General features: G+C 37.4%; 55 protein-coding genes and 2 tRNA genes. 17 read left to right on the top strand and 40 right to left on the bottom strand.

The features are described from left to right. Positions 1-72 precede the first annotated feature (72 nt). Complete coding sequence (gene rho, locus ACPDHL_RS01330; RefSeq protein WP_430531005.1) at positions 73-1923, bottom strand: transcription termination factor Rho; 1851 nt, start codon at positions 1921-1923, stop codon at positions 73-75. Between the two features lie 192 nt (positions 1924-2115). Here rho and ACPDHL_RS01325 point away from each other — a divergent pair, with 192 nt between their 5' ends. After that, positions 2116-2532, top strand: a complete 417-nt coding sequence (locus ACPDHL_RS01325) for a DUF4293 domain-containing protein (RefSeq protein WP_430531004.1) — start codon at positions 2116-2118, stop codon at positions 2530-2532. A gap of 43 nt (positions 2533-2575) precedes the next feature. On the opposite strand, the gene ACPDHL_RS01320 is transcribed toward ACPDHL_RS01325, so the two are convergent. Beyond that, the gene (locus ACPDHL_RS01320; protein ID WP_430531003.1) at positions 2576-3088 is read right to left on the bottom strand and encodes a metallophosphoesterase family protein; all 513 of its coding nucleotides are present in this window, start codon (positions 3086-3088) and stop codon (positions 2576-2578) included. A gap of 26 nt (positions 3089-3114) precedes the next feature. Further along, on the bottom strand, positions 3115-4398 hold the full coding sequence (locus ACPDHL_RS01315; protein ID WP_430531002.1) for a M64 family metallopeptidase: 1284 nt from the start codon (positions 4396-4398) through the stop codon (positions 3115-3117). A gap of 371 nt (positions 4399-4769) precedes the next feature. Here ACPDHL_RS01315 and truA point away from each other — a divergent pair, with 371 nt between their 5' ends. From truA to ACPDHL_RS01290, 5 genes are all read left to right on the top strand, one after another. Continuing rightward, positions 4770-5507: a tRNA pseudouridine(38-40) synthase TruA gene (gene truA / locus ACPDHL_RS01310; RefSeq protein WP_430531001.1), complete on the top strand. Its 738-nt coding sequence runs from the start codon at positions 4770-4772 to the stop codon at positions 5505-5507. Further along, positions 5504-7258, top strand: a complete 1755-nt coding sequence (locus ACPDHL_RS01305) for an ABC transporter ATP-binding protein (RefSeq protein ID WP_430531000.1) — start codon at positions 5504-5506, stop codon at positions 7256-7258. The genes truA and ACPDHL_RS01305 overlap by 4 nt, the downstream gene beginning before the upstream one ends. A 245-nt stretch (positions 7259-7503) precedes the next feature. Beyond that, positions 7504-8979 carry a DASS family sodium-coupled anion symporter gene (locus tag ACPDHL_RS01300; RefSeq protein WP_430530999.1) on the top strand — a complete coding sequence of 492 codons (1476 nt, stop codon included), beginning with the start codon at positions 7504-7506 and terminating at the stop codon, positions 8977-8979. A gap of 269 nt (positions 8980-9248) precedes the next feature. Continuing rightward, positions 9249-10640 carry a dihydrolipoyl dehydrogenase gene (lpdA, locus tag ACPDHL_RS01295; protein ID WP_430530998.1) on the top strand — a complete coding sequence of 464 codons (1392 nt, stop codon included), beginning with the start codon at positions 9249-9251 and terminating at the stop codon, positions 10638-10640. A gap of 162 nt (positions 10641-10802) precedes the next feature. Beyond that, positions 10803-11003, top strand: coding sequence for a hypothetical protein (locus ACPDHL_RS01290; RefSeq protein WP_430530997.1), 201 nt, complete (start codon positions 10803-10805; stop codon positions 11001-11003). Between the two features lie 192 nt (positions 11004-11195). On the opposite strand, the gene ACPDHL_RS01285 is transcribed toward ACPDHL_RS01290, so the two are convergent. Together ACPDHL_RS01285 and ACPDHL_RS01280 are read right to left on the bottom strand one after the other, a co-directional pair. Next, entirely contained in the window at positions 11196-11888 is a 693-nt protein-coding gene (locus ACPDHL_RS01285; RefSeq protein ID WP_430530996.1) for a LytR/AlgR family response regulator transcription factor, read from the bottom strand. Beyond that, positions 11864-12856 carry a sensor histidine kinase gene (locus tag ACPDHL_RS01280; protein WP_430530995.1) on the bottom strand — a complete coding sequence of 331 codons (993 nt, stop codon included), beginning with the start codon at positions 12854-12856 and terminating at the stop codon, positions 11864-11866. Before ACPDHL_RS01280 ends, ACPDHL_RS01285 begins: the two co-directional genes overlap by 25 nt. Positions 12857-13015: 159 nt before the next feature. Between ACPDHL_RS01280 and ACPDHL_RS01275 the strand changes: the two genes are divergently transcribed. Both ACPDHL_RS01275 and ACPDHL_RS01270 read left to right on the top strand, forming a co-directional pair. Then, entirely contained in the window at positions 13016-15397 is a 2382-nt protein-coding gene (locus ACPDHL_RS01275) for a TonB-dependent receptor (RefSeq protein ID WP_430530994.1), read from the top strand. A 4-nt stretch (positions 15398-15401) separates the two neighbouring features. Next, positions 15402-16256 carry a DUF4249 domain-containing protein gene (locus ACPDHL_RS01270; protein WP_430530993.1) on the top strand — a complete coding sequence of 285 codons (855 nt, stop codon included), beginning with the start codon at positions 15402-15404 and terminating at the stop codon, positions 16254-16256. 121 nt (positions 16257-16377) lie between these two features. Here the strand turns inward: ACPDHL_RS01270 and recN are convergent, their stop codons facing one another. The 11 genes from recN to ACPDHL_RS01215 all read right to left on the bottom strand — a co-directional run bounded on the left by recN (position 16378) and on the right by ACPDHL_RS01215 (position 26460). After that, positions 16378-18033 (bottom strand): DNA repair protein RecN, encoded by a 1656-nt coding sequence (recN, locus tag ACPDHL_RS01265; RefSeq protein WP_430530992.1) that lies wholly within the window; start codon positions 18031-18033, stop codon positions 16378-16380. 36 nt (positions 18034-18069) lie between these two features. Then, positions 18070-18960, bottom strand: a complete 891-nt coding sequence (locus ACPDHL_RS01260) for a DUF4835 family protein (protein ID WP_430530991.1) — start codon at positions 18958-18960, stop codon at positions 18070-18072. Then, a complete protein-coding gene (gene coaBC, locus ACPDHL_RS01255) occupies positions 18953-20158 on the bottom strand; it encodes a bifunctional phosphopantothenoylcysteine decarboxylase/phosphopantothenate--cysteine ligase CoaBC (protein WP_430530990.1) in 1206 nt (401 codons plus the stop codon). Before coaBC ends, ACPDHL_RS01260 begins: the two co-directional genes overlap by 8 nt. A gap of 13 nt (positions 20159-20171) precedes the next feature. Further along, positions 20172-20489, bottom strand: a complete 318-nt coding sequence (locus ACPDHL_RS01250) for a DNA-directed RNA polymerase subunit omega (protein WP_430530989.1) — start codon at positions 20487-20489, stop codon at positions 20172-20174. A gap of 12 nt (positions 20490-20501) precedes the next feature. Then, positions 20502-21308, bottom strand: coding sequence for an outer membrane protein assembly factor BamD (locus ACPDHL_RS01245; protein ID WP_430530988.1), 807 nt, complete (start codon positions 21306-21308; stop codon positions 20502-20504). A gap of 147 nt (positions 21309-21455) precedes the next feature. Further along, positions 21456-21908 carry a hypothetical protein gene (locus ACPDHL_RS01240; RefSeq protein WP_430530987.1) on the bottom strand — a complete coding sequence of 151 codons (453 nt, stop codon included), beginning with the start codon at positions 21906-21908 and terminating at the stop codon, positions 21456-21458. A 74-nt stretch (positions 21909-21982) separates the two neighbouring features. After that, complete coding sequence (locus tag ACPDHL_RS01235; protein WP_430530986.1) at positions 21983-22501, bottom strand: ferritin; 519 nt, start codon at positions 22499-22501, stop codon at positions 21983-21985. A 4-nt stretch (positions 22502-22505) separates the two neighbouring features. Continuing rightward, positions 22506-23390, bottom strand: a complete 885-nt coding sequence (gene dapA, locus ACPDHL_RS01230) for a 4-hydroxy-tetrahydrodipicolinate synthase (RefSeq protein WP_430530985.1) — start codon at positions 23388-23390, stop codon at positions 22506-22508. A gap of 6 nt (positions 23391-23396) precedes the next feature. Beyond that, the gene (locus ACPDHL_RS01225) at positions 23397-23909 is read right to left on the bottom strand and encodes a DUF6913 domain-containing protein (RefSeq protein WP_430530984.1); all 513 of its coding nucleotides are present in this window, start codon (positions 23907-23909) and stop codon (positions 23397-23399) included. Positions 23910-23973: 64 nt separating this feature from the next. Further along, positions 23974-25977: an NAD-dependent DNA ligase LigA gene (gene ligA / locus ACPDHL_RS01220; RefSeq protein WP_430530983.1), complete on the bottom strand. Its 2004-nt coding sequence runs from the start codon at positions 25975-25977 to the stop codon at positions 23974-23976. Positions 25978-25986: 9 nt separating this feature from the next. After that, positions 25987-26460, bottom strand: coding sequence for a DUF6495 family protein (locus ACPDHL_RS01215; RefSeq protein WP_430530982.1), 474 nt, complete (start codon positions 26458-26460; stop codon positions 25987-25989). Between the two features lie 159 nt (positions 26461-26619). Between ACPDHL_RS01215 and ACPDHL_RS01210 the strand changes: the two genes are divergently transcribed. Further along, on the top strand, positions 26620-27090 hold the full coding sequence (locus ACPDHL_RS01210) for a DinB family protein (protein WP_430530981.1): 471 nt from the start codon (positions 26620-26622) through the stop codon (positions 27088-27090). A gap of 33 nt (positions 27091-27123) precedes the next feature. Here ACPDHL_RS01210 and ACPDHL_RS01205 read toward each other — a convergent pair whose 3' ends face one another. From ACPDHL_RS01205 to ACPDHL_RS01150, 12 genes are all read right to left on the bottom strand, one after another. Then, on the bottom strand, positions 27124-28080 hold the full coding sequence (locus ACPDHL_RS01205) for a helix-turn-helix transcriptional regulator (protein WP_430530980.1): 957 nt from the start codon (positions 28078-28080) through the stop codon (positions 27124-27126). A gap of 123 nt (positions 28081-28203) precedes the next feature. Then, positions 28204-28647: a 50S ribosomal protein L9 gene (rplI, locus tag ACPDHL_RS01200; protein ID WP_430530979.1), complete on the bottom strand. Its 444-nt coding sequence runs from the start codon at positions 28645-28647 to the stop codon at positions 28204-28206. A gap of 68 nt (positions 28648-28715) precedes the next feature. Continuing rightward, positions 28716-29012: a 30S ribosomal protein S18 gene (gene rpsR, locus ACPDHL_RS01195; protein ID WP_002987043.1), complete on the bottom strand. Its 297-nt coding sequence runs from the start codon at positions 29010-29012 to the stop codon at positions 28716-28718. A 5-nt stretch (positions 29013-29017) separates the two neighbouring features. Beyond that, entirely contained in the window at positions 29018-29359 is a 342-nt protein-coding gene (gene rpsF / locus ACPDHL_RS01190) for a 30S ribosomal protein S6 (protein ID WP_002987044.1), read from the bottom strand. A gap of 111 nt (positions 29360-29470) precedes the next feature. Continuing rightward, positions 29471-30034, bottom strand: coding sequence for a DMP19 family protein (locus tag ACPDHL_RS01185; RefSeq protein WP_430530978.1), 564 nt, complete (start codon positions 30032-30034; stop codon positions 29471-29473). Between the two features lie 93 nt (positions 30035-30127). Further along, a complete protein-coding gene (gene priA, locus ACPDHL_RS01180; RefSeq protein ID WP_430530977.1) occupies positions 30128-32578 on the bottom strand; it encodes a replication restart helicase PriA in 2451 nt (816 codons plus the stop codon). A 62-nt stretch (positions 32579-32640) separates the two neighbouring features. Further along, a complete protein-coding gene (locus ACPDHL_RS01175; RefSeq protein ID WP_430530976.1) occupies positions 32641-32946 on the bottom strand; it encodes a WG repeat-containing protein in 306 nt (101 codons plus the stop codon). Positions 32947-33373: 427 nt separating this feature from the next. After that, complete coding sequence (locus tag ACPDHL_RS01170; protein ID WP_430530975.1) at positions 33374-33808, bottom strand: DUF2147 domain-containing protein; 435 nt, start codon at positions 33806-33808, stop codon at positions 33374-33376. Positions 33809-34163: 355 nt separating this feature from the next. Next, positions 34164-34589 carry a DUF2147 domain-containing protein gene (locus ACPDHL_RS01165; RefSeq protein WP_430531102.1) on the bottom strand — a complete coding sequence of 142 codons (426 nt, stop codon included), beginning with the start codon at positions 34587-34589 and terminating at the stop codon, positions 34164-34166. 42 nt (positions 34590-34631) lie between these two features. After that, positions 34632-35528: a YihY/virulence factor BrkB family protein gene (locus ACPDHL_RS01160; RefSeq protein WP_430530974.1), complete on the bottom strand. Its 897-nt coding sequence runs from the start codon at positions 35526-35528 to the stop codon at positions 34632-34634. Between the two features lie 19 nt (positions 35529-35547). Continuing rightward, positions 35548-36408: a carboxylating nicotinate-nucleotide diphosphorylase gene (gene nadC, locus ACPDHL_RS01155; RefSeq protein ID WP_430530973.1), complete on the bottom strand. Its 861-nt coding sequence runs from the start codon at positions 36406-36408 to the stop codon at positions 35548-35550. 83 nt (positions 36409-36491) lie between these two features. Next, positions 36492-37067, bottom strand: coding sequence for a DJ-1/PfpI family protein (locus ACPDHL_RS01150; RefSeq protein ID WP_430530972.1), 576 nt, complete (start codon positions 37065-37067; stop codon positions 36492-36494). 229 nt (positions 37068-37296) lie between these two features. On the opposite strand from ACPDHL_RS01150, the gene ACPDHL_RS01145 reads away from it, so the two are divergent. From ACPDHL_RS01145 to ACPDHL_RS01135, 3 genes are all read left to right on the top strand, one after another. Beyond that, positions 37297-37788, top strand: coding sequence for a hypothetical protein (locus ACPDHL_RS01145; RefSeq protein ID WP_430530971.1), 492 nt, complete (start codon positions 37297-37299; stop codon positions 37786-37788). A gap of 1036 nt (positions 37789-38824) precedes the next feature. Next, positions 38825-39526 carry a YceI family protein gene (locus ACPDHL_RS01140; protein WP_430530970.1) on the top strand — a complete coding sequence of 234 codons (702 nt, stop codon included), beginning with the start codon at positions 38825-38827 and terminating at the stop codon, positions 39524-39526. A gap of 184 nt (positions 39527-39710) precedes the next feature. Continuing rightward, the gene (locus ACPDHL_RS01135; RefSeq protein ID WP_430530969.1) at positions 39711-40679 is read left to right on the top strand and encodes a YpdA family putative bacillithiol disulfide reductase; all 969 of its coding nucleotides are present in this window, start codon (positions 39711-39713) and stop codon (positions 40677-40679) included. On the opposite strand, the gene ACPDHL_RS01130 is transcribed toward ACPDHL_RS01135, so the two are convergent. Beyond that, complete coding sequence (locus ACPDHL_RS01130; protein ID WP_430530968.1) at positions 40676-41086, bottom strand: Fur family transcriptional regulator; 411 nt, start codon at positions 41084-41086, stop codon at positions 40676-40678. The two genes, ACPDHL_RS01135 and ACPDHL_RS01130, sit on opposite strands and share 4 nt — an antisense overlap. A 401-nt stretch (positions 41087-41487) precedes the next feature. Here ACPDHL_RS01130 and ACPDHL_RS01125 point away from each other — a divergent pair, with 401 nt between their 5' ends. Then, positions 41488-42678, top strand: coding sequence for an aromatic amino acid transport family protein (locus tag ACPDHL_RS01125; RefSeq protein ID WP_430530967.1), 1191 nt, complete (start codon positions 41488-41490; stop codon positions 42676-42678). Positions 42679-42951: 273 nt separating this feature from the next. Here ACPDHL_RS01125 and ACPDHL_RS01120 read toward each other — a convergent pair whose 3' ends face one another. The 3 genes from ACPDHL_RS01120 to ACPDHL_RS01110 all read right to left on the bottom strand — a co-directional run bounded on the left by ACPDHL_RS01120 (position 42952) and on the right by ACPDHL_RS01110 (position 47055). Then, on the bottom strand, positions 42952-43668 hold the full coding sequence (locus tag ACPDHL_RS01120; protein ID WP_430530966.1) for a tRNA threonylcarbamoyladenosine dehydratase: 717 nt from the start codon (positions 43666-43668) through the stop codon (positions 42952-42954). A gap of 39 nt (positions 43669-43707) precedes the next feature. Then, the gene (locus ACPDHL_RS01115) at positions 43708-44346 is read right to left on the bottom strand and encodes a TatD family hydrolase (RefSeq protein WP_430530965.1); all 639 of its coding nucleotides are present in this window, start codon (positions 44344-44346) and stop codon (positions 43708-43710) included. Between the two features lie 75 nt (positions 44347-44421). After that, positions 44422-47055, bottom strand: coding sequence for a valine--tRNA ligase (locus ACPDHL_RS01110; RefSeq protein WP_430530964.1), 2634 nt, complete (start codon positions 47053-47055; stop codon positions 44422-44424). A 221-nt stretch (positions 47056-47276) separates the two neighbouring features. On the opposite strand from ACPDHL_RS01110, the gene ACPDHL_RS01105 reads away from it, so the two are divergent. After that, positions 47277-47666 carry a DUF1573 domain-containing protein gene (locus tag ACPDHL_RS01105; protein WP_430530963.1) on the top strand — a complete coding sequence of 130 codons (390 nt, stop codon included), beginning with the start codon at positions 47277-47279 and terminating at the stop codon, positions 47664-47666. Positions 47667-47726: 60 nt separating this feature from the next. On the opposite strand, the gene ACPDHL_RS01100 is transcribed toward ACPDHL_RS01105, so the two are convergent. The 3 genes from ACPDHL_RS01100 to ACPDHL_RS01090 are packed head-to-tail and all read right to left on the bottom strand — an operon-like array spanning position 47727 to position 50678. After that, positions 47727-48464 (bottom strand): tyrosine-protein phosphatase, encoded by a 738-nt coding sequence (locus ACPDHL_RS01100; protein ID WP_430530962.1) that lies wholly within the window; start codon positions 48462-48464, stop codon positions 47727-47729. 6 nt (positions 48465-48470) lie between these two features. Continuing rightward, positions 48471-49598 (bottom strand): DUF4105 domain-containing protein, encoded by a 1128-nt coding sequence (locus tag ACPDHL_RS01095; protein ID WP_430530961.1) that lies wholly within the window; start codon positions 49596-49598, stop codon positions 48471-48473. Positions 49599-49601: 3 nt separating this feature from the next. Next, a complete protein-coding gene (locus ACPDHL_RS01090; RefSeq protein ID WP_430530960.1) occupies positions 49602-50678 on the bottom strand; it encodes a PorV/PorQ family protein in 1077 nt (358 codons plus the stop codon). A gap of 150 nt (positions 50679-50828) precedes the next feature. Between ACPDHL_RS01090 and ACPDHL_RS01085 the strand changes: the two genes are divergently transcribed. Continuing rightward, positions 50829-51566 carry a CDP-alcohol phosphatidyltransferase family protein gene (locus ACPDHL_RS01085; protein WP_430530959.1) on the top strand — a complete coding sequence of 246 codons (738 nt, stop codon included), beginning with the start codon at positions 50829-50831 and terminating at the stop codon, positions 51564-51566. Positions 51567-51644: 78 nt separating this feature from the next. Here the strand turns inward: ACPDHL_RS01085 and ACPDHL_RS01080 are convergent, their stop codons facing one another. Together ACPDHL_RS01080 and ACPDHL_RS01075 are read right to left on the bottom strand one after the other, a co-directional pair. After that, the gene (locus tag ACPDHL_RS01080; protein ID WP_430530958.1) at positions 51645-52397 is read right to left on the bottom strand and encodes an NYN domain-containing protein; all 753 of its coding nucleotides are present in this window, start codon (positions 52395-52397) and stop codon (positions 51645-51647) included. An 81-nt stretch (positions 52398-52478) separates the two neighbouring features. Further along, on the bottom strand, positions 52479-53060 hold the full coding sequence (locus tag ACPDHL_RS01075; protein ID WP_430530957.1) for a TIGR00730 family Rossman fold protein: 582 nt from the start codon (positions 53058-53060) through the stop codon (positions 52479-52481). Positions 53061-53218: 158 nt separating this feature from the next. Here ACPDHL_RS01075 and ACPDHL_RS01070 point away from each other — a divergent pair, with 158 nt between their 5' ends. Next, a complete protein-coding gene (locus ACPDHL_RS01070; RefSeq protein WP_430530956.1) occupies positions 53219-55612 on the top strand; it encodes a TonB-dependent receptor domain-containing protein in 2394 nt (797 codons plus the stop codon). A 43-nt stretch (positions 55613-55655) separates the two neighbouring features. Next, positions 55656-55817, top strand: a complete 162-nt coding sequence (locus tag ACPDHL_RS01065; protein WP_430530955.1) for a hypothetical protein — start codon at positions 55656-55658, stop codon at positions 55815-55817. Positions 55818-55893: 76 nt separating this feature from the next. Here the strand turns inward: ACPDHL_RS01065 and cls are convergent, their stop codons facing one another. The 3 genes from cls to ACPDHL_RS01050 form a co-directional block, all read right to left on the bottom strand. Further along, on the bottom strand, positions 55894-57375 hold the full coding sequence (cls, locus tag ACPDHL_RS01060; protein WP_430530954.1) for a cardiolipin synthase: 1482 nt from the start codon (positions 57373-57375) through the stop codon (positions 55894-55896). Between the two features lie 120 nt (positions 57376-57495). Continuing rightward, positions 57496-57569 (bottom strand) — tRNA-Thr (locus tag ACPDHL_RS01055). 29 nt (positions 57570-57598) lie between these two features. Beyond that, positions 57599-57671: transfer RNA gene (locus ACPDHL_RS01050), tRNA-Thr, on the bottom strand.

The following is a 57671-nucleotide window of genomic DNA, read 5'->3' as shown; positions in this document are numbered from 1 at the left end:
ACCCAACAAAAATAAAAAAAGAGGACATTCACTGTGGAATGCCCTCTTTTCAATTATATTCAAAATCACTAATTATCCTTGAATTTCAGCAAAAAACTCTTCGTTGTTTTTTGTATTTTTGATAGAATCAATAATCGATGTCATAGCCTCGATTGAATTCATATCATCCATCACTTTGCGAACCGTCCACGTGCGCTGTAATGCATCGCGATCCAAGAGTTCATCATCGCGACGAGTACTTGAAGAAGTAATGTCAATCGCAGGGTAAATACGCTTGTTTGCCAATTTACGATCCAATTGAAGCTCCATATTTCCTGTTCCTTTGAATTCTTCAAAGATTACTTCATCCATCTTAGATCCCGTATCTACTAAAGCCGTAGCGATAATACTCAACGAACCACCATTTTCAATATTACGCGCCGCTCCAAAGAAGCGTTTTGGTTTTTGTAATGCGTTAGCATCTACCCCTCCACTCAATACTTTTCCTGATGCAGGTTGTACGGTGTTATAAGCACGGGCTAAACGCGTAATGGAATCCAACAAGATCACTACATCATGTCCACATTCAACCAAACGCTTGGCTTTTTCCAATACAATATTGGCTACTTTTACGTGGCGCTCTGCAGGCTCATCAAACGTTGAAGCAATTACTTCTGCACGAACACTGCGTTGCATATCCGTCACCTCTTCTGGGCGTTCATCGATCAATAAAACGATCAAATAAACTTCAGGGTGATTAGCGGCAATGGCATTCGCTACATCTTTCAACAACATCGTTTTACCCGTTTTTGGTTGTGCAACGATCATTCCACGTTGTCCTTTACCAATAGGAGCAAACATATCCATAATACGCGTTGAAGTTGTACTTCTCGCACCGTCTAATTTGAATTTTTCCGTTGGGAAAATGGGCGTTAAATGCTCAAAAGAAACGCGATCTCTTACACTTTGAGGATCATGTCCATTAATTTTTAATACGCGAACGAGTGGGAAGAATTTCTCTCCTTCTTTTGGAGGACGAACCACTCCTTTTACTGTATCTCCTGTTTTTAAACCAAAAAGGCGAATTTGTGACTGTGATAAATAGATATCATCAGGAGATGACAAATAGTTATAATCCGCAGATCGCAAGAAACCGTAACCATCTGGCATCATTTCCAACACCCCTTCACTTTCAATAATACCATCAAACTCATAATCAGGTTCTCTGAAATTATTTTTTTGTTGTGCGTTATTGTTGTTGGATTGGTTTTGGTTGCGTTGTTGGTTTCTATTGCCTTGTTGATTTTGATGCTGTCTTTTATTGTCTTGTTCAACAGCAGGCTGGTCGCTTACAACTGGAGTTTCAGTTTCGCTTTTAGTAGCATCAGAAGCAACGTTTTGACGTTGATCGTCTCCTTGTTGTTTTTTGTTATTTTTAAAATCGCGCTTTTGAAAGTCGCGCTTAGTATTATCGTTTTTCTTCTTTTGTGTAAACTCTTTGTGGTTGTCACGTGAAGTGCTCTTAGCTTCAACTTTTGAATCTACATTCGACTCTGATTTTACAGTATCGCGATCTTCCTTACTCTCTTCTTTTGAAGATTCGAGGGTTCGATGCGCTGTTGATTCAGTCTTCTTTTCTTGTTTCCCATCCATTGGTGTTCTTTCCACCTCTGCTGTTTGCTTGGCAAGTCTTGGACGTCTTGGTTTTTCGACTGGAGTAGCTGCTACTGGAGCTGTTTGCACTGTTTCGGTTTGAACCGCTTTTTCTTTTTGCGCAACAGGCTTCGTCGCTTTAGCCTTACCTTCTGTTGGAGCTTGAACTTCTAAAATTCGTTCAATTAACTCTCCTTTTTTTAAAGTCGACACCTTAGTCAGCTTAGCCTGCTTCGCGATCTCCTGAAGGTCAGAAACCTTCATTTTTTCTAATTGGGAAATGTCAAACATATAAATGTTTATAGATTATAAATAAATGAGTTGTGTCTTAAAAATAAGAATGGAATTTTTGTTAGTAGAAGTGTCGTATTATGAAGTACTTACGACATAACTGTTGCAATAATACGAATTATTTTTAATATTTAATAGGTTTTTATAAAAAAGAAACCTTACTTTTGTGTGAGTTACAGAAAATCAATCATCATGTTACAGCGAATTCAAACCGTATATATGTTACTAGTTCTTATTGCACTAGGCGTATTACCCTTTGTTTTTCCTTTATGGTACAATGCACAGCAAGAGGAAGTTTACTTTATGTTTTTCCCCGCGTTCACCTTTCTTTTCGGCGCATCTGCTGCATTAACCGCTGTGAGTATCATGAATTATAAAAATAGACAACGACAGTTTGTTTGCAACAGACTGACTATGATATTAAACGTTATACTATTAGGATTATTTGTTTATCGAACACTAACTGTATCTGGAGAAGCGTCAGAAATCGTTTCTGAGAAAGGTATTGGGATGTTCCTCCCTATTGTTTCTATCGTGTTGCTTGTATTAGCAAACAAAGCCATCAAGAAGGATGAAGATCTTGTAAAATCTGTGGATCGCTTACGATAAACCTAACATCTTAGTTTATTAGTGCGTAAAAAAAACCGAACAATTATACTTGTTCGGTTTTTTTGTTTTTCGGCCATTCGATTAATTCTAAATCTTTAATATTCCCTTGGTCTAGGACAAACCGCAACATCGTTCGTACTTGATGAAAACCGCTAATACCCGCAGCACCAGGATTTAAATGCAATACTGCATATTCGGCATCATATTGTACTTTCAAAATATGAGAATGACCACAAATGTACAAGCCTGGTTTTTCTTTTCTCAATTGATTTTTTACTTGAGTGCGGTATTTTCCCGGATAACCGCCAATGTGAATCATATACACTTTCATCCCTTCACAAACAAAAAGCTGCTCTTCTGGAAATTCGATACGCGCTTCTGCATCGTCAATATTGCCATATACCGCTCGTAGCGGTTTGTACTTCTTAATCTCATCCGTTACTTCGAGATTGCCAATATCCCCCGCATGCCAAACCTCGTCAGCCTGCTTAACGTATTTTAAAATCGACGCATCAATACAGCTGTGTGTATCGGATAACAATACTATTTTTTTCACTGCTCTAACACTTTATTCAACAACAATTAATCGAGATAAAACTGAATCAGTTTTTCGATTGCCTTTTGACATACACCACAGAATCGATCATATTGGTTGGTACGCATACGACACTCTAACGCTCCTTTGTAGATTCCATTGCCCTCCAAGCCTTCATAAACGCCTATTGGGTATTTTTTAGCTTGATCTACTGGGGTAGGAATAGGGGTTCCTTTTTTCAACTGCCCACTCCACTTTGCATCAAAGTCCTTCAGCGTTGTAATATTTTGCTCCCAAGGTTCAGTTTGATTGGAGATAAAATCGCTCAATACATCTTGTTCGTAAAAATACTCATCCGCTAATCCCGCAAAACTATGCCCAAACTCGTGAACCACCACAGGTTTAAAATCTGCATGTCCTGTTGTTGTCAAGGTATAAGAATTGTAAATTCCGCCACCACCATATACATCGGTATTGGCTAGGATAATAATGTGTTCATAGGGAATTCCCGCTAAGAGATCATGTACTTTTTTCAAGCGATTTGTCGTCAAATAGCGCTGAGAATAAAACGTATCAAAATTCGATTCAACGGCAGTTTGCTTCCATTTGCCTGTGCGTGGTACACTTACTCCAGCATCATGTGATGGGCTTTTTACAGCAATAAAATTAAAGTAATCGCTAAATTGATCAAAAGGCTGATGTTTGAGTATTTCCTCCACAGATACTTGAGCCACAGCCCTAAATTGATCCATCTCTGCTTCAGTATAGCCCTCGGCAACCAATACTACATTAATAGCCTTACTGTTGTCTTTCGCCTGATGAATATACTCATGCGGAGTTACTTCTGCTATGCCTTTATCATGAATCAATATGTCTTGAGGTTCCACTACGTGTGTTAACCTACTTTTTTCTTTTCCGTTTTCATCAAATAGCACGACTTCTACTTTGGTTTTTTGCTTGGGAAAAGGAACTAAAAAAACATTTTCAAAACTCTTCGTTGTTGTTGCTGCCTCTTCTGTGGACAACCACTCTTGAAATAGCGTACTAAAACTCGTGGTATAAATCAATTGATCCGTTGCTTCATCATACAGACGCACTTGTCCATTACCTCTCAATGCATTTTCACTCAAGTGATGGGTTCTTCCCGCCCACATCGGATAACGCACCAATTCATCCAACAGTATAAACTGTTGATCGGCATTTCCTCCAAAAATATAATCCAATCGCAGGGTTTTATACTCGAAATACTGATTAAAATCTTGGGCTTGTGCTACTGTAAATAGCCCTCCACATAGCAGGGCTACAAGAATCTTCTTTATTTTTCTCATCATCGGTATTATTTCAAAAAGTAAAAATAGGACTATTTCACTACTTTTTCTAGCTCGATTACGGCAATTTATACTTGCCTTCTCTTTTAACATAAGTAGGTTTGGTTGGGTGAGGATTTGGTTAGATTGAGTGAGAATAGTAATCAATGAAAATCTTTGTTATGAATAATTGCTTGAACAACAAAAGCCAAACAGCAAAATCCAAACAACAATCCCCCGTTTATATTTTGTTTTAGTGTTCAATGAATCTGATCACTCACCACTCACCACTCACCACTCACCACTCACCACTCACCATTCACGATTCATTCATCTCCCTTTTCTCTTTTTTCCCATTTTTAAAGTATATTTGTAGGCTTAAAACGAGACTTATTTTGAGATATTTTATCGAATTTGCGTATAATGGTGCGAACTATCACGGCTGGCAACTCCAACCGAACGCTCCTACTGTACAGCAAACGTTAACCGAGGCTATTTCGACTCTATTGCGCCAACCAATTGAACTAATTGGAGCAGGCAGAACAGATGCTGGTGTGCATGCCAAGCAGATGTTTGCGCATTTTGACTGGGATCACCCTTTGGATAAACCAACGTTAATTCAAAAAATGAATTCGTTTTTACCTCCTGATATTGTGGTGTACCAGTTTCACGAGGTTGCAGCAGATGCACACGCACGTTTTGATGCAACAGATCGAACATACGAATACCACCTGCATTTATTCAAAGATGCATTTGTACATCCATTGAGCTATTATCACCATCGCGCATTAGATGTGGAGTTGATGAATCAAGCGGCTCAAATTTTATTTGAATACGAAGATTTTGAGTGTTTTTCAAAAACACATACCGATGTTTTTACCTTCAATTGTACCATTTACAAAGCAGAATGGACGTTCATCAACGGCAATCAATTGGTTTTCACTGTCTGTGCAAATCGATTCTTACGCAATATGGTACGCGCCATTGTGGGTACGCTCATCAATGTTGGTTTACACAAAATCACCCTAGATGATTTCAGAGCAATCATCGAAAGCAAAGACCGTGGACAAGCAGGATTCTCAGTTCCCGGAAAAGGCTTATTTTTAACAAAAGTAGGTTACCCTTATTTATGAAAAAATTAAACTCCATATCCTTACGCAAAACACTAGCTTATGCCAAACCCTATCAGAGTAGATTCCGTTGGGTGATCTTTTTTGCTATTGCGTTATCCATTTTTGCTGCGGCTCGTCCGTATATGGTCAAAGAAACCGTTAACCAATATGTACAACCCCAAGATCAAACGGGTCTTTTAATCTATGTGGGATTAATGGCTATTGTTTTGATCCTGGAAGTGACCTTTCAATTTTTATTTACCTATTGGGCCAGTTGGTTAGGACAAGATATCGTCAAGGATATTCGCGAAAAGTTATTTAAAAAAATCATCTCTTTTCGCATGCGCTATTTCGACAATGAACCAGTTGGTAAATTAGTAACGCGTTCTGTATCTGATATTGAATCCATTGCTAGTATTTTTAGCCAAGGTTTATTTATGATTGTCAGCGACTTACTCAAAATGTTTGTGGTCTTGGCGATTATGTTTTACATGAATTGGAAACTCAGCTGTATTGTTTTATTGGCTATGCCTATTTTACTCTATGCCACTCGTGTTTTTCAAATAAAAATGAAAGATGCCTTTCAAGAAGTACGTACGCAAATTGCCAACCTCAATACCTTCGTACAAGAGCGTATTTCTGGTATGAAAATCGTTCAGCTCTTTACCCGTGAAGAGATTGAATATGAAAAATTCAAAGAAATTAACGAAAAGCACAACCAAGCTTGGTTGAAAAATATTCTCTATAACTCCATCTTCTTTCCCATTGCGGATATTGTATCCTCTTTAACTTTGGGGCTTGTCATTTGGTATGGAGGGATGTCGATTGTACAAGGAGACAACCTCACTACATTTGGAGATTTATTCGCCTATACGATGTTGATTAGTATGCTCTTTAATCCTTTGCGTCAAATTGCCGATAAATTTAACGTAATGCAAATGGGAATCATTGCTGCAGAACGCGTGTTTGAAGTATTGGAAATGGATGAGACAATTGAGCAGAACGGAACCATTCAAGCTCCGTCATTCAAAGGTGATATTTCCTTGAATAACGTACACTTCAGCTATATTCCAGGGGTAGAAGTCTTAAAAGGCATCGATTTGGAAATTAAAGCAGGACAAACCGTTGCAATTGTCGGTTCTTCAGGAGCCGGAAAATCAACCATTATCAACTTGCTCAACCGTTTTTACGATATTAATGCAGGACAAATTAAAATAGACGGCATTGATATTCACGATTTTGAACTAGCTTCTCTGCGTCAACAAATTGCTATCGTACTTCAAGATGTTTTCTTGTTTAGCGATAGTATTCTCAACAATATCACCCTACACGACCCTGCTATTTCAAGAGAATTTGTCATTGAATCAGCCAAGAAAATTGGCATTCACGATTTTATTGTCAACCTACCAGGAGGATATGATTATGATGTAAAAGAACGCGGGGTTATGTTGTCTTCGGGTCAACGTCAATTAATTGCCTTTTTACGCGCCTATGTGAGTAAACCAAGTATTTTAATTCTCGATGAAGCAACTTCTTCGATTGACTCCCACTCAGAGGAATTACTTCAAAAGGCAACAGATTACCTCACTCACAATCAAACATCTATTATCATTGCTCACCGTTTAGCAACTATTGTAAACGCTGATGTTATTATCGTGATGGATAAAGGTAAAATTGTGGAAAAAGGAACACATCAAGAATTACTAACCTATGAAAATGGGTACTATAGAAATCTATATGAATCTCAATTTAAGGTAGTTGAATCAGCGTAATCACTATCCTATACAACGATACAAAAGAGGTCTGTTTATACACAGTCCTCTTTTTTTTGCTTCTTAGGGAGCTAAAAGCTTCATTATTCAAAAAAAAATTATTCAAAAATACAGTTTGGTCTATTTATTGGTAGATAGTAAAAAAACAGTACTCAGGTGTATATCAAGGAGATGTACAATTTATAACTCTTCCTAGATAAAGTTAGATAAAGCACATCTCATCCGTAGAATAAAAAACATTGAACATGGCTTATACATTAGAACCGATTAAACCGATCCCCACTGCAATTGCTGTATCCCTAACCTTGCTTATTTGGTTTTGCATTCCAGTTCCCGAAGGTGTAGCCCCTAATGCTTGGCATTTACTAGCGTTATTTGTTGGCACCATTGCTGCGATTATAGGCAAAGCATTGCCCATTGGCGCTGTTTCTATTGGTGCAATTGCCTTGGTTGCCGTAACAGGTGTCACCAATCCAGGGAATTCCAAAGCAGCCTTAGTTGATGCATTAAGTGGTTTTTCTAATGATTTAATTTGGTTGATTGGTATTTCAATCATGATTTCCATTAGTTTGTGTAAAACAGGATTAGGTGCTAGAATTGGGTATTTTCTCATTTCATTATTCGGCAAAAAAACGCTGGGTATCGCCTATGCCCTAGCCTTTGCAGAAACCATCTTAGCACCTGTCACTCCGAGTAATACGGCTCGTGGAGGTGGAATTATCTATCCCATCATGCGTTCTATTTCTGAGAGCTTTGGCTCGCGTCCAACAGAAGAATTGAGAAAACGCATTGGGCGTTATTTATCTTTGGTCAACTACAATACAAATCCCATCACCTCGGCCATGTTTATTACAGCAACTGCACCCAATCCTTTAATTGTCAGTTTAATCTATGAAGGAACAGATGCGAGTTTTCACTTATCTTGGGGGATGTGGGCCGTAGCTGCCTTTGTTCCCGCTCTTTTTTCATTGCTAATTATGCCTTTGGTTATCTACAAAATATGCCCACCTGAAATTAAGAAAACCCCAGATGCTCCCGTATTTGCGAAAGCGCAATTGAAAGAACTAGGACCTTTTTCACTACCTGAAAAAATCACCTTGAGTGTCTTTGTGCTCTTACTTTTACTTTGGGCAGGCGTTCCTGCACTATTTTTAGGGGATGATTTTATTGTACAGCCTACAACCGCTGCTTTTATTGGTTTATCCATCCTCTTAGCAACAGGCGTACTCACTTGGGATGATATCCTCAAAAACAAAGGGGCTTGGGACACCATTGTTTGGTTTGCCGCTCTGGTGATGATGGCAAGTTTTTTAGGCAAACTAGGACTCGTCTCTTGGTTGGCTCAAACCGTTGGTACGGGAATTAATCATCTTGGAGTCAATTGGATTACTGGCACCTTGATCCTGCTACTCGTATACGTGTATTCACACTACTTTTTTGCCAGCACAACTGCTCATATTACAGCGATGTTTGCCGCTTTTTTTGCTGCAGGAATCGCTTTAGGAACTCCACCGATGCTACTTGCCTTACTCCTTGGATTTTCGTCTTCTCTTATGATGTCGTTAACCCATTACGGTACGGGAACCGCCCCCATTATATTTGGTGCGGGTTATACCACCCTTACAGAATGGTGGAAAGTCGGTTTTGTTATTAGTCTTGTAAACTTATTCATTTGGATTACCATCGGAGGGCTATGGTGGAAACTCCTAGGCTACTGGTAGTCTGACATTACCTTACTTGTTTTTATTATTTTACCTCGGCGTGAGATTTCTCCATAATCTCACGCTTTTTGTTTCTATTACCCCCTATTGTATTAGAAGATGAACAACAATTTAAATCATTACTTACAAATTATACGCTAAAACACATAAACAAAGAAGTTCAATTTACAATTCTATAATTTACAGTCCCACAACTTTTCAAACTCGAAAGTTTCAAGTACGAAAATAATTGATTATTTTCGTAGCGTAAAATATAGAAATACATACATATGAAATTCGATATTATTGTTTTAGGAAGTGGCCCTGGAGGGTACGTTACTGCGATCAGAGCCTCTCAATTAGGTTTTAAAGTAGCGGTAGTTGAAAGAGAAAACTTAGGAGGTATTTGCTTAAACTGGGGATGTATTCCGACAAAAGCGCTTCTAAAATCTGCACAAGTGTTTGAATACTTGAAACATGCATCTGATTATGGTCTGACAATTAATGGAGAAGTTGATAAAGATTTCGACGCTGTAGTTGCACGTTCACGTGGAGTTGCTGCTGGAATGAGCAAAGGTGTTCAATTCTTAATGAAAAAGAACAAAATTGAAGTTATCGATGGATTTGGAAAAGTAAAACCAGGTAAGAAAGTTGACGTAACAGATAAAGAGGGTAAAGTAACTGAATATTCTGCTGATCATATTATCATTGCAACTGGAGCTCGTTCTAGAGAATTACCTAACTTACCACAAGATGGTACAAAAGTAATTGGATACCGTCAAGCCTTGACTTTACCTAAACAACCAAAAAAAATGATCGTTGTAGGTTCTGGTGCAATTGGTGTTGAATTTGCTTATTTCTATAATGCAATGGGTACAGATGTAACGGTTGTTGAATTTATGCCAAACATCGTTCCTGTTGAGGATGAAGACATTTCTAAACAATTCGAGCGCTCATTGAAAAAAGCGGGAATCAAAGTAATGACGAATGCTTCTGTTGAAAAAGTAGACACGACTGGTGAAGGAGTAAAAGCTACAGTAAAAACAGCAAAAGGAGAAGAAATCATCGAAGCAGATATCGTTTTATCTGCCGTTGGTATCAAAACGAATATTGAAAATATCGGTTTAGAAGAAGTGGGAATTGCTACAGATCGCGATAAAATCTTAGTAAACGATTTCTACCAAACGAATATCCCTGGTTACTATGCTATTGGAGACGTTGTTCCTGGACAAGCCTTAGCACACGTTGCTTCTGCAGAGGGAATCTTATGTGTTGAAAAAATTGCAGGTCATCATGTAGAACCATTAGATTACGGAAATATCCCTGGATGTACGTATGCTACACCTGAAATTGCTTCTGTTGGTTTTACAGAGAAAAAAGCAATCGAAGCAGGATACGAAATCAAAGTAGGAAAATTCCCTTTCTCAGCTTCTGGAAAAGCCCAAGCTGGAGGTACACCTGACGGATTCGTAAAAGTTATTTTTGACGCTAAATACGGAGAATGGCTAGGATGCCATATGATTGGAGCTGGTGTAACGGATATGATTGCTGAAGCAGTTGTAGCACGTAAATTAGAAACAACAGGATATGAAATCTTAAAAGCAGTTCACCCTCACCCAACGATGAGTGAAGCAGTAATGGAAGCTGTTGCTGATGCTTACGGCGAAGTAATCCACTTGTAATCTCAATTGAAATTTACTTTTCAAAATATAAAAAAGTCTGTCGATAATCGACAGACTTTTTGCTTTTATCTTCTTTTGGATTAACCTTTTTTACCCCCATTCTTTTGGATAGAAAAACATAATTACTTATATTTAAACTTGTTAACCCAAATAAATTTAATTATGAAACGCTTTTTAACCTCCTTTTCACAGGCTATCCCCTTTCTATTTTTGGTCGTCGGTATGATACTACTCCTCCAAAATATTGATCGATTACTCTACAAAGAAACACTTAACCTACTTTCTCTATTCGTCGCTTTTGGTTGTATCACAATCAGTATCCTTGGACAACGCAAACGCAAAAAGAAAATCGTTTACAGTTAGCAGTGGACGGTTTAGAGTGGACGGTTTACATTTTTTCTTTATAGCTCAATAATCTATTCAGAAAAATCCCATCTCCCATTTCCTATCTCCCATTTCCCATCTCCCATTTCCCATCTCCCATTTCCCATTTCCCATCTCCCATTTCCCATCTCCCATCTCCCATCTCCCATCTCCCATCTCCCAATTAGTCAATTATTCGATCAAAATCTGATACTTTCGTCCAACTGGAATTTCGATGTTGGTATGCAAGGTTACTTTGCCTAATTCTTTTTTGACGATTTGCTTGCGATTGACAATAAACGAACGGTGTACTTGAATAAAGTGATCCGGTAGTTCTGTTTTAATGCTAATAAGTGATCCGTACACAAAATAGCTTTTACTGCGATGCTCAACAAAAATCTTAATATAATTTCCTGCACTTTCCACAAAGATAATCTCATCAACATCAATAGTGATATCCATTCCATCTTCGCGAATTTTTAGCACATTGTCTTGTTCCTCATCTATAGATTCTTTTCGGTTCTTACAGAATATTTTTGCTTTTTCAATGGCTTTTAGGAACTTGCCAAAAGAAATGGGCTTCAACAAATAGTCTACTGCATCTTTCTCATACGATTCTAGCGCAAAATCAGAATATGCTGTTGTAATAATCGTCACTGGCTTTACAGCAACCATATCCAGGAGTTCCAATCCAGTAATCAGTGGCATATTAATATCCAACAATAGAATGTCAACTTCATTTTTCTGCAAGAAAGCCAAAGCCTCCCGCCCTGAAAAGGCATTTCCTACACATTCTAAATCTTCACATTGACCAATATGACTCATCAATACCTGATGTGCAGGCTTTTCATCATCTACGATTAAACACTTGTATTTAGTCCCCATAAGGTAAGTTTTGCTTTATATCTATTTTTTTGCTCCTCTACTGTAAATCGAGATTGAATTCCCGATACCTCCAATCGTCTTCTTAAATTACTCAATCCCAATCCTGTGCCTTGTTTTTGTCTATCTTTAGGCAAACAACTATTGGTAATTTCAAAGAAAATTTTCCCTTCCTCCTCTTTCCAGCGAATTAAAATATAAGGATCTTCTGTTTGTAAGCTAAATTTCACCGCATTTTCCACCAAACTAAAAAACAAAAGCGGTGGTACAAAGTAGGCTTCTAAATCACCGGAATAATCGATTTCTACAACCAAGGAGTCACTGGTAAATTTATAGTAATCTAAGTATTCATTCACAAAATCAATTTCCAAATCCAGGTGTACTTCTTCTTTTTTACTCGCCTCGATTTGATAGCGAAATAAATGGGAGAGCTGTAAAATTCGGCTGGGTGTATCAGTTGGATTAGTCAGCGCTTCTCCATAGAGATTATTCATGGCATTCAGCAAGAAGTGAGGATTTAGCTGCATCTTCAAAAACTCCAACTCAGCCACAGTATTTGCTAATTTTCTCTCGCGTAAAGTAATATTCTGAAATGCCCATTGGTGAATAAAATAGGTTCCCGTTCCTAAAATGGTAAAAAACAACGTATTGGTAATTTCGAGAATCAAAGACTTAAATTCGCCTACATAAAGGGCATATTGACTTAAACAAAATACCCCAAACACCAAATAGACAAAAAACCAAAGTAAAAAAGACTCATATTTTTTAGTCAATAAAAAGCGTTTGATAATAAATACATTGTTAACGTAAATCAGCGCATAAATCAAGGCAATGGCCGGTACCATTTCCACTAAAATTTCCCGAATACTCTTGTTTCCCAAGCTTGTGTACTGGATAAATCCAAAGATTAAGCACAAGGTTAACAGCCCAAAAATATTTCGATACCATATATTAGAATACCATCTCCACATCTCAAATACTTTATGGAATAAAGATAGGAATTACAACACATTGATTGCAAAAAACTTATATAAAGACCATTAAGATAAAAATTTCGTCATTTGTATAGTCTTCGTTAAAAAAGACAAGAAACTTAGTTACTTTCGTATTTAAATAAATTCTTAAGTACGATGCTATATGGTCAACGTGGAACGGTATTTCTTTTATTTATACTGTTTTTTATTACTATGGGGATAAAAGGTCAATCCACTTACTTCTTACAAGGAACGATCAAAGATAACCAAGAGCCCTTAATTGGGGCGACGATTTATATTGATGAGATCAATAATGGTGTAATTACCGATGAGAAAGGACATTACTCGATCGAATTAAAGGAAGGAACTTACACCTTAAAAATATCGTATATCGGTTATACCGATCGCTCTACTACGATCCAATTAACGAAAAATCAAACCCTCAATTTTGTACTCACAACAGATTCATCCGAACTGTCAGAGGTAGTGATTGTACAAAATAAAAACAAAGCCGATATTCGAAAACCCGAAATGAGTGTCAATAAAATGACCACGGAAGAAATAAAGAAAATTCCAGTAGTTTTAGGTGAAACGGATATTTTGAAGTCCATTCTTCAATTGCCAGGTGTGACCAATGCAGGAGAAGGAGCGGCGGGGTTCAATGTACGTGGGGGAAGTGCTGGGCAAAACCTAGTTCTATTGGATCAAGCGAGTGTCTATAGTTCCTCCCATCTCTTTGGGTTCTTTTCGATTTTTAATGCAGATGCAATCCGAGATTTAAAACTATATAAAGGGGGAATTCCCGCTCGTTTTGGAGGAAGAGCTTCTTCTGTACTCGATGTGTACCAAAAAGACGGAAATAAGAACGATTATGCCTTTGAAGGGGGAATTGGCGTTATTTCAAGCCGACTCTTAGCCGAAGGTCCCATTCAAAAAGGAAAATCTTCTTTCCTCATTGCTGGACGTGGCTCTTATGCCCACCTATTTCTCAAACTGACAGATAACAAAAACTCCGCCTATTTCTATGACATCAATACCAAATTGAGCTTTGATATCAATGAAAAAAATAAAATCAATTTTTCGGCTTATTACGGAAGGGATATTTTCAGTTTTACTGATTTGATGAAAAATAGCTTTGGTAACCTAGCCGTTACCTTAGATTGGAGAACCCTATACAGTGATAAACTAACAGGTAATTTATCGTTGACAACGAGTCATTACGATTATGACCTCGATTTAGACCTCGTAGGATTTAACTGGACCAATGGGATTAAGAGTATACAAGGAAGATATGATTTCTTACACGACATTAACCCTGCCTTGCAATTGCGCTATGGTGTTGGGCATACAGAATATATTTTCTATCCTGGAACCATCAAACCAACAACAAGTGATTCTTCGATCAACTACAAGAAAATAGACAATAAATACGCATCAGAAAGCAGTGTTTACGTAGAAGCTGAACAAAATTTCGGTCAGCATTTTAGCGTGAACTACGGTCTTCGTTTTTCTCATTTCAATGCCAAAGGAAAGGGAATTGAGCATACCTATGCCAATAATCAACCCGTTCGATACGACCGTGAATTAGGAGTGTACAAAATGGCTGATATATTGGAAACAACCTATTACAAGAAAAACAAATCCATTGAGCAGTTCAATAACCTAGAGCCAAGAATTGGTGTAGCTTATATCATCAATGATGATCAATCCATCAAGGCCAGTTATAACCGCATGACGCAATACATCCACTTAATGTCTAATACCGCAGCTCCAACGCCTTTGGATATTTGGACCCCCAGTGGTAAATACACGGATCCTGAACTAGCAGATCAAGTTGCTTTGGGTTATTTCCAAAACTTTGCGGAGGGGAGATACAGTTTAGAAACAGAAGTGTTCTACAAAAAAGTAAAAAACAGCATTGATTACATCGACGGCGCACAATTAGTAGGAAATGAAGCAATTGAACGCGTCATTCTAAACGGAGAAGCTCGTGCCTATGGTTTAGAAGTACTCGTTAGAAAAAACCTTGGAAAACTGACGGGTTGGGTTGCTTATACCCTATCCAAAGCAGAACAACGAACACCAGGAAGAACAGCTGATGAACCGGGAATCAATAACGGAAACTGGTACCGTGCTTCTTATGATAAATTACACGATTTATCCATTACAGCCATGTATGAGTTGAATCCTAAATGGTCTTTTGGAGCGAGTTTTACCCTGCAATCAGGCCGTCCTATTACCTATCCCGAAGGGCAATATGAATATTTAGGTCTACGTGTTCCCAAATTTGGAGATCGAAACGGAAATACGATGCCTGCTTACCACCATTTGGATATTTCTGCCACCTATACACCCAATCCAGATTCTACAAAAAGATGGAAAGGAGAATGGGTATTCGGTATCTACAACCTATATAGCAGACACAATGCAGCGTCTATTTCCTTTAGAGAAAATGAAGATATTCGCGGAAAAAATGAGGCAGAAAAAATGTCTATTTTTGGTCTAGTTCCGAGTGTTACCTACAATTTTAAATTCTAAGCAAATGAAACGATTATCACCCTATATCTTTATTCTATTTCTCCTATCACTGAGTTCGTGTACAGAGATAATTGACATCGATCTACCCACTGCCGAACCGAGATTGGTGGTAGAAGCCAATTTAGATTTTGAACGCGTTCCAGCTACCGATACGGTCATTCCAGCCTACGTAAAATTAAGCTTAACCACCGATTACTTCAATCCAGAAATCCCCCCAGTAAACAAGGCAGTTGTTTGGGTAGAAGACCCTACAGGTACTAAATTTCCTTTCCTTGAATTGGGAACAACAGGAATCTATTATTCTACTGAAATAGAAAAACCAACCGATGGAGCCGTTTTTAAACTACATATTGAATACGACAACGATATTTACGAAGCAAAAGAACAGTATATTTCAAGTCCTGAGATTCTTGAAATTACGCAAAAAAGAGAAAAGTACTTCAACAAAGATTACTACGTATTGCGCGTATACTATCAGGATACACCGCGTGTGAATGAGAATTTAAATTACTACTATTTACATTATCAGTATGAAAAGAAAGCACCTCAACCACGCGTAGTATCAAACGAATTCTCTATTGGCAATCGCATGGAATCCCTGTATATCGTTGATGAAGATGCTAAACCAGGAGAAAAAGTAGAGATTGAACTCGCACAAATATCGAGAAATTACTACGATTTTGCCATGAGCTTTTTCGATGCCATTAGCAACGGTGGAGGACCTTTTCAAGTGCCAAGTGGTCGAATTATTGGAAATGTAAAAAACATAACCACACCGGAAAAAGAAGCCTTGGGGTACTTCCGAATTATTGAGAAACAAAAAACAACACATACGATCTTCGAACAAGCGAAGCCGTAATAAAAAAAGCGACAATTGTCGCTTTTTTTATGTTTACAGTTGACTGTTTACGGTTCACAGTTGAAAAACTGTACTGAAAAACTGTGCTGAAAAATTGTATTGTAAACTGATTACTGATTGGTTAACTGTTCAACAACTCCTTTGCGTGTTGCAAAGCAGAAGTTGTAATATCTTTTCCTGACAACATTTGAGCAATTTCTTCGATGCGTTGTGCTGGATCTAATTGAATCAATTTTGACGTGGTTGATTCTCCTTCAGAGGCTTTAAACACTTTATAATGTTGATGACCTTTTGCGGCGATTTGCGGTAAGTGCGTAATGGCGAACACCTGCATGAGCGTACTCATATCTTTCATAATGACTCCCATTTTATCTGCTACTTCTCCAGATACCCCTGTATCAATTTCGTCAAAAATAATCGTTGGCAAGTTCGAATAGCGTGCTAAGATTGCTTTAATAGCTAGCATAATACGCGATAATTCCCCTCCTGAAGCGACTTTTTTAAGCAAACCATAATCCATTCCCTTGTTGGCAGAAAACTGCAATTGCATTTGATCCTTTCCGTTGTTTAAATAGTGATCTACTGTTTTAAAATCAAATTGGAAGGTCGCATGTGGCATACCTACTAAAGTTAGAATTTCAACCAATTGATTACGCAATGCTGGAATTGCTTGTTGTCTTGCCTTTGACAATACACCTGCCAATTCATCGAGTTTCACTAACAAAGCTGCAATTTCTTTTTCTACTGCGATAATCTTCTCCTGTACTTCCTCCACTTTAAACACCTTGTCATTCAAACCTGTTTCAATAGCTAGGAGTTCTTCAACCGTATTGACTTGATGCTTTTTCTGTAAGGCGTAGAGCACTTGTAAGCGCTCGTGTACCACAGTTAAACGCTCGGGATCAGATACCACATAGTCTATTTCGCGTTCAATCTCGTTGGCCAAATCAGCCAACTCAATCTCAGCACTCACGACGCGATTGTAAAGTTCTTCATAATCTTTCGAAACCGCTGTCGTTTTTTGGAGGGTTTGTCTCAATTCTTTTAAGCCTTGAATTACCCCCACTTGATCCGCGGTTAAAAGCTGTGTAGCAAGGGCAAAACTCTCGCGTACATGCTCCACATTATTTAATTTTTCGAATTCACTTTCTAGTTCAACCTGATCAATGGTTGACAACTGAACAGCCTCCAATTCTTCTAAAAGAAAAGCATTATAGTCCTGCTCTTTCAGCAATTCTATTTCGTCCTCTCTTAGCTGCTTCAGTGCAGCAAGAGCTGCTTTGTATTTTTTTAGCTGTTTTTGATACTCTTCTAAGGTTTCCTCATTCTTTGCAATGGCGTCAATCACCTTAATTTGATAGGTTTCCTCACTTAATTCACTCGTTTGATGTTGAGAGTGAATATCGAGTAACACCGCACTTAACTCTTGCAAATCAGTAAGATTTACAGGGGAGTCATTGACAAAAGCTCTTGATTTTCCAGAAGGCAATATTTCTCTTCGGATAATAGTTACGGGTTCGTAATCCATATCTAAAAAAGAATACAGTTCTTCTAATTTATAAGGATCAACTCTAAATTGTCCTTCAATCACGCATTTTTCTTCCTTATTCTTCAGTGATCCCAGATCAGCGCGTTTCCCTTGTAGTAGACCCAATGCGCCTAATACAATTGATTTTCCAGCTCCTGTTTCACCAGTAATAATAGAAAAACCTTTAAAAAATTCAATTTCTAAATGATCTATCAATGCGAAGTTTTTTATACTCAAAGAAGTAAGCATAATTCGAGACTATTTTGTTTTACAATGGAAAGATACTTATAAATTATTCCACTTCGAAGCATTTAAGGGAGATATTGCTTGTAATATTTCAACCACACGCTTCTTATTTGGATCGGTAACTCCACTGTATAAATTGACCAATTCCTCTGTTTTTGCATCAAAAAATACGCGTAGCAAGAAGGCATTAGATCGCACGGCATTGTATTGTCTTAAATCATTTAAACCCTGATACACGCCGTTTCTGCCTTCTTCTAATCCTTCGCTCATTGTATCAAGCCCAAGGCGGTGATAATTGTATAGCGCCTCTCTAAAGGGTCTACTAGCACCTGAAGACAAGTCATTCACCAACGCATAACGCGTATTCGTTCCATCACCTTGTTTCCATCCTTTTGCATTCGATTGTTGCGCCATAGAAGCAATAAGTGATGCCTCTTGGTAATACGCTGTACCTCCTTCTTTCGAAAACGTATCGCTATCCATTCCCAAGATGATATTGACATAAAAAGAGACTAAGGAAATTAAGTTGGATTCATAACTTCCTGCACTATAGCGAAGGGGTTCAAATTCTGTATAATTAAAAGAAATATCCTTATCGTTAAAATTCAATACCGGACTTGTATATGTCGTATTGAAAATAGGTCGACCAAATTGAACTTGCAGCGTCCCTGAGACATTGGTGTTATTGTCAAAAGAACTCACTGTCAATAAAAACGTACAATCGATCTTTTCATTGGGATTCACGCGTTGTGAAGTCCAGTTGGTTTGATTCAATAACTCTTTTAAAGACTTTTCTAATGTGCGGAAATAATTTTGATGTGTATTTCCAACTTGTGCAAAATTCACACTCACATTGGCGTTTAATTCTTGCGCTTGGCTCGTACCGATCCAAAGAAAAAAATAAGCGAAAAGTCCAAAAAGTTTATTCATAGTGTTGAATTATTTTGTTGACAATGTCCTGAGCCACTTCCTCTTTTGATTTGAGATCCATGGGTTCTACCGTAAATGCAGCATCGATAAAGGTAACCTTATTCGTTGGTTTTCCAAAACCTGCACCTGTGTCATTTAGCGAATTTAATACAATTAAATCTAGCTTTTTCTTGGTGATTTTTTGCTTGGCATGTTCCACTTCATTTTCCGTTTCTAAGGCAAAACCAACTAGGTATTGGTGTTTTTTTATCGCCCCCAAAGAAGCGAGAATATCGGGGTTTTTATCCATGGTAATGGTAAATTCCTCTGCATTTTTTTTAATTTTTTGGGTGGCTATCTCTTTGGGACGGTAATCTGCTACTGCTGCTGCTGCAACCACTACATCGACTTGATCGAAATAGCGGTGACAAGCCTCGTACATATCGAGGGCAGAAAGCACGTGAACGACCTCCACATGAGCATCCTCAATTTTTTGATTCGTTGGACCACTAACTAAAACCACTTCTCCACCCTGTTTAGCGACTTCTTTGGCGATATCATACCCCATTTTTCCAGAGGAGTGATTTCCAATAAAACGCACAGGATCGATAGGTTCGTATGTAGGTCCAGCCGTAATCAGTACTTTTTTACCTTGAAGGGGTAAATCTTGTGTGAAAGAAGCTTCTAACGTCGACACAATGGTCTCTGGTTCAGCCATTCGTCCTCTTCCAATCAATCCACTAGCTAATTCTCCTTCTTCTGCGGGAATGATCACGTGATTATAGGACGTTAGGGTGGTAAGATTTTTTGCTGTAGAGGGATGAACATACATATCTAAGTCCATAGCAGGCGCTATATAAACAGGACATTTCGCAGACATATACACAGCTAAAAGTAGGTTGTCACATAGTCCATTTGCCATCTTGGCTAATACATTAGCCGTGGCAGGTGCAACGAGCATTACATCGGCCCATAGCGCTAATTCTACGTGATTATTCCATGTTCCTCCTTCTTCTGCATGAAAGAACTCCGTATAAACGGGTCTTTTCGCTAATGTAGAAAGGGTATAAGGAGTGACAAATTGATGAGAAGCAGGTGTCATGATCACTTGAACCTCGGCACCTGCTTTAATTAGTAAACGTACTAAACCTGCCGTTTTATAAGCGGCAATTCCACCAGTTATTCCTAGTAATATTTTTTTTCCGCTTAACACTGACATATGATAGTATATGTTATTTGTTAACTTCTTTGTATGAAATTTTTCCTTCCAACCATTCTTCAACTGCTAATGCTTGTGCTTTAGGCAGTTTTTCGTAGAACTTTGATACTTCAATTTGTTCTTTGTTTTCAAAAACTTCATCTAAGCTATCATTATTCGTAGCGAACTCCTCTAGCTTATCGATCAATTCGTTTTTGATTTCAACGTTGATTTGACTAGCTCTTTTTGCAATAATAGTAATAGCTTCATAGATATTACCAGTTGGCTCTTCAATTTTACTTTTGTTGTAAGTAATTGTGTTTACTGGAGCAGTTGTTTTCTTTAAATCCATTTTACGCTTCGATTATTTTGAAATTTTTTGTAATTCTGTGTTTATATCTTCAAGCATGTCATCTGCTTTCTCTTTGTATTTAGTTTCGTCGTTAAATCGCAACAAGGCGTCGTACATACCTTTCGCATTATTTAATCGCTCTTCTAATCTACTGTATACGCTGTTCATTGCTAATTTATAGGCCGAATCCAATTTGTAAAACAACGCTTCTTCCTTATATTCTGTTCCAGGATAGTCGTAGATAAAATTATCCAATGCCACAATTGCAGCCCCATAGTTTCGCGTATACGGTCCAATGGTATTCAACTGTTTTGCATTTTCAAATGCCTTTTTCTCCAACTTTTTATTCATCTGACTCATGATTGAATTGGCTTCAAAAATAAAATCAGAACCTGGATATTGGTCAATAAACTTTTGTAACTTATTGATTGTTGTATTAGTAATCGTTTGATCCAAAGAATAAACAGGAGATAATTCTACCCCACATTTAATTTCTTTTAGCAAAGCTTCCTCTCTTTTCTCACTTCTAGGATACGTAGCAGCGAATAGCTTAAATCGCTCTGCGGCTGTCATGTATTCTTTCGTCAAATAAGTTGCCTCTGCAAAGTTGAAATACAAATCCTCATAGTCTGGTCGACCTCTAAACGAAGTCTCTACTTGTTCATATAATCGGATAGCTTTTCTATACTTTTGTTGTTCATAATATTGATTTGCAACTTTAGATTTAAATTCCAAATCTTCTGATTTCATAGCTTTTTGCAAAGGAGAACACCCTACAAAAGTTAACGCTAAAAGAGATAATCCGACGTATTTTTTCATTTCGTTTATTCGGTATTAAACAATCACTGCTTGAGTTATTGCACTTCAAAAGCAACTGCAAATTTAGTTATATAATTGCATTATACAAAAACCTTTCTTTGCTAAAAAGAAAAAAAGGTCTTTTTTGTTTTATTTTAACAGGATATTTTAGTAACCCGCTGATTCTTTTTCACTTATAACTACACCTTTGTCTAGCCAATCCGTCCAGTAGGCTTTGTCCTCTATGGAGAGAAAATATGTTCGATCTGAGGTTTTTACGCACAAGAAATTACCTGAATCATTGAATGTATAAGCCGATCGCTTGCGAAATCTACGATAACCATAACCACCGAACTTCCCTGTATAATCCAAGTTTTCTAAGCTGATTTCTTGAATTGTATCCAAGGGAATTTCCTTTTTTTTACGTACGCCAAATACAAGCGACGTAGCAGTATGACCAATCGTATAATCAAAAGAAACGGTGTACAGGTAGATCGCTAGTACAAGAATAAGTATACTACCTAAGAACCAATAGTCTTCAGTTACAAGACTAAAAAAAATCAACATAGCGCAAACAAAAAAAACAATAAACTTGGCCGACTTTTGTTTGTAAATATTCATTTTTTCGCTATACATATCGCTAAGATAAAGATAAAAAGATGCCTTTCGGCATCTTTTTACGTCTGTTTATACTATTAAGCCGTAGTAGCAGTTGCGCCTGCATCTCCTCTAAAGCTCTTCATGTCATTGTCGAATAAATAAAGTCCACCTTTATCATCTCCAATCAGGTTGATCTTATCTAAAATCGTACGGGCTGTTGCTTCTTCTTCAATTTGTTCTGATACATACCACTGTAAGAAATTGTGTGTAGCATAATCGCGTTCTTCCAAAGCAATGTGCACTAATTCATTAATACTCTTAGACACGAATACTTCGTGTGCAAAAAGTTGAGTAAAAAGCGTTTTAAATGAAGCGTAATCCAATTCAGGTTTTGCTACTGCTGGAATGGTTGCTTCTCCTCCTCTTTGATTGATATACTTAACTAATTTAAGCATATGGGTGCGCTCTTCGTTTGATTGATCATACATAAAAGAAGCGATTCCTTCAAATCCTTGAACTTCCGCCCAAGTTGCCATCGCTAAATAAATTTGAGATGAATCTCCTTCTATTTTAATCTGTCCGTTTAAAGCATCTTGCAATTTTTTCGATAACATAATTTTACTTTTTGAGTTTACTATATTCTTTTTCTATTCGCTGTTCTAAATCTTGGTCTACAGCAACCAAAGGCAATCGCAATTCATTAGCCATCACCCCTGCCTTCGTCAACACAGCTTTGATACCTGCAGGATTTCCTTGTTCGAAAATGAGATCAATGATAGGCATCATTTGGTATTGCAAGTCAAAAGCAGCTTTGATATTTCCTTCTAATCCCAAGCGGATCATGGAAGAAAATGGTTGCGGAATTCCTTGTCCAATCACAGAGATCACACCTGCACCTCCTGCCAATACAAGTGGCAAAGCAATGGCATCATCTCCAGAGATAACCAAGAAGTCCTTTCGAGTCGATTGTCTAATCAACTCCATCCCTTGTACAATATCACCTGCTGCTTCTTTAATTCCCACAATAGTTGAAAATTCATTTGCTAAGCGGATAACCGTTTTAGGACTTATATTACTTCCTGTGCGTCCAGGTACATTGTATAATAAAATAGGCAAGCTACTCTTTTGCGCAATTGCCTTGAAATGTTGATAAATCCCTTCTTGTGTAGGTTTGTTGTAATAGGGTGAAACCGATAAAATCGCATCAAATCCCGCTAAATTATCAGGATTCAATTCTTCAATTACTTGAGCCGTATTATTGCCTCCCACACCTAAAACTAACGGTAATTTTCCTGCATTCGCTTGCTTAACAGTCTGCTTCACTAACTCCTTTTCCTCTTTAGTCAACGTAGCAGATTCTCCCGTTGTTCCCAAAACAACAAGATATTCTACTCCTCCTTGAGTGACATAATGCACTAAGTTTTGCAGTGCATCAACATCTACAGACTGATCTTTTTTAAATGGAGTTACCAAAGCAACTCCTGTACCTTTTAGCGATTGCATATTCGTTTATTTCGTTTTAAAAATAGTTATATAATTTAGTAAATGTTTGATATAAGCTGTTGCTTGTAGCTCCTGCATATCCAAACTAAAGTGATTGATTCGCGGCGTTACTGTGGCTATTCCAACTTTAAACTTCGCCTTCGATTTTGCACTCACCCATAGTAAAGGTACAATATCTTTTGCGTAAAAATTAATCAACAAGTCAAAAGGTTGCTCAATGAATTTTTTTACTTCTTGATTTTGAACATCGCCAATGATGCTAAAATCCTTCAAACTAAAGGAAGGATCTTGCAATTGCTTTGCCCCTGTCAATCCCGTATAAACCAACACATGAATCTGCTCTACTACTGCACCGTTTTGACGGAGGGACTGAATTAATTCATCCACTTTCGATACTTCACTTTTTTCGATTAGTATCCCGATCGTTCGCAAGGGAAAGTCATAATTTGACTCCATCCCTTTCAACGACGCTTTATTAATCGCTTTTTTTAATGTTTTCTTTTTGAAAGTACTAAACATAATTCTTTGATAAGAAGTAAAGTTAGAAAAAGCGCAATAATAAACTAGCTACTTTAACAACAAATTATTTAATCAACGTTAAAAATTCTTCTTCAGTCAAAATCGTTATTCCCAATTGATTGGCTTTTTCCAATTTTGCAGGTCCCATTTTGTCTCCAGCCACCACATAATCTGTTTTGGAGCTAATTGAACTTCCATTTTTACCCCCGTGATCTTCGATCATTTGCTTTAATTCATCTCGACTCACTTGCGTAAATACACCTGAAACAACAATCGTTTTCCCTTTTAGAACATCTGACACAACCGTTGATTCTTTTTCTTCCAGCACCATTTGAACACCATGCGCCTTCAAGCGTTCAATGGTTTGTTTGTTGATGTCATTGCTAAAGAAATCAATCACACTTTGCGCAATGCGTTCGCCAATTTCATCAACCGTCATCATTTCCAACATGGGTGCGACAGCTAAAGCATCAATGGATTTATAGTGATTGGCCAACTTTTTAGCTACCGTTTCTCCAACAAAGCGAATGCCTAAAGCGTATAGCACGCGTTCAAAAGGAATAGCCTTTGACGCTTCAATTCCCTTGATTAGGTTATCAGCCGACTTTTCAGCCATGCGCTCTAAAGGCATGACATCTTCTTTTTTCAACTCATAGAGATCCGCATAATCTTTGATCAACCCGCTTTTGTATAGCAATACGACCGTTTCTTCTCCTAGTCCTTCAATATCCATGGCTTTACGCGAGATATAGTGTTGGATTCGCCCTGCAATTTGCGGTGGACATCCATAGACATTGGGGCAATAATGTTGCGCTTCTCCTTTGTTTCGCTTTAAAGGGGTATCGCATTCTGGACAAGTTGTAATATAGCTTGTAGGTTGAGAATCACTAGAGCGAACTGCGGTATTGACCCCTACAATTTTAGGAATAATCTCTCCTCCTTTTTCTACGTACACATAATCGCCCACGCGAATATCTAATTTTGCAATTTGATCGGCATTGTGCAAGGAAGCACGACGAACCGTAGTTCCAGCCAATTGAACTGGTGCCAAGTTTGCCACTGGTGTAATCGCTCCAGTACGTCCGACTTGATATACAATCGACTCCAATAGCGTTTCGCCTTGTTCAGCTTTAAATTTATAAGCAATAGCCCAACGCGGAGACTTAGACGTAAATCCAAGTTCATCCTGGTAGTGTAGTGAATTTACTTTAACCACAACCCCATCCGTTTCGTAAGGCAAATTATGACGGTGTACATCCCAATAGGCAATAAACTCCAATACTTCCTCTATGCTTTTGGCCAATTTAGAAACCGCAGGTACTTTAAACCCCCACTGACGTGCTTTTTCCAATCCTTCGTATTGGGTTTCAAACCCCAAGTCGGATCCAGTTATATTATACAACAAACATTCCAAAGGTCGTTTAGCAACTTCCGCACTATCTTGCAATTTCAAACTTCCTGCCGCTGTATTTCTGGGATTCGCATACGGCGTTTCTCCAATTTCAATTAACTCTTGATTCATGCGTGCAAATCCAGCAAAAGGCAAAATAATTTCGCCTCGGATATCAAAACTCTTCGGATAATCCATTCCTTTTAATCGAATAGGTACTGATCTTATCGTTTTGATATTGTTCGTTACATCATCCCCTTGAATACCATCCCCACGGGTAACCGCACGCACAAGTACTCCATCTTCGTAGGTGATGCTAATTGAGGCTCCATCATACTTCAACTCACACGTATACTCCACAGGAACATCGCCCAACATTTTTTGTACGCGTTTTTCCCAATCCAACAAATCTTCTTGAGAATAAGAATTGTCCAACGAATACATGCGGTTGCGGTGTACAACAGTTTCGAAATTTTTCGTTACCATTCCCCCTACGCGTTGTGTAGGTGAATCTGCATCAAAAAACTCTGGGTGCTTCAATTCTAACGCCTCTAATTCTTTCAGTTTTTGATCAAATTCAAAATCGGAAATAGTAGCGTTATCTAGCACATAATAGTTGTAATTATGCTCGTTCAATTCCGTTCTAAGGGCTTCAATTTTATTTTTCACTTCCGACATACCACCCGTTTATAGATTCAACATTTCTTTAAATTGGCTATACAATACGCCATCACTCAAAATTGCCCCCTGACGGATAATATCAAAAATTTCAGCATTGCGATCCGCACCGAAATTCTTTCCGCCGTGTTTCACTTCCACTTCTGCTGTAAAAACCGCCTCAGACAACCATTGCAACCCTTCTTGAGTTAAGAAATCGATATCTTGTTGCAACGTCTTAATCACAATGGTATTGATGGTTTGCTCATCAAAACCAAATAAGAAAATATGGTTTTTGGAGTAGTGCTCCATATACTGTGCTTTAGACAAAACACCTTCCCATATTAAATCCGAAAAAACATCCAATTCTTGTTCAGCAATCGCTGGACTTTCTTCTTTTATCTTATCCCATTCGTTTTTATCGATTTGCTGTGCAGCTAAAAAATTTACAAATTCCGGATGTAACTCCTCAAATTGCTCTTTTGTCAGACGAGAATACTTCATAATAATTTCTTTGAAAGACAAAAATACTAATTATAAAATGGATTTTTTTATTTCCTTTGTTAAGCCGATTAAAAAAAAATGCTCTTGCAAACCTACTGACAAACCGCTGTCAATCCCTCCGCTTACATTTGCTGTATAACAAAGTAAAATACACGACAAATGAGTACTACAATTATTTCCAATGCCCAGCTTTTACAGCACTGGCAAGGTCAAAGAGGTTTAACAAGAAGAGTAATCGAAGCTTTTCCAGAAACGGATTTATTTAATTTCACCCTTGGTGGTATGCGTCCTTTTTCGGCTATGTGTGCCGAACTAATCGCTATTGCCGTACCGTCTTTACAGTCCATTACTTCCGATCAAATAACAAAATTTGACGAAAAACCAACCTTTCAATCTAAAGCAGAACTTTTAAAACAATGGGATACAGATACAGTAAAGATCAACGAATTGTTTCCCCTGATATCAGATGCACAATTTCAAAAAAATTTTGTGTTATTTGGTGAATACGATTTAAAAATCCAACAGCATATCTTTTACTTCATTGACAATGAAGTTCACCATCGTGGACAAGCGTATGTTTATCTACGTGCTTTGGGAATTGAACCTCCTTTTTTCTGGGAGACCTTTTAACAAACCAAGTCCTTTCAATGCGTTGAGGGGACTTTATTTTTTGTGCTTTAACAAGCTAGTAGTCAGTAGTTTTTCGACTTTCTCCTGCAATTCCACAGGTTGCAAAATCTCAGCTTGATCGGCAAACATCAAAAACCAACGGGGAAATCCATTGTCCAAATCTTTCATCTTAAAGTGCATTTCTACCTGTTCTCCACGATCTACTTCTTCGACAAACCCGTAGTACTTGCGATCCCAAACCAAATAGGAAGCCATGTGTTTATCTACCAAAATACGCACCTCTACGTTTTGCTCCACCACTTTTTTAGGCAAATAGAACTCTAATTCCCTGTGTACTTGTGTAAAAACAGCATCCAAAAGTTGAATGGATTGAATGCGATCTGATCGAAACTGACGGTAAGACTCACGCAAATGACAGTACGCCATAAAATACCAAAAGCTATTTTCATAGAACACGCCAATAGGCTCTAAAATTCGAGTAGTTGCTTCTTTTTCTGTTCCATTAACATACACCAAGCGCACTTGTTGCTTGAGGGAAATACTTTTAAAAAGCGTAGCTAAGACGGAAGGAACTTTTTTATTGAAGATTGTTTTATCGGAACGCATCACAATAGAAGGTGCAATGCCTGATACTTCTTCTTTTTGAGTGGAACGCAACACCGCTTTCATCTTAAACAAAGCCGATGTAAAGTGATCATTTAACTCCTGATCTACATAGACCTGCATAATTTTCTCCGCTGCTGCAAAACTCAACGCTTCTTCTCTTGTGAATAAAGTTGGCGGTATCTTATACCCGTCAACAATAGCATACCCAACTCCAGCCTCCCCATAGATAGGCACTCCTGCTTGCTCCAATGAGCGAATATCGCGGTAAATAGTACGCAAACTCACTTCGAATCGATCTGCCAATTCCTGAGCCGTAACAATAGGCTTGGATTGCAAATGAATAAAGATACTGAGAATGCGATCAAATCGTTTTTTTATATCCATGCTTTAGTAGAAATGGGTGATGAGAAATGGGTGATGCGTTATGACAAGCATACAAAACAATTATACGCTAAACTAAAAAAGCCTTCCAGAGGAAGGCTTTTTATATTATTTCATTCAAATGAATTACTCTTGTTCAGCGATTACTTCGTAATCAACTTCAACAATTACGTCACGGTGTAAACGTACTGTTGCAGCATATTTACCTAAACGTTTGATAACTCCAGAAGCGATGAATTTTCTATCGATCTCTTGTCCGTTTTTAGCAAATACTTCAGCTAAATCTTGGTTTGTTACCGAACCAAACAATTTATCTCCACCAGCTTTAACAGCGATTTTGATTTCAATTGCTTTTAATGCTTCAGCTACAACTTTAGCATCAGCGATTAATTTAGCTTCTTTGTGCGCTCTTTGCTTTAAGTTTTCAGCTAATACTTTCTTTGCAGAAGGAGTAGCTAAAACTGCAAGTCCTTGAGGAATTAAGTAGTTACGTCCGTATCCTGGTTTTACAGTTACTACGTCATCTTTAAATCCTAATTTTTGAACGTCTTGTTTTAAGATAATTTCCATGTTGATGTCCTTTTTAATAAGAAGTTAGGTTTCTAAGTTGAAAACCAACAACTTGTTTTTGTATTATATTATTTTAATAAATCCGCTACGTATGGCATTAAAGCTAAGTGACGAGCTCTTTTTACCGCTACAGAAACTTTTCTTTGGTATTTCAAAGAAGTTCCAGTTAAACGACGAGGTAAGATTTTACCTTGCTCGTTAACGAATTTTAATAAGAAATCAGCATCTTTATAATCGATGTATTTGATTCCTGATTTTTTGAAACGACAATACTTTTTAGTTTTGTTTGTTTCTATGTTTAAAGGCGTTAGATATCTGATATCTCCGTCTTTTTTTCCTTTTGCAGATTGCTCAATAGTTGACATAATAATTAAGCTTTTTTAGATTTTAATTTTTCTCTTCTTCTCTCAGCCCAAGATATAGCGTGTTTATCTAAAGCAACAGTTAAGAAACGCATAACTCTCTCGTCACGTCTGAATTCTGTTTCAAGGTTGATGATTACATCTCCAGCAACTTTGTACTCAAACAAGTGATAAAAACCACTTTTCTTGTGTTGGATTTCGTAAGCTAATTTTTTTAAGCCCCAATCCTCTTTAGCTACCATTTCAGCTCCTCTTGATGTAAGAAATTCTTCGAATTTCTGTACTGTTTCCTTTACCTGAGTTTCAGATAAAACGGGATTCAAGATGAAAACAGTTTCGTATTGATTCATAAAATAAAAATTTATTTTGTTATAAAATTGAGTGCAAAAATAGTACTTTATATAACATCTACCAAAGTTTTTTTGGTTTTATTTTGAACTAGTGTTTCCTTTTATAGAAAACTACTCGCGTTCTACTTTTTTACCCAACAATTGCTCTGCATAGTCATACATTTCATCAATGGATAAAGCTACTAGTTCGGGATGTTGTTTCAACCAATTGGCATTTAATTCGATCAAGTCTTCTTCTATTTTAAAGAAATCATCGTCATTTAAAATATCGCGGGTTGGGTTGCTTCCGAAGTAATCGCTTTCAATAAAGGCTTCTAGCACTACCTCATCCATATTTTCCAATACCTCTAACCTTTTTTTCAACAAAGCCAGGTGTTCTTTTGATCCCATTTTTTCCAATCCTTCGATAATCCAATCGATCAATTCTAAATCTGCTCCTGTATTGTACACAAACTGAGAAAAGTTTCCATTTTCATACTGAGACAAATAATAATCGACATAGTAGCTTAAAAAAGCATCATGTGGAATTAATTCATCAACGCGGTCTTCTTCTGGATCTTCGGTTTCAGCTTCTTCGCGAATTAAATTGATGAAGGTAATATTCGAATAGATGATGTCATAATTATCTTGACTTTCTCTTGCGTCTTTTGACACTACAATTTTGGGTTGACTCATTTCCTTTTGTTTTTAAAATCTTAGTCCAAGCTACAAAAATACAACTTAACCTCCATAAAAAAAGAGCGATAAATCGCTCTCCTATCTTTATTGCTAATAAAAATCTACATTGGCCACTACATGAACCGAACGATAAGCTCCGATAGATTCAAAACTCTTGAGGATTCGCCTTACTTGTCCTTTGGTTTGATTCAACATCACTTGTTGTGGTATTTTAATTAAAATCACGCGAATATACTGGTTTCGAATGCGGTTAATCGCGGGCTCTTCTGGTCCTAAAACAGGAATTCCCAATTGCCCTTTGAGGTTGTTGTACAACCAAAAGGAAGCTTCTCTTAATTTCTCAAAATCGCGGTGTTTTAAGGTCAAGCGAATTAAGCGGTAAAAAGGCGGATATTGAAAGTTATGACGTTCGTACATCTGCTCCTTATACATCGACTTATAATCGTAATTAGTTACCTGCTGAATGATATTGTGATAGGGATTAAACGTTTGAATGATTACTTTTCCTTTCTTATCAAATCGACCTGAACGCCCTGCTATTTGCGTCATCATTTGAAAGGCGCGTTCGTGTGCTCTAAAATCAGGGTGATACAAGCTGTTATCCGCATTCATAATCCCTACCAAATTGACATTGTCAAAATCAAATCCCTTGGCTAACATTTGCGTTCCCACCAAAATATCGATTTGTCTATTTTCAAAGGATTCAATCAACTTTTCATAGGCATATTTCCCCCTTGTTGTATCTTGATCCATGCGCGCAATGCGCTTGTTGGGAAACAGTTCTCTCAACTCTTCTTCTACTTGTTCCGTTCCGAATCCCTTTGTATTCAAATCAACGCTGTGGCAACGCACGCATTGTTTAGGCATAGGTAAGGTATGCCCACAGTAATGGCAACGCAATTCATTGCGGTACTTGTGGTAGGTTAAACTCACATCACAATGTGGGCATTCGGGAACAGCTCCACAAGTCATACATTCCACCACAGGTGAAAATCCCCTTCTATTTTGAAAGAGAATCACTTGTTCTTCTAAAGACAAAGCCTGATTTATTTCATCAATCAAGTGATCTGAAAAATGCCCTGTCATTTGTTTGCGCTTGTACTTGTCTTTGATATCTACTAAAACAATATCAGGTAGCAATACATTGGTATAGCGCTTGGTCAACGCTACAAGTCCGTATTTTTTTTGATGAGCGTTGTAGTAACTTTCTAAGCTTGGTGTAGCGGAGCCCATCAACACTTTCGCTTTGTGTTGCATGGCCAGCACAACTGCGGCATCTCTTCCGTGATAGCGAGGAGCGGGATCGTGTTGTTTATAATTGGAATCGTGTTCCTCGTCAATGACAACCAATCGCAAATCTTGAAAAGGCAAGAAAACAGACAAACGCGTCCCAAGGATCACTTTTGCTTTTTCTGACTGTTGTAAGACTTGGTTCCACACTTCTAAACGCTCGTTGTGGGAGTATCGTGAATGATACACTGCCACTTGATTGCCAAAATAAGCAGTTAAACGCTGTACCAACTGGGTGCTAATGCCTACTTCAGGCAATAGAAACAACACTTGGCCTTCTTGTGCTACATATTTTTCGATGAGTTTGATGTATACTTCGGTCTTACCAGAAGCAGTAACCCCATGCAACAACACCACCTCTTTTTCTTTGAATTGTTGTTCGATTTCCCAAAGTGCCTTGCTTTGCTCATCGGTTAATTGAATCGCATCAGAAGAGGCCTCATCAAACACCACGCGATCGTGATTCATATAGTAAGACTCAAAAACCCCCTTTTCTAGTAATCCATTGACAATTGCCTGACTACTATCACCTTCTTCAATGAGTTGCTTTACGCTAATCGGTTTCTTTTGAACCGCTTGTAATTGAAAGTATTTTAAAACCAATTCGCGTTGCTTCGCTGCACGACTAACAACTTCCATGAGTTTAGTCAAGCCGTCTTCCTGCGTGTAGGCTTCGCTCAAACGCACATAGCGAATTTGCTTGGGCTTGTATTTTTCGACCATCTCTTCTTGCAACAAAATGGCTCCTTTGGTCAATAAACTATTGATCACAGGAAAAACTTGCTTGCGATTGAGAATAGCGATGACTTCATCTAATTTGAGGATAGATTGAATCTGCATGGCTTCATACAGCAAATACTCTGCATCATCCAAATCAGCTGATTCAATAGTTGCTTTATCGTTCCATTGAATAATAGTTTCACTTTCCAACAACAAACGCGAAGGCATAGCTCCTTTGTATACATCACCAAGTGTACACATATAATAGTCTGCCAACCACTGCCAAAACTTAATTTGACCTGGGGTTACAACAGGTTCAATATCAATAATTTCGTGAATATCTTTTGCTTCGTATAAAGCGGGCTGTCGATGGTGTTTCTCAACCACCAAGGCCGTATAAACTTTGTTTCGCCCGAAAGGCACGGCTACGCGCATTCCAATTTGAATAAAATCAAATTCGACCTCGTTAATTCGATAGGTAAACGTTGGATCTAAAGCTAAAGGCACAATGACCTCAACAAAGTAATGCATGAATGGATTTGTTAATCACAACAAAGACGGACGCCTTTGCCTACAATAAAAGTTAAACGAATTTAATTGGTTTTTTTCTCAGAAACAATGTTTCCCTTTTGATCGATATAGAACCATGAAGGGCTATCCCAATAGTGATATTCTCCACGAGATCCCGAAACTTCTCTGCTTCTTCCTTCAAAAGTTGCTTTTGCCACTCCATTTTTAAAAGGAAAAACAAAGGCAAATTGAGGCTTAATAACCACCTGTCCTTTGACATTTGCAAATCCCATCTTCCCCTCTTCATCGACAATGCGATACATACCTTCCACTACAAAATCGGGTCCATTGTCATACAAATAAGGCTGATGCGTTGACTTTGACGTCATACACCCTACACTTACAAGCAACAAAAAACACACCAATACTCTATTCATTTGATCTTTAAATTATAACGAATTAAAAATAGTCTTTGATTTTTTGAATTCCAAAAGTACGAGATTTACCTCATATCTCCATCATACTTACCCAATTTGGTTCATGCATTTCAGCTCTTTTAACCCCTTTACTCCCTTTTTTTATGCCCCTACTCCTGGATATAGCGAGCAAAACCATCCTGTTTTTACGATCAAGACTTCCTAAACCGATCTACTTTTTTCATGCATATCACAACAAACCGCTTACAACTATCTACTAAGCCTACAAAAGATAAGCCTCAAATTCTCACCCCCTTTTCCTTTCAGGTATAAAAAGGTTGATGAAATAGCTATATATAGCAGTAAAAACACGTCAGAAAAGTAAAGAATAAACGATCGATTACTCTTTAGACCACGTTTGTTTTTTCCCTAGTAATAGAATACTTTCAACTCCTGTTACTTCCAGTGTACTATAACCAACTAACTTAAATGAACATTGGTATTCTTTTCCCGTTTCTGGATCTAAAATTGTTCCACCACCATACTTATTTCGCTCTTTCTTTTCCATATTTCTAATGATGGTTAAACCCTCATAGTTTTTTGTCGAATCTAATCCAGGGCATTTTTCGCATTTTTTACCCTTTTTCTCTGGATCTAAAACACGGAAAATGCTTCCTGTATATACGCCCTTATTTTCTTTAATCTCGATAATTGCCTTTCCTTTGCCACTAGAATCAACGGTTCTCCATTTTCCTACAATAGAATATTCGGTTTGCGCCTGCATAGACAGCAATCCTCCCAATACAAACAATAACGTAAAAAGTAATTTTCTCATCTTATTTTCTTTTTAGTAAACATAGACCATTAAAAATACGAACGCTTTTTTGATTTCTACGTCGAATTAACAAAACAAAAACAACTAACCTACTCAATTTCAACCCAAAAAAAAGAAGCTAAACGAAAGCCCCTACAGGGCGAAATTATATATTGACTTGGTATACGATCCAATAGAAAAGAGAAGAAAAAACAACTTTTCTAGAAGATTTCTAGGAGAACACTAAGTAGTGAGTCCATGGACGCATTGGGCACGTATTATGTTGACATGACGATTGACATTTGGACAAAGGTGCATGAAGTAGCTAAAAAAAGAGGATGACCTTTTGGAGCACCCTCTTGTTCGTTTATTTCTTTTACATTTTAGTCCAAGTTTGGGTTCGTCCTATTAACGAAATCCCTATATATCCTTTGACTTCTAATTTAGTTTTTCCGCTAGTTTTAATGGAACATTTATATTCTTTTCCCGATTGGGGATCAATAATACTTCCTCCTGTATATTCTTCTCCTTTTTTGGTCAAGTTTTTAATAATTGTTAAACCTTCAATAGGTTTTCCTTTATCCTCTCCTGGGCATTGCTCACATTTGGAATTCTTTTTCGCTGGGTTTAAAATCTCGACGACTGTTCCATGGTATTTCCCTCCTTTTTCTGAAATCTCGACGATGGACTTGGCATCCCCCGTTTTATCGTCAAATGTTTTCCATTTACCAACAATCGACTGTCCTTGTGCTAAAAATACTCCTCCTAGTAAAAACAGGAGTATTAACATTGAATTTCTCATCATATTTTCGCGATTTAGATTAAACAATACACTCAAATATACTTATTTTTTTAACTTAATCTTACGAATCGCTAAATTTAATTCAAAACCCAACAATAGGATCATACAGTTGATCCACAAGTAGAACATCACAACTAACAATGTTCCGATAGAGCCATATAATTCGTTGTAACGTGCAAATCGAAGCACGTATACCCCAAATCCGTAAGAGGTTACGACATATAAAATAGTTGTAAAGACCGAACCAATAGAAATAAACGATACTTTCTTGGTTTCTTTAGCGCCAAATTTGTACAAAATAGAGGTGGTCAGTAAAACAACGAGTAACAAGTACAGGTTACGCAACCAGACCAACCAATTCACGCCAATGGAAAATCGGTAAATCAAGACTTCAAGTACCACGTAAAAGGCAACAGAAAAAATCAAGACAAAAGACAGAATCAAGGACAAGGCTAAGGCTACTAAATACTGTCGAATAATATTGCGTGAAATCGTAATGTGATAGGACGACTCAAATCCGCCAATAATAGCAAATACGCCATTGGTCATCAAGAAAATAGACAATAAGAATCCCGAAGAAAGCAAAGACTTATAACTATTATTCATAATATCGAGAATAATAGATTGAATAGCTTCATAGGTATTTGGGGGTACTGAATTTTCGATAAACTGTAAAAAGTCAGCCTGAAAATTGTCTATAGGAATATAGGGAATGAGATTCAGAATAAAAAGCGCAAAGGGAAACAAAGCCATAAAGAAACTAAAGGCAATAGAACCTGCGCGATATGAAAAAGCTCCTTTGATAATACCGACCAAATACAGTTCGATTAAATCGTAAAGGGAATAGCCATCCAGGAAAGAAAACTTCACTCGTTTCAATCCTCGAACAACTTTATTGATGATAGGTATCCGATCTAACTTATCCTCTACTTCTGACATATCCCCATTTTAGTCTTTGTTATAAAACAGCTTTTAAACTTAAATCCATATTGTGAACCGAATGGGTCAAGGCTCCAGATGAAACAAAATCTACGCCACAAAGCGCATAGGTGCGAACCGTTGTTTCGTCGATATTCCCTGATGATTCTGTTTGACATTGATTCCCGATTAAGGCGACAGCTTCTTTTGTAGTTTCAAAGTCAAAATTATCCAAGAGGATGCGGTAGACATTCTCGCAGGCTAAAATTTGCTTTACTTCATCCAAATTACGAGCTTCTACAATTATTTTTAATGCTTTGTTATTCGCTTTGAGGTATTGATTGGTTTTGTCAATGGCTTCTTTTATTCCCCCGGCAAAATCAATGTGGTTGTCTTTGAGCATGATCATATCATACAAGGCAAAGCGATGGTTTTCACCACCTGCTATTTTCACGGCCCATTTTTCAATGGCGCGAATACCTGGAGTCGTTTTACGCGTATCTAAAATTTTCGTTCCTGTACCTTCTAGTACATCCACAAAAACGCGTGTTTTCGTTGCAATCGCACTCATGCGTTGCATGGCATTCAACATAAAGCGTTCTGCTTTTAGAATAGATTGAGAAGATCCTGCTACAGTTAATACAACGTCCCCTACTTTTACTGCCGTTCCATCCGAAATAAACACCTCAACAACTAAACTCGCATCCACGTAGTTTAGAATCATTTGAGCAAATTCTACTCCCGCAATAATGCCCTCTTCTTTAACTAAGACTTGAGCTTTACCCTTTGCCTCTACAGGGATACATGCCAAGGAGCTGTGATCGCCATCTCCTACGTCTTCTCGTATTGCATTGACTATAATTTGATTTAATTCGGCTTGGAATTGTAGTTCTGAAATCATAAATAAAAAATTTGCGCTGCTAAAATAAGAAATGTTTTACAAGTGTTCTTCTTTTCGCCGCGCAAACTACTAAATGATAGCTACTATCCTATTTTGATTCCTAATAACGTATAAAATTCGCTCAAAATAGCTGGATGTCCTGGCCAAGCCGGTGACGTAGTCAAATTGCCATCCGTAATCGCTTTATCCGCATCAATTTCTTTATAGGTTCCCCCTGCTACAACGATATCTGGTCCTACAGCTGGATAAGCTGTCAGGGTTCTTCCTTGTAAGACATTAGCTGGTGTTAAAACCTGAATGCCGTGACAAATTGCAGCAATAGGCAAATTCTTTTCAAAAAAGAACTGTACAATCTCAATCACTCTTTTGTTTAATCGAATGTATTCCGGCGCACGTCCACCACAAACATATAATCCAGCGTAATCTTCTACTTTTACTTCATCAAAACTCTTGTTAATCACGAAATTATGTCCCCTGCTTTCCGCATAGGTTTGGAATCCAACGAAATCGTGAATTGCCGTTGCAATGATATCATGCTTCTTCTTTCCAGGACAAACTACATCTACTGCTACCCCTACAGATAACAAGGCTTGGTAAGGAACCATCACTTCGTAATCTTCCACAAAATCACCTGCTAACATTAAAACTTTTTTTGCCATAATTCTTTATTTTGTTGATTAATTTCTTCTAAATTACAACAATCTATTCAATTCAGAAAACACCTACTCTTAAAAAGAAGTGGTTCTTTATTACACAAGGCGAACCTTGTCATTCAGACAAAGGCTTTTATCTCTACTTCGAACAAAAAAATATTTTATCCCTTGTTGACCCTGCGTTTGACAATTTTGCCTTAACTTTAAATATTCTTTATTTAAAAATTGTTTTCAGATGAAAAAACTACTCTTTATGCTTTGTATAACCTTGGGGATGGTTAGTTGTAATCAAAAGGTAGCACCTCCTCAAACGGTAAGTGTCAATGATCAATTCTCCATGGAGATGCCCGCCACACTAGCTGCCATGACTGATTTATATCCAGATGCAGCCATTCAATACGGGAATACCTTCAAGCAAGTGTACATCGTAGCGAAAGAATCACCGAAAACAGAAGATTTCGCGACTTTTACGCAAAAAGCATTGGCTACCTATGCCAATAGACCCGATTACGAAATAGTAAAAGAAGACGAGGTTCGAATTAACGGATTGCCTGGAAAAATCTATAAACTAGCTATGTCCCAAGAGGGAAACTTCATGTTCATGATTCAAACGATGATTGAAGGGAAAAAAGGAAACTATGAGCTTATTGGTTGGACTATTGGACAGAATCAAACCTATCAAGGTGATGAATTAATGAATATTATCTCAACCTTTAAAGAACTTTAATTTTTTTAAATACGTTACCACTATCAAAAGAATGATCCCAAGGGTCATTCTTTTTTTTGTGCCACAACACCGCTATTTTAGCACTTTTTTATCACATCGCCCTAAGCGAAGTTAACAGAAGATTTCCTTCGATCGCGCGGATTTACTTTGTTTACTATTTTTTTTCAATCGTTCTTTTCTATGCACAAGCTACATGAATAAACTACAAACCTACATCAGTCGAAATTAACCCGCAATACCCCCTTCCCTTATATGTAAAAAAAACTCAAATGGCTTTATTTGCCTCTATACATAAAACACAAACATCTGCTTTTCAGCCATTTGTACTGTTTAGTTTTAGTTTTGTTTGGGTCTTCTTTGGGTCTCCTTCGAGTCTTCTTCGATAAACATGCGTATTTACGGGGGATTACCCCACATTTACCGAAGAAGACTCGAACATGACTCGAAGAAGACTCGAACAAAACCCACCCCCTTTCCGATTTACTGCAAGAAACTAAACACTTCTTTTTCGTCTAAATTCATGTAAAAACAAAACGCATTGTAGGTAACGAATCCAATGGTGCGGATTTGAATCCGTGCCATCATCTATCCATCCAACTGTTGTTAGGGTTATGAAATAGGCACTATACCTATCCGTTGCTTTGTATCTTGTTGACATTGTTCTTATAGATTTATAACAAATAGTTTTACCGCACGATTAAAAATCTGCGCAATCGAACAAGCAAGGAAAAAAAGGGCTTTTTTAGATGGGGTTTTGTTTTTTAGGCTGTTTAGACTACCTCTTTTTTTGTGCCACAACACCGCTATTTTAGCACTTTTTTATCACATCGCCCTAAGCGAAGTTAACAGAAGATTTCCTCAAAAACCCATCTTTTTTATCCAAAAAGACATTTATTTAAAAGTATAATCAATAAAAAAGGCGTCATTATTTCACAAAAAACGTTTATTTATAACTTTTTAACACTCAACTCGTTAATAAATTCTTGCATATCCATTTTTGTATTGTACATTTGACGGAACAAAATAGCGAATTAAGATGAAAAAAATTTTATTATCAGTAGCAGTAGTAGCTGCTCTTTCATTAGCATCATGTGGAAATAAGAATGCTGATAAAGCAACAACTACAACAGAGCAAGAAGTTGCAACAGAACAAGGAGACAAATATGCTGTTAACTTAACAGAAAGTAGTATAAGCTGGAAAGTAGGACACAAAGGAGGACTTAATCCTCGTTTTGGTACTTTAGCATTAAGCGCTGGAGACATTGCAATTGACGCTAACGGATTAAACGCTGGTTCTTACACAGTAGACATGAATTCTATTAAAGTTGACCGTGCTTCTGTTGATGCTGATGAGGATATTGAAAAATTAGGTGGACACTTAAAAAGCCCTGATTTCTTCGACGTAGAGAAAAACCCTACAGTAGAATTCAAAATCACAAAAGTAGAAGATTTCGATGCTGCACAACACAAAAGTACAGTAGAAGGAGCGAACAAAATGGTAAGTGGAAACTTAACTATTTTAGGAAAAACAGTAAACATCACTTTCCCAGCTAAAGTAACTGTAGAGAATGATAAAGCTGTAATGCACGCTTCATTCATCGCAGATCGCGCTGCTTGGGGATTGGTATTCGGTACAACGGATAAAGACTCAGGTGCTGCTTTAAACCCAGCAGATTGGGCAATTAGCCAAGACATGGAAATCGGGATTCATTTAGTTGCTGATAAAGTAAACGAATAATCTTTTCTAGATAAATAAATCAAGAGGGTGTCCCAAAAGGACATCCTCTTTTTTTTAACCTATTTTTATTTTTAACCTATTTTTAGCTTGGTCTTTCGCTAGCCTTTCACTCCCATCCAAAATAATTCAATACTTTTGTTAGAAAGACAACCAAACACCCTTTGTTGGGTTTATTTTTTATACAATGAAACAACTAGACGTACTAATAATCGGTGGAGGTCCCATCGGTATAGCCTGTGGAATTGAGGCAAAAAAAGCGGGATTAACCTATTTAATTATTGAAAAAGGTTGTTTAGTGAATTCACTGTATCACTATCCGATCAATATGCAGTTCTTTTCTACTTCAGAACTATTAGAACTCGATCAAATTCCCTTTATTAGTGCAGAAAATAAACCACGAAGAAAAGAAGCGCTAGAATATTATAGACGCGTGACACATTTACACGATTTGTCAATTCATTTGTTTGAAAAAGTAATACAAGTAGATAAACAAGCGGAGGGGCATTTTCACGTACAAACAACAAAGGCACAGTACGCAGCTACTCATGTTGTAGTAGCTACTGGTTTTTATGATTTCCCTAACCTTTTACACATCCCTGGTGAAGAGCTACCAAAAGTTTCGCACTACTACAATGACCCTCATTTTTATGCCAATATGCAGGTTGTTGTTGTGGGAGCGAGTAATTCCTCTGTCGATGCAGCACTAGAATGCTATCGCAAAGGAGCTAAAGTAACCATGGTAGTTCGAGATAGTGCCATTAGTTCTCACGTGAAATATTGGGTCAAACCCGATATTGAAAATCGAATCGCAGAAGGGGCTATTCAGGTGTATTTCAACAGTCAATTGACAGCTGTTACTGAATCTGAGGTTTACATCCAAAGTGAAAAAGAATCTCATCGTATTCCCAATGACTTTGTATTGGCTCTTACAGGCTATCGCCCTGATTTTACTTTCTTACAACAGCTTGGTATTCAAATAGAAGAATCTGCCGATCAGTTCCCTACCTACAATCCAGAAACGATGGAAACGAATATTTCAAAGTTGTATGTAGCAGGCGTTGTTTGCGGTGGTTTAAATACTCATACGTGGTTCATTGAAAATTCGAGAGTACACGCTCAACGCATCATGCAGCATATTGTCAAAACGGTTTAAGATTTACAATCGCTACAAACGCCCTGTGCAATAACCTCAATTTGACTCAATTGAAATCCGTCGGGAATCTCAATGGTTGGAATGACTACTTGAGTCAGGCAGATTGTCTTTTTACATTGATTGCAGATAAAATGCAAATGGGTATCTCTGTGTTTTTCTTCCGAACAATTAGCAGCACACAAAGCGTATTGTGTAGTGTTATTTGCTGTTATGCGATGTAGAAGCCCTTTGCTTTCAAATGTTTTAACGGTGCGATAAATAGTCACGCGATCCGATTGATCAAAGCTATTTTCTATATCCGCCAAGGATACAGCTCCCTCTTGTTTTTTTAAGAATTTTAAAACTAAGATGCGCATCGCAGTGGGTTTGATATTTTTGGACAGTAATTCTTCTTCGATATTCAACATAGTGCTTTCTTTTTGATCTACTCAAAGATAAACATTGTAATTCAATTCACAGAAAGACACTTTAGGGAAATGCTTGTACTTTTTTCATGTAGCCTTGTATTTTTCGCTCATTTATTCACTAAAAACCAACAGATTAACGACCTAAAACTAACACAAACAACCCTTCATACACGGAGAAACAACAAGAAAAACAACAAGAAATATTCAGTTATATTGAGATTATCTCAATATTAAGCTAGATCATATCGTAAAGTCTACGAATAAAAACATATATTTATTTTTTTTACGGTCTTTTTTAGTGAATTTTAAAAAAAAATAATCCAAGGTATAATAGTTGTGGTAGTTCACAAGTATTCGTCCTAAGGATGAACAACGAATAAATAATAAAAATTTTAAACAAAATGCAAAAAATTATCGGAAGTATTCTTATTGTAGCAGGAACTACAATAGGCGCAGGCATGTTAGCCATGCCAATTATATCGGCCAATGTGGGTTTTTTATTTATGTCATTCATCTTGTTCTGTATTTGGTTTGCTATGTTTTATACTTCCGTTTTACTAGTAAATGTCTATCGATACAATGATACCTCAGCAGGTTTCAATACGTTAACGTTAAAATATTTAGGAAAACCTGGTGCTTATATTACGGGGTTAAGTATGCTCACCTTGATGTATGCCCTTGTTAGTGCCTATATTGCTGGAGGCGGAGATATTGTTCGCACCAACCTCGAACAGTGGTTGGCTATCGAGGTATCTCCTCAACTCAGTGCAATTATCTTTACGCTTGTCTTTGGGGGAATTATTGCCTTTGGTACAAGAGCCGTAGACCATAGCACTAAGGTTATCTTTTCTATTAAGATCATTTGTCTTTGCTTGGTTCTCGGACTTTTACTTCCTCATATTGAAATGGCTTATTTGAGCCATATACCCTCCAGTCCGCTACCGGTATTAGCAACGATTCCCATTATTTTCACCTCTTTTGGGTTTAGTGTAGTTATTCCTAGTTTGGTGAAGTACTTGGACGGGAATCTACGCCAACTCAAATGGGTGTTTTTTGTGGGAAGTACGCTTCCTTTGGTTCTATACCTCATCTGGGAATTGACTATTTTAGGCAATATTGAGAGTGCTGTTTTCAGTGCTATTTTACAAAACAATGCCGGACTAGAAGGCTTGCTCTTAGCCATTAAAGAAATCAATAATTCTCCATTCATTAAAGTAGCCTTTACCATTTTTGCCGCCGCAGCTATCCTTACTTCATTTTGGGGTGTTGCCATGGCTTTAAATGACTATATTAAAGATTTAGCCAAAGATCGACCAAGAATTAAACACAACGTCAGTGCGTTTATCTTGACCTTCTTACCTCCTATTTTATTTGCCTTGTTCTATCCTGATGGATTTGTAATCGCCCTAGGATATGCCTCTATCTCTTTGGTAATTCTCGCTCTAATTATCCCTATGCTGATGTTGCAAAAAGCAAAAAAAATAGCGGGTGAAAAAACAAGTATTTTCCAATATTGTATCTACGGATTTCTGTGGATCTTATCTGTAGCCATTGTAGTGCTTCAACTGTTATTGGCTTTTGAAGTACTTTAAGATGAGATTTTCTCGGTCTACTCGATTTATCTCACCTAGTTTATATTTGTTTCGGTATTCGATGAATATATCTCACCTAGTTTATATTTATTTCGGTGTTCGATGAATCTACACTGCGTTCCGATTTTCACTGCGATTCGATTTTCACTGCGCTTCGATTTGTTTAAATTCTTCTATAAGATAATTATTGTTATCCATGATTGTCCTAGCAAAGTACAAAGAGCAAAAAACAAAGAACAAAGAACAAAAAAAGCAACCCTAAAGTTGCTTTTTTTATTTTGCTAGTAAATAGCGAATTACATTTTCTGCTGCATGTAAGCCAAACAAAGCAGGCATCCAGCTGTTCGTTCCAAAAAACGACTTTTTAAAGTTTGATCCATCCGTCATTTTCAAACTACTTTCATCGGGTTTTTCCGTTGAAAAGATTGCCTTTACTCCTGATGAGATCCCCTCTTTCTTTAAGCGTTTGCGGATTTGTTTTGCCAAAGGACATACATCCGTTTTGCTGATGTCTTTCACCACTATTTTTGACGCTTGCATTTTTCCACCAGCTCCCATAGCGCTGATTACTTTTACGCGTTTGCGTTTAGCAGCGAGGATTAAGTTGATTTTAGGTGTAATACTATCAATACAATCCAAAACGTAATCGTATTCTTCCGTTACTACTTCATGGGTACGTTCAGGAGACAAAAACTCCTCGATACGCGTGAGGTTTAATTCGGGATTGATATCTAGCAAACGATCTCCTACCACATGTACTTTTGCCCTACCTACTGTAGAATGTAAAGCAGGTAATTGCCTGTTGATATTGGTGATATCAACAGTATCTCCATCTACAATAGTCATCGTTCCCACACCTGCACGAGCCAAAAACTCAGCGGCAAATGATCCTACTCCCCCTAATCCAACAACTAATACGTTGGCGTTTTTTAATTTTTCGAGCCCTTCTTCTTTAAAAAGCAAGGCTGCTCTTTCTTGCCAAATAGCCATCTATTTCTATTTATTAATCACCCTAAAAGGCTGTTTTTATTATTCTTTATTCATCACGCGTTTAAAATTGGACGCTACAATTTCATCAATAGCTGGACGTAATTCTGCTGCTTTAGCATAAACCTCTGCTATGGTTATAGTCTGATCGTCATCCGTTTCCAAAAACACAAACGCTTTGGGTACCGCAACAAAAGTTTCTTGTAATCGCGTATTACTCAGAAGTGCGCGACCAAAAGAGAGATAGATCCCATTTTTCCATAAACTCTCGGCTACTTGTTGATGTTTATTAAATCCATGAACAATGAGCGGAATAGTGAGATTCAATCGCTTCTTAAGTGCAATGATTTCTTGATAGGCAGAAACGACGTGCAAAATTACAGCTTTTTTATTTTTTTCTGCAAGAAGTAATTGACGAAGCAACACTTCTTCTTGTAATGCCAAGGGAATTTCTATTTTCTTATCGAGTCCGCATTCGCCAATCGCCAAACAATTGGGGTGTTGAAGGTGGTTTTCAATGAAATGCAATTGTTCCTCAATCAAAGCAGGTTCAATATACCAAGGATGAATACCCAAAGAAAAATGAGGAATTGTCAAATCGACCGCAAGCAAGTCTTGATTGACAATTGCCAATGTATCTAGTTCACTAGATCGATAATGGGTATGGAGGTTGTATTTCATAAGAGCGAAGATAAAAAAAAAGGTCTTTCGTTTGCTTACACAAACGAAAGACCTTAGGATCAACTTTTTTTATGTCTATTTCAAACCAGCTAAACTGTGTTCAATCGTTGAAATTTTAGCCAACGCATCGGCTTCTTTTTGTTTTTCATTCGCTACAACTTGTTCAGGAGCTCCACTGACAAATTTTTCATTTGATAGCTTTCCTTGTACCGATTTCAAGAATCCTTTCAAGTATTTCAATTCTTCTTCTAGTTTTGCTATTTCTTCTTCCACATTGACATTCCCTGCCATTGGAATAAAGTATTCATTCGATTTTACTCGGTATGACAATGCTCCACTTACTTGATCTGTTACGTATTCCAAACTTACCACATTTCCTAATTTTGAGATTATACTGTCAAAATAGGTTGAGATGTTTTCGTTGTTGATTACTTTTAAATCAATTGTTTCCTTGAACGCAATGTTTTTATCCTTTCTGATGGTACGGATACCTGCAATAACCTCCATAGCGAACTCAAACTCTTTGATTAATTTCTCGTCATACTCTTTTATTGCTGGCCAAGACGAAATCACTAAGGCTTGTTCAGGCGTACGCGTATGGATGTGTTGCCAAATTTCTTCAGTTAAGAAAGGCATAAATGGATGTAAAAGCTTCAAGTTTTCCTCCAACAATTCAATTACTTTCGCATAGGTAGTGGCGTCGATCGGCTGTTGGTATCCCGGTTTAATCATTTCCAAGAACCAAGAACAGAAATCATCCCATACTAATTTATAGATGGCCATTAAGGCATCTGAAATTCTGTATTTTGAGAAATGATCTTCGATTTCCACTAGTGTTTTTTGCAATTTTGCTTCGTACCAAGCCAATGAAACTTTGGCTGTTTCAGGTTGTTCCAAGGTTTCAGATACTTCCCATCCTTTAATTAGACGGAAGGCATTCCATACTTTATTGGTAAATGCTTTTCCTTGTGCACATAAGTCTTCGTCGAATAAGATATCATTTCCTGCTGCTGCAGATAACAATAAACCTACGCGAACTCCATCAGCACCAAACTTGTCAATTAATCCTAACGCATCTGGAGAGTTTCCTAGTGATTTTGACATTTTACGGCGTTGTTTATCCCGTACGATTCCCGTGAAATAAACATTGGTAAACGGTTGTTTACCTGTATACTCGTAACCTGCCATGATCATACGCGCTACCCAGAAGAAAATAATATCGGGTCCCGTTACTAGATCATTTGTTGGATAATAGTACTTAAACTCTTCATTTTCAGGATCAATTAATCCGTTAAATACAGACATTGGCCATAACCAAGAAGAGAACCAAGTATCCAAAGCATCTTCATCTTGTTTTAAATCGGCTACAGTTAAATTTGCATTTCCCGTTTTGGTTTTTGCTAATTCAAGCGCTGCTTCTTTTGTTTCCGCTACAACGAAGTCTTCTTTTCCATCTCCATAGTAGAAGGCTGGAATTTGGTGTCCCCACCATAATTGACGAGAAATATTCCAATCGCGAATATTTTCCAACCAGCTTCTATAGGTACTGTTATAACGACTTGGATATAGTTTTACCTCTTCTGTTGTCATTACCGCATCTAAAGCAGGTTTTGCCAATTCTTCCATTTTCAAGAACCACTGATCAGACAAACGCGGTTCAATTACCGCTTTTGTACGCTCTGATGTTCCCACGTTATTCAGGTAGTTTTCCACTTTTTCCAACGCGCCAATTGACGCTAATTCAGCCTCAATTTCCTTGCGTACGACAAAGCGATCTTTTCCTTTATAGTGTAAACCTAAATCATTTAGTGTCGCATTAGCATTAAAGATATCAATGATTTCTAAATTGTGACGTTCTCCTAGGTCTTTATCATTTACATCATGTGCAGGGGTAACCTTTAGACATCCTGTTCCGAACTCCATGTCCACATACTCATCAAAAATAATCGGTACAACGCGGTTGCAAATCGGCACAATCGCTTGTTTTCCTCTTAGGTGTTGATAGCGTTCGTCATTTGGATTAATACAAATAGCACTATCTCCCAAAATCGTTTCTGGGCGTGTAGTTGCAATCGTCAAATAATCCGAAGTACCTTCGATTTGATAGTTTATATGGTATAGTTTTCCTTGGCGTTCTTCATAGATTACCTCTTCATCTGATAGCGTAGTCTTCGCTTCAGGATCCCAGTTTACCATGCGGTATCCGCGGTAAATTAATCCTTTGTTATACAAATCAACAAACAACTTAATCACTTGTTGTGACATTGCTGGATCCATCGTAAATTTTGTACGATCCCAGTCACACGAAGCGCCTAATTTTTTCAACTGATCTAAAATCACGCCTCCATATTCCTCTTTCCATTCCCAAGCGTGTTGTAAAAATTCTTCTCTAGTTAGGTCGTTTTTATTGATTCCCTGCTCTCTCAATTTAGCGACGACTTTAGCTTCAGTTGCAATAGATGCGTGATCCGTTCCCGGGACCCAACATGCGTTTAGCCCTCTTAAACGGGCACGACGTATTAATACATCTTGAATTGTAATATTCAACATATGCCCCATATGCAATACTCCTGTTACGTTTGGAGGAGGTATTACAATCGTGTACGGCTGTCTCTCATCTGGTATAGATCGGAAAAAATTATTTTCCATCCAATACTGATACCATTTTTGCTCTACTTGCTTTGCGTCAAATTGTGCAGGAATTACCATTATTCTATAATTTAATTATTAAAAAAAGACAAAACATCCAGTTGCTTAGCAGAAAAATAGTTTTTTTCATTCTTTGTAACCGTAGTTTTCGTTATCTTTGTATTGTACAAAAGTAATTATTACTCGTCAATTATAAAAGTATATCTAAAATCGAATATGCAAAAAAATTTGCGAGTTTTCGAAAAGTTTTTAATTTTACAAAACAACAAAAAGTTATAGTAATGAAAAAATTAATAGCAGTATTCGCATTAGTATTATCTAGTGCTTTGACATTTGCTCAAAATGGTCCAAAGATTCAGTTCGCAGCTGAAAACAACACAATCGATTATGGTACAGTAGTTAGAGGTACTGACGATGGGTTGCGCTCTTTCGAATTTACAAACACAGGAGATCAACCGTTGATCATTACGAATGTTCGTTCTACATGTGGATGTACAGTTCCTTCAAAACCAACAGAGCCCATTATGCCAGGTAAAACAGGAAAAATCGATGTGAAATACAACATGAGCATTGGTAGAATTAGCCGTACGATTACAGTTGAATCGAATGCCGTAAACTTTGAAAACGGTACGGTGCCTTTGAGAATTAAAGGAGAAGTTGTTGATAAATAGTTTCTAACACATATAAAAAAAGCCACTCAGACGAGTGGCTTTTTTTATATAGTTACTGTATTACTTTCTAAATTCTTGATTATTGTGAATGGCCTGTGTAAAAAACTCTACGCCTTTCACCTCTACTTTAGATTCAAATCCTCTAATGTGTTTTTCGTGATGAATATCCGATCCAACAAAATCAATTAATCCGTTAGATAATAAAAAATTAGCCGCTTCTAAAACGTGTTTACCGTAATAACCTGTTACAGAAAGTAAATTCATTTGGAAGTGACAGCCTGCTTTTTTCAGCTTCTTATACATAGCTGTATTTTGATGGTAAAAGTTGTAACGCTCTGGATGAGCCAACACAATATCGTATCCGTTTGACTTCAATTGAAATAAGATGTCCATCAGTTGAATAGGTGGGTTCATATACGACATTTCTACCAACACATACTTGTTCTTTAACGTTAAGAGCTCTTTATTTTCGATACGAGGCAATAGTGTTTCATCCATCATGTATTCAGAAGCAACACGCAAGTCTATCGCTTTAGATTCTGCTGGTAATTCCTCTTGTACTTTTTGATACTGACTTAGAATACCTTCTCTTGTATTTTCCCAAACTAATGGGGTCGTATGTGGTGTAGCAATGGCTTGTTCAAATCCCAACTGCTGCATCGCTTTAATAATAGTTCGCGTATCTTCAATGGTTTGGGCACCATCGTCAATTCCATAAATTAAATGCGAGTGAATATCCACATAATTATCGGGAATTAAATCTTTTAAAATAGGTTTTGATTTAAAAAAAGAAAACATAGTCTACTATTTATTCTTCACTCTATTTTGTAAAACTGGCTTAAATTCCAAAAATAAAGTTACAAGAGTTAACAGGTACAAAGGTAAGGTTATTATTAATTTTTCTGAATAAAAATTCAACATAACATACAGTATTAACAATATTACAACAATAATACCCAATATTGACTTAATTTTATTTAACGATTTAACAAATGGAATAAAAATAAGTAGAGGATTACATAAAAAAACCACATTATTCAGTAGTATTTCCCCATGCAGAGAATAAAAACCCACCAGTAAGAAAAACCATCCAAACAAGCCAATACAAACAAAATAGATCGATCGAATAGTCTTATTTAAGGTTAATACCATCAGAATAAGCATAGCCAAGGAGGCGAACCAGTAGGTATTCCACCATACATAGCTATCGGTTGGCTGGGATTGAAAAACGTTTTTTTCCTCTTTGACTAAGGGTTGGTTTCCATTTTTACTTTGTGTCAATCCCAACTGAAACTTATCAGGTAAAAACAACAAATTTGAGGGGTGATCAACTTTATTACCAAAAATTAAATTAATGCCCAACTTTTCGAAATAGCGATCTTTTAAATAGGTATTTAGTATGCTTCGATAGGTAGCTGTATTGCCTTTTACTGCCACTTCTACGGGGGTTGGCAAAACGTCATTGAGAATATCGACCACTTTGGTTGTACAGTTTTGGTCGATAAATTTATAGATATAATAGCGATTTTCTTCCTTTAGCGATTGATTTAAGTTGGTCCAAATGGTTTGCTTTTGTTCTACCGACAGGTTGAGTTCTTGTTCTACCACGGATCGATTAGCGTAGGCGTAATTAACTACAAAATTTTTATAATTTTCATAATCGACAAAATAAAGTAAATCCCCTTTGACAAATTTACCATAGAAATTAGGGGTACTAAAATCAAACATGCCATAGTTGTACACGCGATCGATTCCCTCTGCTGGATCGTAAACGCGAATAGCAGTATGTCCAAATAAGGAGTAGAGTTCTCCTCCTGTTCCACAAGTTAAGACGCTAATTTGCGCTTTCTCCGACAACTTTCGCTCGGCTGTATTTCCATAGGTTAGTTGTAAGAGAAGCACTGCAAAAAGCAACGCGAATACTTTTTTCATTTTCTATTTTCTAAAAATTCCTAAATCTAATTTTAACGAGAAGACATTTGAATAAATGGCTGCACTTTGATCACCTATATCTGTTAAGGCATAATCGACTTGGATACCTTTATAGTGGAATCCCACACCAATATTGGGTTGAAATTCCATTTTTTTGGTATTGTCCATTTGCCTGTTATTTTGGAAGTTTCCTACACCTCCGCGTACAAATACCAAATTGGCATAACCAAATTCAACTCCCAAGGAGGGTGTCATACTCATGGATCCGCTGGAGATCACCGCATTCGTTTCGGCGAATTCCACATGAACTGCCATAGCGGCTAGCAAATTCAAATCACGAGACAATTGTACATTTTTGGAAACCCCTACTTGCAGTTTAGGCAATGTAATTTCGGTTGTTTCTGGTAATTCTTGATTCATTCCTTCCACGGCATCTTGTACTTTGCTGTATTCTTTTTTGTTGATGCTCCACATGTTGTAGGTCGTCGTAATATCTCTGGCCATCACACCAAACATCCACTCGGACTTGGTTTTGTATTGCACCCCAGCATCAAAGCCAAATCCCCAAGAATCAGCAAATTTCCCAATGACACGGCGAACTACCTTGGCATTGATTCCATAGGTTAGCCCTGCAATGGGGGTATTACGCGCATAAGACAACACAAAGGCATAATCTGCCGCAGAGAATAGACTAATGCGGTTATAATCGATATTTCCATGTTGATCAATTAGCTCTGTGGTATTCATAATATCATCAACACCAAATCGGATGATCGAGAATCCTAAGGCGCTTTTTTCATCCAAAGGCATAGCAAATGCACCGTAATCATATTGCGCAATATTGGCAAAATAGCTCGCATGCATCAAAGAAACCTGTTGATCTTCTAAGCGCATCAATCCAGCGGGGTTCCAATATACCGCATTTACGTCACCTGTTGAGGATACCACGCTATTTGCCATTCCCATAGACACCGCATCAACTCCGATATTTAAAAATTCATTGGAATATTTTCGCGCTTTCTGGGCATTGGCAGCAAATCCAACACAAAAGAGCAACGTACCTACTGCTAGTTTTTTCACAAACCTCTTTTTATTATTTATACTAAGTTGTAAAAATAGTAAAAAACTAAAAGGCGAGGGCGATATTATTATTTGTAAGTTTATAATACCTTTGTCTTAGGAAATAACGTTTATATTTATATCCTAGATCAAGACCTAAATAACAATTACATGAAAAAACACATTCCAAATTTCATCACTTTATTGAATCTCCTTTCAGGACTAATTGCTTGTATTTACGCTTTTGATGATAACATCCTCATGGCCTTTATATGGGTGTGTATTGGTATTTTCTTTGATTATTGGGACGGATTTTTAGCTCGAATTCTCCACGTAAAAAGCGAACTAGGTCTTCAACTGGATTCCCTAGCTGATATGGTAACCAGCGGTGTTGTTCCTGGATTAATCATCTACAAACAATTGGCTAATATTCAAGAGACGCAAGGTCCATACAATTTGACTCCCGAAACGTATTATATGGCTATTGTGCCTTATCTCGGCTTCCTTATTACCTTGGGGGCAGCATATCGCCTAGCAAAATTTAATATAGACACCAGACAAACGGATTCATTTATCGGATTGCCTACACCAGGCAATGCCCTTTTCATTTTGAGCTTACCTCTTATTGTAAGTACAACCAATTCAGAAGCTGTTATTTCTTTCTTGAGTAACCCTTATGTATTGGTAATTATCAGTGTATTGAGTGCGTATATTATGAATGCAGAGTTGCCGTTATTTTCGTTAAAAATAGATCCTAAAAACTTAGGTGCCTCTAAATTGCAACTGGGTTTTGTAGTTGTTTCTATTATCCTCTTGGCCGTATTACACTATTTAGCTATTCCAGTTATCATCTTGCTTTATATTTTGCTTTCAGTGGTAAAGAATATGACTGTAAAAAAAGTAGTTTAAATACAAAACTATAATACTCACAAAAAAACAGCTGTCTTTAACGTAAAGACAGCTGTTTTTTTAAAAGCTATTCACAAGCTATTTCTTCTTGACTAAAGGGTGATTTAATCCCTTCACGTTATTGTTGATCACTTCATAAGTTTTGAGGTGTTTGAACATCTCGGTTAGATTTCGAAACCCATAATCACGGGGATCAAAACTGGGATTTAACTTGCGTAGGTTATTCCCTACTGTAGAAATATACGCTTCTACTTCCTCATCTACAGACATATCAAATGCGCGATCAATAAGACGCATTTCTTTTTTACTGATTGTTCTTACTTCATTTTCTTCCTCTTCTCCAACCACTTGTTTCTTCTCCGCACTTGCTGCTTTTTCCACTTGAACAGCTTTGGGCATCAAAGTTTCACAATAGGTAAAGATTTCACAGGACTGCACAAACGCATTCGGTGTTTTCTTTTCTCCTATCCCCATAACAAAGATTCCTTCTTCGCGGATTCGCTTCGCCAAACCTGTATAATCACTATCACTGGAAACAATACAAAAGCCATCGACCATTTTATCGTGTAGGATATCCATGGCGTCGATAATCAACGAGCTGTCGGTTGAATTTTTCCCTGAGGTATAGTTGAATTTTTGAATGGGTGAAAAGGACAAATCATTGAGTAAATCTTTCCAACTATTCATTTGTGGAGTAGTCCAATCACCGTAAATACGGCGTATAGTAACCTTTCCGTATTTCGATACTTCCGCTAAGATATTCTCTAATAGTTTTGCTTGTGCGTTATCGCCATCGACGAGTATCGCTATATTGTTATTGTTTTTTTCCATTTTTACTTTTATTCATACTTGAGTAGGTAAAATACGAAAAATAAGTCCGAAAATAACTATTTTAATCTTTTTTTAGCACTCTTAGACGGTTTGATCCTTTGTGATCCATTTGCCGGCCTTTGGCGCTTCGTATTGACTCATTTGCTGTAATAGATCCTCAATATCAGCCGAAATGATAATCATTTCTCTATTTTCTTGCTTTAAGAACCCTTGTTCTACCATACGATTGATCATTTGCATCAACGGATCGTAAAATCCAGCAACATTTAATAGTGCAATTGGTTTTTTATGCAACCCCAACTGTCCCCAAGTCAGCACTTCAAAAAATTCTTCCAACGTACCATACCCTCCTGGTAAAGCAATAATGCCGTCAGATAATTCATCCATTTTAGCTTTGCGTTCGTGCATGGTATCCACGTGATAAAGAGCTGTTAACCCTGTATGTCCCAATTCGACATCTGCCAAAAAATACGGCAAGACCCCAATTACTTCCCCTCCATGTGCTAATGCCCCATCAGCAATAGCCCCCATTAAGCCGACCTTTGCACCGCCGTACACAACACCAATCTCATGTTTAGCTAACGCTTCTCCTAAAGCTGTTGCCTCTGTCCTATATTCCTTTTTATTTCCTGAACTTGAACCACAAAAAACAGTATATCTCATGAATTTATATTTTTTCTAAATAAGGTGTAAAAAACTAAAAATCAAACATTTAAAAATAATTAATTTATTTTTTTACTTTTTTATTTTTTTGCGATGTAACAAAAGTAACGATTCTCAGTCTATTAGGGTAGACAAAAAAACTTAATTCAACTAATCAAATGAATTCAAAACTAACTTTATTGTTTTTTTTACTTTCCTTTTGTGGAGTCTACGCCCAAAGTTCAGTAAAAATATCAGGACGCGTGTTGGACAAAAACCTAAATGAAGCCATTCCTTATGCTACGATTACCCTTAAAAAAGGAGATGCGGTGATTACAGGAGGTATGACATCTGACAACGGTTCTTTTACTATAACTGCTGTTGCTGATACCTATAATTTAGACATTCAATTTATAGGATACACGCCTTTTCACAAAGAAATTACCTTAAAAAGTGCTACAGATTTAGGTACGATTTACCTAGAGGCCGAATCGACAACCTTAGCTGACGTAAATATTGTAGCAGAACGATCTACAATTGAACAAAAAATTGACCGCAAAGTCATTACCGTTGGTAAAGACTTAACTACTGTAGGGGCTACTGCAGCTGATATTATGAATAATATTCCTTCAGTTAACGTGGATAAAGATGGCAAAATTTCATTGAGAGGAAATGAAAACGTGCGTATCTTATTAGATGGAAGACCAACAAATATGTCTGCAGAACAATTGCTGAAACAGATTCCGTCAACCTCAATTAAAAGTATTGAATTAATCACTAACCCAAGTGCAAAATACAACCCAGAAGGCATGTCGGGGATCATCAATATTGTGTTACACAAAAATACATCAGATGGGTTTAATGGTTCTATAGATAGTGGTGTTACGATTGCTAAGAACATTCAGTCTACCACTTCTTTAAACTTAAACTACAGAAAAGGGAAGTTAAACTTTTTTGGAAATGCGAGTTATTCTGATGGAAAATCGAAAAATGACGGTGAAATGTTTCGCAAGGATATTCTATCGCCTACAACCATCAATATGTTAAACAACAACAAGAATATATTATATAAAGTTGGGGTTGATTACTATATTAACGATCAAAATACCTTGTCTTTTTATACGAATCAAAGCACGAATAAACACAGTGTTGATTTAAAAACGACAACGCTCTACCCTGATCAATCGTTTGACAATATTTTTCAAAAGACGTTTTACGACAATAAAAATACATTTAGTACTTACAATTTAGCGTACAAACATCTATTCGCTAAAAAAGGACATACGTTAGATGTTGAGATGAATCACAACATCAACAAGTCAGATATGGATGGTGACTACCTAACAAAATTAGGTGTAGCCAACGACTTGCTCTATCAAGATGGCAACAACGACAAAAATACCTTGTCAACGTTAAACATTGATTACGTCAATCCCTTAAACGATCATACCAAGCTAGAATTAGGGGCTGAAGCTAGAATTTCAAGAGCAGATAATAGCTTTAATTCAAACAATCCACTAATTCCAATCAACCAAAAACACATTGACAATAAGTATGATCAAGATATTTTTTCGGCTTATGCAACTTTCGGTCAAACCTTAGGTAAATTCAACTACCAAGTAGGAACGAGAGTAGAGAGTTATAAAGTAGATTCTAAATTGGATGGGGCTTCGACATTTAAAGATGATTATGTAACGCTTTATCCATCGGTTTACGTGGGCTATAACCTTACAGATAGCGATATGTTTAACGTGAGCTATAGCCGTCGAGTAGATCGCCCTGGGGTAAGACAAACAAATCCAGTGCGTCAATTCTCTACGCCATTAATGACGATGGTAGGGAATCCAGAACTAAAACCACAGTTTACCAATTCTGTTGAGTTAAATTATACGCGTTTATTTGCGAAGAGAAGCAGCATTACAGCTGGTGTGTACTATAGACGTATCAACCACGAAATTAATCACGTTATTTACGATGATCCAGAGAACGACAATCCAAATGCGTTGTTAATGACTTTTGACAACTATAAATCAAACGATGCTTACGGATTTGAAGTTTCTGCGAATATCCTTGTTACCTCTTGGTGGGATATGCAACCAGCAATTGATTTCTCTAGCATTAAACAAACGGGATTTGTATCTCAATTAGACGCTACAGGAACCATGAATACCGTATTGCGTGATATCACAGCAAATGCATTTAACGCGCGTTTAAACAGTAATTTCAAAGCAACAAAAAACCTTCGCTTCAACTTATTCGGATTTTATAGAGGAGGCGTAGATGGAATTACCTCAGACGCACAAGAAATGTACAAAATTGACGCAGGTGCTCGTTATGCCTTACTCGATAATAAGTTAAGCATCAGCTTCCGATTTAACGATATCTTCAACACGATGTCATATAAATACAAAACAAAATATCCTTATCCTTCAACTGGTGAATTTACCTGGGAAAGCCAATCGGTATACATTGGTGTAAACTATACCTTTGGTGGTGGAAAAGGACGTTCGTTGCAAAGAAAGTATAGAGATACCAACACGAAACAAAGTGGTGGTGCAGGAGGATTATTCTAAATTTCTATACAAGACTTCAATTATTACGCGAAAAAAGGATTCTTTGAAAAAGGGATCCTTTTTTTTAGTTTACGATGAACAGTTTATGGTTAACGGTGAACCGTTTACAGTGTATCGCAAACCGAGCAAAGAGCAAAGAGCAAAGAACAAAGAACAAAAGAGCAAAGAACAAACCGCACAAATTCCCATTTATTACTATATTTAATAATGAAATTAATGTTTAAAAACGGTCAACCATATTTAGGGACATTCATTCACCCTTCTCCCTTTTCCCTTCTCCATTAAAGTAAAGGAGACAACAGACGCAAAAAGCTATTTTTTAGGCGATGCCATTTGGAGCGTTTATTCCAACGGTCTAGTTTCAGTTGAATAGAATCTTTGCAATCTGCTTCAAACATGGCACGCATCTGACGAGCAAAATCCATATCATAGAGTACCACATTAACTTCAAAATTTAGATCAAAGCTTCGGTGATCCAAGTTACACGTTCCGACTGAGCTAATTCCAGCGTCAATCACCCAGGTTTTTGCATGTATAAATCCTTTTTTATACAAGTAGATTTCAACGCCTGACTCTAAAAGTTCTTGAAAATACGATTCTGAAGCCAATTTAACGGTTAGAGAATCTGTAATTCCCGGCAAGAGTAACTTGACTTTTTTTCCACTGAGTACCGCCATTTTAATTGCCACTTGGAGGGATTCATCGGGAATATAGTAGGGCGTTGTAATACAAATTTCATGTTCGGCCTCTTGGATGGCTTGTAATACGCTAAATAAAATAGAAGGCACATCGGAATCAGGTCCTGAAGCGATTACCTGCACAGGTAATGTCTTTTGTTTTCCCAAGTGAATTTTAGGAAAGTAATCCGCGGTAAAGCTCAAATTTTCTTTACTACAAAAATTCCAATCCGTTAAAAACACGTGTTGCAGTCCGTAGGCGCCACTTCCTTCAATTCGGATGTGGGTATCGCGCCAGAAGAAGTCATTTTCAGCCTTTCTACTGTTGTCATATCGATCCGATATATTAATTCCCCCTGTATAGGCAATTTGCCCGTCAATTACCACTATTTTACGGTGATTGCGGTAATTGAGACGATTTGCTAAAGCTAAGAGAATAATCTTATTAAATGCGAAGGCTTGTACACCATTGGTTCGTAAATCTTTTACAATATTTTTACGAATACTTCTACTGCCAAAATCGTCATAGATAAAGCGTACCTCAACTCCTTCTTTGGCTTTCGCTTTTAACAATTCGGCAATTTCCCTGCCTATTTCGTTATTTTCATAGATATAATATTCGATGTGAATATGGTGTTTTGCTGCTTTGAGATCTGCCAATAAACGCGGAAAAAACGCCTCTCCATTTTGAAGGAGTTCCACATCATTATCAACCAATAATGGCCCTTCACCCACAATATCATTAGCCAATAACTTCACAAAAGAGCGATGTTTATCTACAATAGGATGTCCTTGTTGGTTTAAATCGAGGTGTATTTCACTTAGACGTTTGTATAAACGTTCACCATAATTGTCATTGGCAATTAATTTTTTAGAATACATCTTCCTTCTGCGGTAGTTGATTCCGAAGGAAAAATAGAAAACGATTCCAAAAACAGGTACAAAGAAAACCAACAACAGATAGGCTAGTGTTTTCGAGATGGAATCGGTATCATAGATAATTCGAATCGCAACGAGAATTGCAATGATGAAGTAGACCACTTCCCAATAAATAATCCATTCTGATTCGAAGAGTAAAGATATCATAGCTTGAATTCTTTCGATAAGAGAAACACTAATTTCCGATTAAACGGAATCTAAATTTACGGAATCTTTGAATAGGAATAAAGAAAATAAAAAAAGCTTCCTAAGAATAGGAAGCTTTAGAGCCGATGGAGGGACTCGAACCCACGACCTGCTGATTACAAATCAGCTGCTCTAGCCAACTGAGCTACACCGGCAAATTGCCTTGCAAGACTTTTAAATATTGAGCCGATGGAGGGACTCGAACCCACGACCTGCTGATTACAAATCAGCTGCTCTAGCCAACTGAGCTACACCGG

The sequence above is a fragment of the Myroides sp. C15-4 genome (assembly GCF_050522745.1).
Classification (GTDB): Bacteria; Bacteroidota; Bacteroidia; order Flavobacteriales; family Flavobacteriaceae; genus Flavobacterium.
Note: the sequence above shows the minus strand (reverse complement) of the source record. Positions and strands in the feature narration are given on the sequence as shown.

Coding starts and splice junctions, on each gene's coding strand:
- ACPDHL_RS01110 (WP_430530964.1), bottom strand. CDS start 47,055: ATGGTAATTCCTGCACAATTTGACGCAAAGCAAGTAGAGCAAAAATGG.
- ACPDHL_RS01085 (WP_430530959.1), top strand. CDS start 50,829: ATGAAAAAACACATTCCAAATTTCATCACTTTATTGAATCTCCTTTCA.
- ACPDHL_RS01120 (WP_430530966.1), bottom strand. CDS start 43,668: ATGGCTATTTGGCAAGAAAGAGCAGCCTTGCTTTTTAAAGAAGAAGGG.
- priA (WP_430530977.1), bottom strand. CDS start 32,578: ATGCATTACTTTGTTGAGGTCATTGTGCCTTTAGCTTTAGATCCAACG.
- ACPDHL_RS01245 (WP_430530988.1), bottom strand. CDS start 21,308: ATGAAAAAATACGTCGGATTATCTCTTTTAGCGTTAACTTTTGTAGGG.
- cls (WP_430530954.1), bottom strand. CDS start 57,375: ATGATATCTTTACTCTTCGAATCAGAATGGATTATTTATTGGGAAGTG.
- ACPDHL_RS01240 (WP_430530987.1), bottom strand. CDS start 21,908: ATGAATATTTACAAACAAAAGTCGGCCAAGTTTATTGTTTTTTTTGTT.
- ACPDHL_RS01170 (WP_430530975.1), bottom strand. CDS start 33,808: ATGAGAAAATTACTTTTTACGTTATTGTTTGTATTGGGAGGATTGCTG.
- ACPDHL_RS01210 (WP_430530981.1), top strand. CDS start 26,620: ATGAGTACTACAATTATTTCCAATGCCCAGCTTTTACAGCACTGGCAA.
- ACPDHL_RS01300 (WP_430530999.1), top strand. CDS start 7,504: ATGGCTTATACATTAGAACCGATTAAACCGATCCCCACTGCAATTGCT.
- ACPDHL_RS01100 (WP_430530962.1), bottom strand. CDS start 48,464: ATGTTTTCTTTTTTTAAATCAAAACCTATTTTAAAAGATTTAATTCCC.
- ACPDHL_RS01145 (WP_430530971.1), top strand. CDS start 37,297: ATGAAAAAACTACTCTTTATGCTTTGTATAACCTTGGGGATGGTTAGT.
- ACPDHL_RS01260 (WP_430530991.1), bottom strand. CDS start 18,960: ATGAATAAACTTTTTGGACTTTTCGCTTATTTTTTTCTTTGGATCGGT.
- ACPDHL_RS01150 (WP_430530972.1), bottom strand. CDS start 37,067: ATGGCAAAAAAAGTTTTAATGTTAGCAGGTGATTTTGTGGAAGATTAC.
- ACPDHL_RS01140 (WP_430530970.1), top strand. CDS start 38,825: ATGAAAAAAATTTTATTATCAGTAGCAGTAGTAGCTGCTCTTTCATTA.
- ACPDHL_RS01080 (WP_430530958.1), bottom strand. CDS start 52,397: ATGGAAAAAAACAATAACAATATAGCGATACTCGTCGATGGCGATAAC.
- ACPDHL_RS01225 (WP_430530984.1), bottom strand. CDS start 23,909: ATGTTTAGTACTTTCAAAAAGAAAACATTAAAAAAAGCGATTAATAAA.
- rplI (WP_430530979.1), bottom strand. CDS start 28,647: ATGGAAATTATCTTAAAACAAGACGTTCAAAAATTAGGATTTAAAGAT.
- ACPDHL_RS01125 (WP_430530967.1), top strand. CDS start 41,488: ATGCAAAAAATTATCGGAAGTATTCTTATTGTAGCAGGAACTACAATA.
- recN (WP_430530992.1), bottom strand. CDS start 18,033: ATGCTTACTTCTTTGAGTATAAAAAACTTCGCATTGATAGATCATTTA.
- ACPDHL_RS01135 (WP_430530969.1), top strand. CDS start 39,711: ATGAAACAACTAGACGTACTAATAATCGGTGGAGGTCCCATCGGTATA.
- ligA (WP_430530983.1), bottom strand. CDS start 25,977: ATGTCGGAAGTGAAAAATAAAATTGAAGCCCTTAGAACGGAATTGAAC.
- rpsR (WP_002987043.1), bottom strand. CDS start 29,012: ATGTCAACTATTGAGCAATCTGCAAAAGGAAAAAAAGACGGAGATATC.
- ACPDHL_RS01175 (WP_430530976.1), bottom strand. CDS start 32,946: ATGACGTCAAAGTCAACGCATCAGCCTTATTTGTATGACAATGGACCC.
- ACPDHL_RS01325 (WP_430531004.1), top strand. CDS start 2,116: ATGTTACAGCGAATTCAAACCGTATATATGTTACTAGTTCTTATTGCA.
- lpdA (WP_430530998.1), top strand. CDS start 9,249: ATGAAATTCGATATTATTGTTTTAGGAAGTGGCCCTGGAGGGTACGTT.
- ACPDHL_RS01215 (WP_430530982.1), bottom strand. CDS start 26,460: ATGAAGTATTCTCGTCTGACAAAAGAGCAATTTGAGGAGTTACATCCG.
- ACPDHL_RS01095 (WP_430530961.1), bottom strand. CDS start 49,598: ATGAAAAAAGTATTCGCGTTGCTTTTTGCAGTGCTTCTCTTACAACTA.
- ACPDHL_RS01070 (WP_430530956.1), top strand. CDS start 53,219: ATGAATTCAAAACTAACTTTATTGTTTTTTTTACTTTCCTTTTGTGGA.
- rpsF (WP_002987044.1), bottom strand. CDS start 29,359: ATGAATCAATACGAAACTGTTTTCATCTTGAATCCCGTTTTATCTGAA.
- ACPDHL_RS01160 (WP_430530974.1), bottom strand. CDS start 35,528: ATGTCAGAAGTAGAGGATAAGTTAGATCGGATACCTATCATCAATAAA.
- ACPDHL_RS01115 (WP_430530965.1), bottom strand. CDS start 44,346: ATGAAATACAACCTCCATACCCATTATCGATCTAGTGAACTAGATACA.
- nadC (WP_430530973.1), bottom strand. CDS start 36,408: ATGATTTCAGAACTACAATTCCAAGCCGAATTAAATCAAATTATAGTC.
- ACPDHL_RS01185 (WP_430530978.1), bottom strand. CDS start 30,034: ATGAGTCAACCCAAAATTGTAGTGTCAAAAGACGCAAGAGAAAGTCAA.
- ACPDHL_RS01275 (WP_430530994.1), top strand. CDS start 13,016: ATGCTATATGGTCAACGTGGAACGGTATTTCTTTTATTTATACTGTTT.
- ACPDHL_RS01270 (WP_430530993.1), top strand. CDS start 15,402: ATGAAACGATTATCACCCTATATCTTTATTCTATTTCTCCTATCACTG.
- rho (WP_430531005.1), bottom strand. CDS start 1,923: ATGTTTGACATTTCCCAATTAGAAAAAATGAAGGTTTCTGACCTTCAG.
- ACPDHL_RS01105 (WP_430530963.1), top strand. CDS start 47,277: ATGAAAAAATTAATAGCAGTATTCGCATTAGTATTATCTAGTGCTTTG.
- ACPDHL_RS01205 (WP_430530980.1), bottom strand. CDS start 28,080: ATGGATATAAAAAAACGATTTGATCGCATTCTCAGTATCTTTATTCAT.
- ACPDHL_RS01250 (WP_430530989.1), bottom strand. CDS start 20,489: ATGGATTTAAAGAAAACAACTGCTCCAGTAAACACAATTACTTACAAC.
- ACPDHL_RS01285 (WP_430530996.1), bottom strand. CDS start 11,888: ATGGGGACTAAATACAAGTGTTTAATCGTAGATGATGAAAAGCCTGCA.
- ACPDHL_RS01075 (WP_430530957.1), bottom strand. CDS start 53,060: ATGAGATATACTGTTTTTTGTGGTTCAAGTTCAGGAAATAAAAAGGAA.
- ACPDHL_RS01305 (WP_430531000.1), top strand. CDS start 5,504: ATGAAAAAATTAAACTCCATATCCTTACGCAAAACACTAGCTTATGCC.
- ACPDHL_RS01235 (WP_430530986.1), bottom strand. CDS start 22,501: ATGTTATCGAAAAAATTGCAAGATGCTTTAAACGGACAGATTAAAATA.
- dapA (WP_430530985.1), bottom strand. CDS start 23,390: ATGCAATCGCTAAAAGGTACAGGAGTTGCTTTGGTAACTCCATTTAAA.
- coaBC (WP_430530990.1), bottom strand. CDS start 20,158: ATGTCAGTGTTAAGCGGAAAAAAAATATTACTAGGAATAACTGGTGGA.
- ACPDHL_RS01280 (WP_430530995.1), bottom strand. CDS start 12,856: ATGTGGAGATGGTATTCTAATATATGGTATCGAAATATTTTTGGGCTG.
- ACPDHL_RS01130 (WP_430530968.1), bottom strand. CDS start 41,086: ATGTTGAATATCGAAGAAGAATTACTGTCCAAAAATATCAAACCCACT.
- ACPDHL_RS01165 (WP_430531102.1), bottom strand. CDS start 34,589: ATGAGAAATTCAATGTTAATACTCCTGTTTTTACTAGGAGGAGTATTT.
- ACPDHL_RS01290 (WP_430530997.1), top strand. CDS start 10,803: ATGAAACGCTTTTTAACCTCCTTTTCACAGGCTATCCCCTTTCTATTT.
- ACPDHL_RS01315 (WP_430531002.1), bottom strand. CDS start 4,398: ATGATGAGAAAAATAAAGAAGATTCTTGTAGCCCTGCTATGTGGAGGG.